The sequence below is a fragment of the Cellulosimicrobium marinum genome, from assembly GCF_020551945.1.
Taxonomy (GTDB): Bacteria; Actinomycetota; Actinomycetes; order Actinomycetales; family Cellulomonadaceae; genus Cellulosimicrobium; species Cellulosimicrobium marinum.
The window spans coordinates 1-57,405 of the sequence record NZ_JAJBZH010000001.1 but is presented as its reverse complement, the minus strand read 5'-3'; the positions used below and the strand labels follow the sequence as shown (position 1 = coordinate 57,405).

The window sequence follows — 57,405 nt, the reverse complement described above, 5'->3', positions numbered from 1 at the left end:
CCCGCACCCCCCTGGATCTGCGCGCCGAGCTGCGCCACCCCGACGGACAGGCCCACGACGAACATCGTCGCGACGAACATCGCCCGGGCGGCGAGGCCCACCGCGGCGACGTCGACCTCGCCCTGCGACCCGAGCATCGCCGCGTCGACGAGGCCCTTGCTGGAGAAGAACACCGTCTGCGCCGCCACGGGGAGCGCGACGGCGAGCAGCGGCCGGGCGACGCCGTTCACAACCGCTTGACGACGCGCGCGGGGTTGCCCACGACGACGCAGCCGTCGGGCACGGACTCGTAGACCACGCTCTGGGCGCCGACGACGCTGCCCGCGCCGACCTCGACGCCCTTGAGGATCGTCGCGCCGGTCCCGACCCACGCCCCCTCGCCGACCCGGACGGGCGCGGACGTGATGCGCTCCGCCTCCCGGGCCCCGCCCCGGTCCCGCAGGGGGTGGCCGCTGCTGTCCATGATCGTCACGAGCGGGCCGAACATGGCCCCGTCGCCGATCTCGACGAGCTCGTACGCGACGACCGCGACGCCCTGCAGCACCACGTCGTCGCCGATCACGACGCGCCCGGCCGGGCGGTCGTTGACCTTGACCGACGTGAGCTTCACGGGCTGGCTGTGGAACGCCGGCGTGACGCCCGAGTCCACGTAGCAGCCGCTCCCGACCCGCACGACGCCCCGGAAGTCCTCCCGCGCGACCGTGCGGACACCCAGCTCGTCGTCGGTCACCTGCGTGAACGCGACGCGCGGGACGCCGACGAACGTCGTGCCCTCCCCCACGACGACGCCGCTCTTCGTCAGCGCGTCGGTGACGGTGCCGCCGACGAGCGGCCAGTCGGGGCGGCAGGGGTACTCGTTGTCGTAGCGGGCGGTCATCGGCGGTCTCCTCGCGCGGGCGTGAGGACCGTGCCCGTCGCGCCGTGCCCGGTGAAGATGCGGATGACCTTGTTGAGCGAGTACTTCTCGTCCTGCAGGTCCTTGCCGTAGAAGCTCGTCACCCACAGCCCGTACTTCTCGTGGATCCGGTCGGCGGCGTTGGCGGACGACTCGCGCAGGTCCGCGACCTCCTTCTCGTGCGGCCAGTGGAACGAGCGGGCGGACCGGTCCATGACGAAGAGGTTGTTGCGCTGGAACAGGCGCACCCCGAGGTCGACGTCCTCCCCGCCCCACCCGGTGAACGACTCGTCGAACATCCCCGCGGCGAGCACCTGCTCGCGCTCGGCCGAGACGTGGCACGTCCAGAAGATGTCGAACGGCGCGGGCCAGCCCGCGATGATCTCGCCGAGCTCCTGGTACTGCTTCTCCCGCACGTCGAACGCACCACGCTCGTGCAGGAGCCCGATCGCGGCGTCGGCGTCGCCGGGGTCGATGCCGCGGGCGAGCTCGTCGAGCACCTGCTCGTCGGCCTCGAACCCGTACACGTAGCCGACGACGACCGTGGGGTACGCGGCCCTCCGGTGGATGTCGAGGTGCGTCTGGAGGGTCCGGGACCCGAGGAGCACGCCCGTGTCGACGTAGACGACGTACCGGCCGGACGCGATCGCCGTGCCGATGTTGCGGGCCTTGCCGGCGCGGAACCCGGCGTCCTCCTGCCAGTAGTACTTCACGTCGAGGTGGTCGGCGAAGGACCGCACCACCTCTTCGCTGTGGTCGCTCCCGCCGTCGTCGACGACGACGACCTCGAACCGGTCGCGGTCGAGGTTCTGGCGGCGCAGGGCCTCCAGGGTGTGGTGCAAGAGCTGTGCGCGGTTGTACGTGGGAATGACGACACTGATCTCGGTGCTCATGGCGAGGTCTCCGGCCCGTACGACGGTGGAAAACACGTGCATGGCCGGGGTGGGCGCACGACTGCTCGTGGCATGGTGCGACCGAGAATTCAGGGATGGGCTTTCTTCCCGGCCGCTGCGCGCTCAACGGCCCGACCAGCCCATCCTTGGGTGGGGCGACATCCACACTATCCACGGAGCGACGCCGTGACCAGCGCCTTCACCACTCTTTGCGCGCTGACGAATGTCCACGGAATGTCGCTCTGGCGGGGATACCAATGCCATTGTTGGGTAGGCGAAAATGTCGCCACGGGTTCCCCTGGTCACGGCGGCATGTCGAGATGGACGACCGTCGGCGCCGTTCGCGAGCAATGCTAACAAACCCCTCCCGGGTCGTGGAAGAGGGCCCGGGACGCGTCGGCCAGATCGGTGTCAGGTGCTGTCACCGACCGACCCCGCGCCCGCGGCGACGGGAGCGGCGCCCGGCGGCGGCTCGCCGACCTCCGTGACCGGCCGAGGCTCGTAGGACTCGGTCGTGAGGTCGGCGCGGTCGACCCGCGCCAGCCGGAACCAGCGGATCCCCTCGCGCAGGTGGCACCAGGCTACGAGGTACCAGCGGTCCTCGGTGTGCGCGAGGAGCACCGGGTCGACGCGCCGCGACGTCCGCTCCCCCCGCCCGTCCGTGTACCGGATCGCGAGGACGCGCGACGTCGCGATCGACTGCTCCACCGCACGCAGCACCCCCAGGTGCGTGCGGGCCTGCCCGACGACGCCCCCTCCCCCGGGCGGGACGACGTCGCGGGCCGCGGGCGCGCCGTCGGGCACCTCGGCGTCGGGTGCGCCCGCACCGGCCGCCGGCGCGCGGCGCACCCAGACCCGCGCCGCGAGCGCCTCGGCGCGCGCACGGTCGCCCGCGCCGAGCGCGTCCCACACCTTGCCGCGCGCGGCGGAAGCGTCGACCGCGAACGGGCTCCCGGGCGGCAGCGTGGCGAGCGCGACGGCGACGGCGACCGCCTGGCCGGGCGTGAAGTTCACGGGCGGCAGCGTCGCGCTCGGGTCGAGGACGTAGCCGCCGCCCGGTCCGGCCTGCGCCCAGATCGTCAGACCCGCCTGCTGGAGGGCCGCGACGTCGCGCTTGATCGTGCGCTCGCTCACCTCGAGCGCGGCCGCGAGGCGCGGTCCGGTCGTCCCGGTGGGGCCGGAGCGCCGGAGCTCCTCCGCGATCGCGTAGAGCCGCTCGGTCCTGTTCATCCGATCCTCCCCCGCACGTGTCGAACCATGGTGACAGACCGGTGTCACCAGGGCGGTGCGAGGGTGGAGCCATGACCGAGAACAGCACGCACGAGATCGCACCGGAGGGCGCCGTCCACGTCGTCCTCGTCCCGGGGTTCTGGCTGGGCGCCTGGGCGTGGGACGACGTCGTCCCCCACCTCCGGGCCGCCGGGCTCGTCCCGCACGCCGTCACGCTCCCCGGCCTGCGGCCCCAGGACACCGCGGCCGACCGGGCCCGCGTCACGCGCGACGACCACGTGGACGCGGTGGCGCGGCTCGTCGACGGGCTGGAGGGCGATGTCGTGCTCGTCGGTCACAGCGGCGGAGGCCCGGTCGTGCAGCAGGTCGCCGACCGCGACCCGCGGCGCATCGCGCGCGTCGTCTACGTCGACACCGGTCCCCTCGTGGACGGCGCCGCCCTGAACCCCACGCTGCCCGCCGACGCCGCGGAGGTCCCGCTGCCGTCGTGGGACGAGCTCGCGGAGCAGGGATCGAGCACCGACGGCCTCGACGACGACGCGCTGGCCCGCTTCCGCGAGTGCGCGGTCCCGCAGCCGGGTCCCGTCGCCCGCGGGCCGGTGCGCGTGTCCGACCCGGCACGCCTCGACGTGCCGACGACCGCCGTCTGCTCGTCCATCCCGTCCGCGGTGCTCGCCGAGCTCGCGAACCCCGGCCCGCCGCTGCACACCGAGCTCGGCGAGCTCACGGACCTCACGTACGTCGACCTCCCGACGGGCCACTGGCCGATGCTCTCGCGCCCCGCGGACCTCGCCGCCGTGCTCGTCGCCGCGGTGACCGCGCGGTCGGGCCGCGCCGGGCGGTGACACGGCCGGGCACCTCGTGCAGAAAAGTCACGGAAGTCACGTCACGGACGGCAGCTTTCTCCGTCTTGTCGGGTGGAAGCGGCCTCCGGCCGCACGAGCGACCATCGATGACGAGAAGGACCATGTCCGACACCCTGCCTGCCTCGCCCGCCCGTACCGACGTCCGCGCCGCCCTGCTGTGGGCGCTGGAGCACGACCGCACCGCGCTCCTCGAGCACCGCGAGTCCACGCAGCGGTGCCTGCGGGACGCGGCGCGCGGCGCGGCCGACCGCCGTCTCGTGCGGCGCTGGCGGGTCGCGACGACACCGACGCTCCAACCGGTCCCCGTCGCCTGACGGTCGCGGCGGACGCGTCCTCCCGCCGGTCGCCGAGCACGAGGTTGATGTCGTCAACGCGTCGACAACGACATCGACCTCGTGCTCGGCGGCGAGGAACCTCGTGCTCGGCAGCAGGATTCAGTGCGGCTCAGCCGAGCGTCGTCGGCAGGACGGCGTCGCCGTCGCCCGGCGCGGTACCGAGCACGTGCTCCGCGAGGAACGCGAGCACCACCTGGTACCAGACCTTGGCGTGCTGAGGGCTGAGCACCCAGTGGTTCTCGTCGGGGAAGTAGAGGAACCGGTGCACGGTCGACCCGTCGGGCGCGGCGGGCAGGCCGGAGTCCGCGAGCAGCTCGTACCAGAGGCGCAGCCCCTCGCCGATCGGCACGCGGTAGTCCTTGTCGCCGTGGATGACGAGCATCGGGGTGACGATGTCGCCGACGAACCGGTGCGGGCTGTTCTCCAGCGCCATCTCGGACGTCATCTCGCGCTGCCAGTAGTACGCGTGGTCGGTGGTGGGGCCGAACTGGTCGAGCGCCCACAGGCTCGCGTGCGTGACGACGGCCCGGAAGCGGTCGGTGTGCCCGGCGACCCAGTTCGCCATGTACCCGCCGAACGACCCGCCCATCGCGGCGGTCCGCGTCGCGTCGACCTCGGGCAACGTCTCGACGTGGTCGGTGACGGCCATCAGGTCGGTGTACGGCTCCTGCCCCCAGCGCCCCCAGCCGCGCTGCACGAAGTCCTGCCCGTACCCGGTGGACAGCGCCGGGTCCGGGAGCAGCACCGCGTAGCCCTTCGCGACCATGAGCCACGGGTTCCAGCGCCAGCTCCACGTGTTCCAGGACCCGAGGGGGCCGCCGTGGATCCACAGCAGGAGCGGCGCGGGGTTCTCCGCGGACGCCCCGTGGGGCAGCGCGAGCCAGGCGCGCACGCGCACGTCGTCCGACGCCGCGGTCTCCACCTCGACGAGCGTGCCCGGCAGGTCCGGGGTCGCCACCGGGCCGCGCAGCGCCGTGGCGGGCACCGGTGCACGCTCGCCCGGCGCGCCCGCGTCGAGGAACGCGCCGAGGTCGACGCGGACGGGGTGCGCGGGCTCGCGGTAGCTCGACCGCAGGGCGTAGAACGTGCGCCCGTCGGGGGCGACCTGGACGTCCGTGAACACGGCGTCGTCGGCGGTGACGCGCTCCGCGGTGGGCTGCTCGCCCCGCGCGTCCGGGGAGAACGCGACGAGGAAGACCGGGCCGCGGCCGTCGTCGTCGGCCGTGACGAGCAGGCCCGAGCCGTCCGGGAGCCAGCGGACCGACGTCGGCCAGCGGTCCCAGTGCGGCACGAGGGTCCGCGGGGTCGCGTGGTTCTCCGCACGCGTCGTGGGGGCGTCGTCGTGCCCGCCGTCGTGGCCGGCGCGGCCGTCGGGCGCGTGCAGCGGCACGACGGCGAGCGTCTCCTCCGGCGCCTGCTGCGGCGTCGTCAGCGTCTCGCGGACGAACGCGACGAACGCGCCGTCGGGCGAGATGCGGGGACCGTGCACCTGCGCGCCCGGCTCGTCGACGAGCGTGCGACGCGCGCCCGTCGCCGTGTCGACCGCGACGAGCGTGCTGCGCGTCGAGGCCCCCGGACCCGGCACCTGCCACGTCGTGACGAGCGTCGTGCCGTCCGCGGACAGGTCCGCCGAGTGCTCCCACAGCGCCCGGCCCGGGCCGTCCTGCCCGACGCCGCGGCTCACGTCCCGCAGGTCGAGGAGCCGGGGGTCGTGGGCGTCGTGCGTCGCGTCCGGGGCGGCGGCACCGGTCTCGGGGGCGGCGTCCGGGGCCGTCTCGGTCGGGAGCGGACGCGCCGGCTCGTCGGCGAGCGCCGTGAGGTCGGCGACGAAGCGGTGCGGTCGGCCGGGCCCGAGGTCGTGGTCCCAGTGCCGGACCGGGTAGGCGTCGTGCAGGATCGCCGCGACCTTCGCGTCCTTGCGGGCGGTGCGCAGCGTCGCGTCGTGCGCGAGGTTGGTCGCGCCGGGCAGCACGTCGGCGGCGACGGAGACGACGGGCGCGTCCGTGGCGGCGAGCGGGGAGCCCACGCCCGCGGGCGCCGTCGCGACCACGCGGGCCTCGCCGCCCCGCGCGGGCAGGAGCCACAGCGCGGCCTTCGGGTCGTCGTCGGCGGAGGCGTCCGGGTCCGGCCGCGCGGAGGTGAACAGCACGTCGCCCTGCGCGGTGAACGTCGCGCCGGCCTCGCCCTTGCGGCTGCGCGTCAGGCGACCCGCCGGGGCGGCACCCGACGGGTCGACCTCCCACAGCGCGGTGCGGTAGCCGGTGCGCTTCTCGTCGAGCGTCTGCACGGTGGTGACGAGGCGAGAGCCGTCCGGCGAGAGCGCCAGGCCCGCCACGCGCGGGACCGCGAGGTAGTGGTCGAGGTCGTGGAACGGTGTCGGTGGCGTCGTGCCACGGTCGGGAGAGGGCGTGCTCGCGGCGTCGTTACTCACGGGTACGTCCTATCACGGCCACCCCGGACGCCGCCGAACACGAGGTTGCCGTCGTTCTGAGGCACTTGGCGGCAGCAAGCCCGTGCTCGACGGCGAGCAGTCCCGTTCTCGCGGGCACGCGCCACCCGCAGCCCCGCCCTTGCGCAGCCCCGCCGCTCGCCGTCCACAGGCCCGGTTCCGCGACCGTCGTCCACAGGACGCCCGCGCCGCACGAAGCGGTGCGCGCAGGACGTGCTGGCATCGGGACGTGCGCACCCTCACCGCCGTCCCCGCCGAGCTGCTCGCCGTCGCGTCCGCGCAGGAGGGGCTGCTCTCGGCGGCCCAGTGCGACGAGCACGGCGTCGGTGCCCACCGGCGCGGACGGCTCGTCGCCCAGGGCCGGTGGACCCGCCCGACACGCGGCGTCTACGACACGCGGACGACCCCCGTCCGGCGCCGGACGGGTCCCGGCGTGCACGACCACGTGCGGCGACGGTCCGCCCTGCTCGGGCTGCTCGCGTTCGGGGAGGACGCGATCGCCGTCGGGCCCTGCGCGCTCGTGCTGCACGGGGTGGAGGGGGTCGCGGCGGACGTGCGCCCGCAGGTCGCGCTCCCTGGAGGCCGCGCCGCTCTCTCCCGGGACGGCGTCGCGCTGCGCCAGTTCGACGACGGCATGACGGTCACGCGCGTCGACGGGCACCTCGTCGCGACGCCGGACTGGGCCCTGGCGCAGTCCGTCCCGGAGATGGGCCGCCGGCGGGCGGTGGCCGCGATGGACAGCGCCCTGCACCGCCGCCTGCTGGACGCGGACGGCCTGTCGCGCGCGCACGACCTCGCCCGGGGGCGCCGCGGCGTCGCGCGCACCCACGCCTGGTGGGACGAGGCCGACGCGCGGTCGGAGTCCCCGCTGGAGACCTTCGCCCGGCTCGACTGCTCCGACGCGCGGCTGGCTCCCGACGCGCTGCAGGTGGAGGTGCGCGACGACGGGCGCCTCCTCGGGCGCGGGGACCTCGGCTGGCGTCTGCCCGGTGGGCGGTGGCTGCTCGCGGAGCTCGACGGCGTCGACGTGCACAGCGTCCCGGAGGCGCTGCTGCGCGACCGCAGCAGGCAGAACGACCTCGTGGGGCACGGCGGCGTCGACCTGCTGCGGTTCACCGGCCGCGACCTCACCGCTCCGGGCGCGTCGTCTCCGGGCCGGATGGTCGCCGTCGTCCGCCGTCACCTCTCGCGAGCACGAGGTTCCTCGCCGTCGAGAACGACGTCGGTGCCGTGATGGGCGCGAGAACGACACCAACCTCGTGGTCGGCGTCAGGGGCGGTCGTCGCGCTCCGCCATCTTCGCGAGCATCGCGTTGTACTCGCCGAGCTCGGCGTCGCCGTCGCGGTCCGCCTGACGGTCGTGACGCCGGGCCTCGCGCTCGTCCGAGCGTGTCCACATGACGGCGACGACGATCGCGAGGGCGAGGGTCGGCAGCTCGCCGATGCCCCACGCGACACCGCCGCCGCGCTGCTGGTCCTCGATGGCGCTCGGGCCCCACTCGCGGCCGAGCAGCCCGAACCACTCGGGGACGAGCAGCACCTCGCCCGACGTCAGCGCGACGCCGAAGAACGCGTGGAAGGCCATCGTGGCGAACAGCAGCAGGAGGCGCTGCGGGTAGGGCGGGCGGTGCGGGCCGGGGTCGATCCCGACGAGCGCGTTCGCGAACAGGTACCCCGCGAGCGTGAAGTGCAGGAGCATGAGCAGGTGCCCGGCATACGTCGTCAGGGCGAGCTCGAAGGCCGGCGTGTAGTAGAAGACGATCATCGAGCCGGCGAAGTTCACGGCCGCGACGACCGGGTGGGCGAAGAACTGCCCCACGCGGGACGTGACGAGCGCGAGCACCCACTCGCGCGGTCCCCGCGACCCGTCCTTGCGCGGCGGGACGGCCCGCAGCAGCAGGGTGACGGGCGCGCCGAGCACGAGCAGGATCGGCACGACCATCGCGAGGACCATGTGCTGCACCATGTGCCCGCTGAACAGCACGTGCCCGTACGTCGCCGGACCGCCCGACGTCACCCAGAACAGCACGACGACGCCCGCGCACCACGACACGGTGCGGCCCACGGGCCAGCGGTCGCCGCGGCGGGCGAGGCGCCGCACCCAGGCCAGGTAGACGACGAACGCCGCGACGCACGCGAACGCGGGCAGCACGTCCCAGCGCCACTCGGTGAACCAGCGGGCGAGGGTCGGCTCGGGGGGCAGCGGGTGGCCCGTGACGATCTCCGCGGGCGTGGGGTCGCTGATCTCCGTCTGCGGGACGGGCGGTGCCGTCGACCCGAGGGCGACCGCGACGCCGGACACGGCGCCCATGATCGCGAGCTCGACCGCGACGAGGCGCCAGAACAGCCACCGCGTCGCGTCGCCCGCCCCGTCCTTCGTCGTCCCGGCCCTCGGTCCGCGCAGCCGGCGCACGACGAGCTCGCGGTGCGCGAAGCCGACGGCGCCGAGCACCATGATGAGCGCGACCTTGGTGAGCAGGAGGATGCCGTAGTCGGTGCCGAGGCCGGCGAGGGTGTCGATGCGGATGCTCGCGTTGACGACGCCCGAGACGGCGACGGCGACGTAGCACCACAGCGCGATGGCGGAGTAGCGCGAGACGGCGTCGGCGAACCCGTCGCGGACGAGGCCGCCGCGCGCCCGCACGACGGCGAGCGTCCCCAGCCCGCCGACCCACAGGGCGGCGCCCGCGAGGTGGAGGAACATCGTCGACACCGCGAGCTCGTGCGAGGCCGCGCCTGCCGCGTGACCGGTGTTGGCCTGCAGGCCCAGCGCGACGAGGGCCACGGCGGCCGTCCACAGCGCGCCCGTGGCCGAGCGGACGGCGAGCGCCAGCGCGGACGTCACGGCCGCGACCACGACGACGGCGAGGTAGCTGCGCCCCAGGCTCACCTGGGAGACGAACAGGCCGAGCTGGTCCCCGAAGGTCGGGTTCGTGATCGCGGTGCCGGAGATCGACGAGTACCGCAGCACCACCTGGAGGACGGCGAGGACCGCCCACGACGCCGACGCCACGCCCGCCACGCCGAGCGCGCGGCGCAGCGCGTCCCCCGGCGGCAGCACGCACGCCGCGAGGACGAGGGAGCCCAGCGCGAGCGCGACCGACAGCTCCGTGAGGACCGTGACCACCGGCGTGCCCCAGCGCACCAGCGCGCCCGGGTCGCTGAACCCCTCGATCGCCGAGAAGGCCCCCGAGAACGACCCCGCCCCGACCACCGCCAGCACGGCGACGACGACGGCGAACGGGCCCGCGAGGACGAGCCACCACGGGTTGGCGGGGCGTGCGGCGGACGAAGCGCGGCGCACGGCGGTGGAGGTCACGCGACCAGGGTAGGCGCACGGGCACGCCGCCCGGACCCGCGCTGGCATACTGGGCCGGGTTCGCCGGGGGGCGCGAGGCCCCCGGCCGTCCGCACGGTGCGTGAGCACCCGCACCGACACGACCCGGAGGGCGACCCCATGGCCGCAGGGCACGGCAGCATCTCGACCGCGGACCTCGACCGCGCCGGGCACCTCCTCAAGCGGGTGGGGCAGGTGTTCGACCAGCGCGTCGTCGGGCAGGAGGCGCTGCGCACCGCCCTCGTCTCGACGCTGCTCGCCGGGGGCCACGTCCTCCTGGAGTCCGTGCCGGGCCTCGCGAAGACCACCGCCGCGCAGACCCTCGCCGCAGCGATCGACGGCCGGTTCCACCGCATCCAGTGCACGCCCGACCTCATGCCGAACGACATCGTCGGCACGCAGATCTACAACTACGCGACCGGGAAGTTCACCACCCAGCTCGGGCCGGTGCACGCGAACGTCGTGCTGCTCGACGAAATCAACCGGTCCTCCGCGAAGACGCAGTCCGCGATGCTCGAGGCGATGCAGGAGAAGCAGACGTCGATCGGCGGCGAGAACTACCCGCTGCCCGACCCGTTCATGGTGCTGGCGACGCAGAACCCCATCGAGGAGGAGGGCACGTACGTGCTGCCCGAGGCCCAGATGGACCGCTTCCTCATGAAGGAGGTGCTCACGTACCCGACGCCGCACCAAGAGCTCGAGATCCTGCAGCGCGTCGCGACCGGGCGGATGAGCGAGCCGATCAGCGCCCAGCCCGTCACGCTCGACGACGTCCGGTTCCTGCGCCGCCTCGTCGACGACGTGTACGTGGACGACTCGATCAAGCGGTACGTCGTCGACGTCGTCAACACGACCCGCCTGTCCGGGCCGCGCCCCGTCCCCGGGCTGGACCGGCACGTGCGCGTCGGCGCGTCCCCGCGCGGCGGCATCGCCCTCATGCGCGTCGGCCAGGCGCTCGCGGTCCTCGCGGGCCGCGCGTTCGTCGTCCCCGACGACATCAAGGCCGTGCGGTACTCGGTGCTGCGCCACCGCATCGTGCGCACGTTCGACGCGCTCGCGGACAACGTCCCCACCGAGCAGCTCGTCGACGCCGTGTTCGACGCCGTCCCCACGCCCTGAGCGGCCCCCGCACCCCCGAGGACGCCCCCGTGCCCGACGTCTCCCGACTCGCCCAGGTCCGGGCCCGGCTCGACCTCCCGGTCGCGCGCCGGGCCTCCGGCCTGCTCGAGGGGCGTCACCGCTCGATCTCCAAGGGCCACGGGCAGGACTTCGACGACCTCCACCTGTACGCCCCCGGCGAGGACGTCGGCGACATCGACTGGAAGTCGTCGGCCCGCGCCGGCATCCCCGTGGTCCGCCGGTTCGTGCGCGAGTCCAACCTCAACCTCGTGCTCGTCGTCGACACGGGCCGCCCCATGGGTGCGGCCGCCCCGAGCGGGGAGACGAAGGCGGAGGTCGCGAGCCTGTGCTGCGCGCTCGTCGCGCACCTCGCCCGCGACCGCGGGGACCGGATCGCGCTCGTCGCCGGGGACGCGGGCGGCGTCGTGCAGCTCCCGCCGCGCGCCTCGACCCAGGACCTGGAGGTGCTGCTCCGCACGGTCGAGGGCCGGTGGCGCCCCGACGCCCCGGCGAGCGACCTCGCGCGTCCCCTCGACCGGGCGCGGTCGGCGTTCCGCCGCCGCTCCCTCGTCGTGGTCGTGACCGACGAGGCGCGCCCCGCCGCGGAGCACGAGACGCTCCTGCGGTCCCTGCGCGCCCGCCACGAGGTCATGGCGGTGCGCGTCGCCGACGCCTCGCCCGTCGCCGTGCGGGGCCCCGCGGCCGCCCACCGCGACGTGCGGGACGTCGACGGCAGCCTGCGCCTGCCGCCGTTCCTGCGCGGCCGGGCGGCGCTCGCGGACGCAGCCGCGGGGGCCGTGGCGCGCCGCCGTGCGGAGGTCGAGGACCGGTTGCGGCGCGTGGCGGTCGAGTCGGTCCTCGTCGAGGGGACGACCGACGTCCTGCCGCGCTTCGTCGAGCTCCTGGGGAGGCAGAAGCGTGCCCGTCGATGAGCTCGTGGACCCGGCCGCCTACTCGGGGTGGTGGACGGCCGCCGGGGTGGGGCTGCTGCTCGCCGCCGCCGCGGTCGTGTTCCTCGTCGTGTGGCTGACGCGCGCCGGCGCGGCCGAGAAGGCGGCCTCCGCTCCCCCGCCGCCCTCGCCCGCCGGGCCGCTGGACCCGTACGGCGCGCTGCGGCGCGAGTACGAGGAGCGGCTCGACGCGGTCGCGGCCCGGTTCCGCGCGGGCGAGCTCGACGACCGCGCGCTCCACCTCGCCCTGTCGGCGGAGGTGCGCGGGTTCGCGACGGGCCGGACGGGTCAGGACGCCTCGACGATGACGCTGTCGGAGATCCAGCAGCTCGCGCACGCCGACCGGCTCACGCGCCTCGTGGCGCGGTACTACCGCCCGTCGTTCGCGGACCACGCGGCCGACCGGACCGCGGCCGCGACGGACGCCGAGGACTCGATCGCGCGCGCCCGGGAGGTGGTGCGGACGTGGTGAGCCTGCCCGCCGGAGGTCTCGCGCGCGCCGTCGTGCTCGCCGCGGACGACGCGCCCGTGCCCGGCCCCCAGGACCCGGCGGTCCTGTGGCCGTGGGTGTGGGCGGGCGTCGTCGTCGCGGTCCTCGCCGTCGCGGGCGCCGGGTGGTGGTTCGCCCGCCGCCGGGCGCGCGAGCGCGCGGCCGACGTGCTGTGGGTGGCGAACTCCGACTACCTCGCGGACGTCCCCGAGGTCGGCGCGTGGGTGCGGCGCTACCGGCTCCTCCAGGGCGCGACGGCGCTCGGGCTGCTCGTCGCGGTCGTGGGGGCGGGCGCGGTGGCGGCCCGGCCCGCGCAGACCGACGTCGTGGTGGACCGCCTCGGCACGCGCGACATCGTGCTGTGCCTCGACGTGTCCGGCTCGATGATCGCGTACGACGGCGCGGTGCTGCGCGTGTTCCAGGAGATGGTGGACAGCTTCGAGGGGGAGCGGATCGCGCTGTCGATCTTCAACTCGTCCTCGCGGACCGTGTTCCCCCTGACGAACGACTACGCGCTCGTCCACGAGGAGCTGCAGGCCGGCATCGACGCGCTCGACGAGGACCCCGCCGAGTTCGACTACACGGGCGGCAGCGACGACGCGCAGATCCTCGAGTTCGCGCAGTTCACGGCGGGCACGACCGCGAACCTCGCGGGCGCGAGCCTCATCGGGGACGGCCTGGCGAGCTGTGCGCTGCAGTTCGACGCGCAGGACACGGAGCGGTCCCGGTCGATCATCCTCGCGACCGACAACTACGTGTCCGGGCAGCCCATCTACACGCTGCCCCAGGCCGCCGAGCTCGTGTCGTCGCGCGACATCACCCTGCACGGCATCTTCGGCGGGTCGCAGCGCTACGAGGGCACCCCGGAGGAGTCGGAGTACCGCCAGACCGTCGAGGCGGGCGGCGGCCTGTACTTCCTCGCCGACGACCCCGCCGCGGTGCAGGGCATGGTGGACGACGTCGTCGCGCAGCAGGCCGTCGAGCTCGACGCGTCGCCCGAGGTGATCGTCACCGACACCCCCGCGGCGTGGTTCGGCGTCACGGTCGCCGGGGTCGGGCTGCTGCTCGTCGTGGCGTGGCGGGTGCGGCAGTGAGCGCGCCGGGAGGTGGGGCCCGATGACCCTCCAGCCGCTCGTGCCCGTGTGGGCGCTGCTGCTCCTCGTCGTCCCCCTGCTGGTGCTCACGGGGTGGCAGGCCGTCGTCGCGGGACGCCCCGGGCCCGACGGCGCCCCGCGCCCGGGTGCCCCGCGCGCGGCCTGGGTGCGGCGCACGGGAGCCGTGGTCGTGCTCGCGCTGATCGGCCTCGGCCCGTCCGTGGTCTCGACGGACCGCGACACGTCCGTCGCGAACGTCGACATGGTGTTCGTCGTCGACCGCACCGGCTCGATGGCCGCGGAGGACTACGGCCCGGAGGGCGGGCAGGAGCGCCTCGACGGCGTCCGGCACGACGTCGTCGCGCTCGCCGAGTCCATCCCCGGCGCCCGGTACTCGGTGATCTCGTTCGACTCGCAGGCGTCGCGCCAGCTCCCGCTCACCACCGACGCGCGCGCGGTCGCGTCGTGGGCACGGACGTTCGATCGGGAGATCACGCGCTACTCGCAGGGGTCGCTCACGGACCGGCCGCTCGCGGAGCTCACCGCCGCGCTCGAGGGCTCCGCGGAGCAGCACCCCGCGAACCTGCGCCTCGTCTTCTTCCTCACCGACGGCGAGCAGACCGCCGACGGCGAGCCGCGCTCGTTCGCCGAGCTCGCCCCGCTCGTCGACGGCGGCGCCGTGCTCGGCTACGGCACCGCCGAGGGAGGCCCCATGAAGGAGTACGACCCCGACGTCGACCCGGCCGACGCCGAGTACATCGTCGACTGGTCGTTGCCGAGCGAGGACGGCGAGCCCGCGCGCGCCGTGTCGCACCTCGACGAGGAGACGCTCACCGGTCTCGCCGACCAGCTCGGCGTGCCGTACGTGCACCGCGACGCGCCGACGGAGGTCGCGTCGCTCGTCGCGGACGTCGACCCGGAGCAGGTCGCCGCGGACGGGCGACGGGACGTGACCTCGTACCGGCCCGTCGTGTGGCCGCTCGCGCTCGTCCTCGCCGGGCTGCTCGCCGTCGAGGCGTGGTACCTCGGGCGCGAGGCGCGCCGCGGCCTCGTGCTGCCGGGCCGCCCCGACCGCCGGGAGGTGCGCCGATGAGCTGGTCGCCGCCCCCCGTCCCCCCGCCCAACGGCCGGCGTCCGGCCACGCACCCGGCCGCCGCGATGCGCCGGGCGCGCCTGCGCCGTCGGGGCTGGTGGGTCCTCGGGACGCTGCCGCTCGTGCTGGCGCTGGTCCTCTTCGGGTTCAAGCTGGCCCTCCTCGCGCCCCTCGCGTCGTTCGCGCGCCACGACTACGACGACGGCGCGTACGCCGACGCGGCCGGGACGTACGGCGCGCAGCGCACGCTCAACCTCGTCGACCCGTGGAAGGCGCACTTCAACACCGGTACCGCCCTCGCGGCCGAGCAGAACACGTGGTCGCTGTACGACGCGACGACGTCCCTCCACCGGGCCTACGAGCTCGCGGAGGGCGAGACGCCCGAGGTCCGCTGCGCCGTCCAGACGAACCTCGCGCTCGCGTACGAGCTCACGGGCGACGACGAGCTCGCGCAGGCCGACGAGGAGGCGGCCGAGCTCCGCGCCGTCGAGGACGCCCTCGCTGCCCGCGACGCCGGGCAGCCCTACGACGAGGACGTGCTCGACCCGTACGGCGACGGGACGGAGCCCGACGTCGACCTGCTCCGCCAGAAGACGCAGGACTGGTACGCCTACGCCGAGCGGTCGTTCGCGACGGCCGAGCAGGTGCGCGGCTGGCCCGACTGCGGCGAGTCGGACCGCACCCAGGAGGAGCAGGACCAGGCGGAGGCGGCGCAGCAGCGCGTCGAGGACAAGCAGCAGCAGGCACGGGACGGGCAGGACGACGCCGCGGGCGAGCCGCCGCCGGGCGGGGGCTCCGCCGGGTCCGAGGGCGGCGACGGGTCCGAGGACGGCGAGGGGTCCGACGCCGGGGAGCAGGGCGAGGCGTCCGACGCCGAGGGCGACGGGCAGGACGGCGCGGAGGGCGACGGCTCCGGCGGCGAGGGGCAGCGCCAGGCCGAGCGCGAGGAGCAGGAGCGGCAGGAGCGTCTGGAGGAGCAGAACTCGCGGGCGCGCGACGAGGCGGACCGTCAGCAGCAGGAGTACCGCGACCTCTACGGCGACGAGCCCGGCGGGGGCTCCGGGTCGGGTGGGGACAGCCCGCGGAACTGGTGAGGTCCAGTAGTTGATAAAGACTACTGACGATATGCCGGATGTCGGTACCCTCCCGCGCAGGGGAGACGGGGCTCCCCTGCCGCGAGGCGTCGTCGTGGACGACGCCCGGCCTGCAGGAGGGGGACCTGGATGTCGACGACGTCCACGCACGACCGACCGACGAGCGCGGCGGGTGCCCGCGTGAGCCGCTGGACGACGATGTGGCGCCTGCTCCCCCGCGCCGGGTACCCCACGGTCCTCGCCGGGTTCGCCCTCAGCGTCCTCCTGGGGGTCCTGCCGCTCGCGTTCATCGTCCTCATGGGCCGCGTCCTGCACCTCGTGCCCGCGGCCGCCGACGGCTCCCCCGAGGGCGACGCCCTGCTGCCCACGTTCGCGGTCGCGGTCGCCGTGCTCGTCGTCCAGCAGCTCCTCGCCCCGTTCCAGGCGGGCGTCGTCGAGACGATCGCGCGCCGGGTGGACCAGCACTGCATCGACCGGCTCCTCGACGCCGCGCTCTCCCAGGCACCCCTGGCGCTGCTCGACGACCCGGAGGCGCTCGACGTCGTCGCCGACGCCCGCGCCGCGTTCGCCCGCCAGGCCCGCTCCCCCGGCGACGCCGCGGGAGCCCTCCTCCCGCTCGTCGGCCGGTACGTGCAGCTCCTCGGCGCCGCGGCGCTCGTGGGCGTCGTCGTCTCGCCCCTCGCCGGGCTCGTCATCCTCGCCACCGCCCTCGTCATGCGCTTCGGCGTGCGCGGCACGCTGGGCCGGCTCGCCGCGACGTGGTCCGGGCTCGGCCCCGCACGCCGCCGCATGTCCTACCTGCGCGACGTGCTCACGACCCCCGCGCTCACCAAGGACGTGCGCCTGCTCGGCGTGCTCGGCTGGCTGCGCGGCCGCCTGCGGGCCGACACCCTCGCATTCCTCGAACCGCAGTGGGCGGTCAACCGGCGCCTCCAGCTGTGGCCCTTCGTCGGCTTCGCGAGCGTCGGCCTCGCCGGCGGCGCCGCGGTGCTCGTCCTCGTCGCGCTCGACGCGTCGTCGGGCGCCCTCGACCTCTTCGCGCTGGGCGTCGCGCTCCAGGCCGTCCTCGTCCCGATGCGGTTCGGCGCGTACTTCCCCGAGTGCGACGTCGAGACCCAGTTCGGTCTCCAGTCGTTCGACGCCCTCCAGCGGTTCGAGGACCGCCTCGCCCGGGGGGCCCGGCAGCAGCCCGTCCGCCCCACGGTGCGCGACTCCACGCCGACGGGCACGGTCCGGTTCGAGGACGTGTGGTTCCGGTACACCGACGAGGGCCCCTGGGTCCTCCAGGGGCTCGACCTCGAGCTCGTCCGCGGCGGGTCGACGGCGATCGTCGGCCTCAACGGCGCCGGCAAGACGACCCTCGTCAAGCTCCTGGCACGCGCCTACGAGCCGACGCGGGGCCGCATCACCGTGGACGGCGAGGACCTAAGCGGCACGGGCGTGCGGGCCTGGCAGGACCGCCTCGCCCTGATCTTCCAGGACTACGTGCGCCTCGAGCTGCCCGCCGCGGACAACGTCGCCGTCGGCGCCCCGCACCTGCGCGGGGACGCCGCCGCGCTCACCGCCGCCGTGCGCGCCGCGGGCGCCGAGGACGTGGTCGACGGGCTCGACGACGGCCTCGACACCGTCCTGTCCGGCGGGTACGCGGGCGGGCGCGACCTGTCGGGCGGGCAGTGGCAGCGCGTCGCGCTCGCCCGCGCCCTCCTCGCCGTGGCGGGCGGCGCGCACGTGCTCGTCCTCGACGAGCCGACGGCGCAGCTCGACGTGCGCGCCGAGGCCGAGTTCTTCGAGCGCTTCCTCGCGCACGACGCCGTCGCGCAGGTCGCGCGCGGCCGCGAGGTGACGAGCGTGGTCATCTCCCACCGCTTCTCCACCGTGCGGCACGCCGACCGGATCGTCGTCGTGGAGCACGGCCGCGTCGTCGAGCAGGGCGACCACGCCACGCTGCTCGCCCTCGGCGGCCGGTACGCGGAGCTCTTCACGCTCCAGGCGCGTCGGTTCCGCGACGACCCCGAAGCCGATCCCGACGCCGGATCCGAGCCCGGCGAGACGACCCCGGCGACCGCGACGACCTCAGGAGCAGCCCGATGAACCGTGTCCTGACCGCCGCGTCCTTCATGCTCGCGCACGGCTGGCGCACCGACCGCCGCCGCCTGCTCGTCGCCGTCGTGCTCCTCACCCTCGGGTACCTCGCCGCACCGTTCGTCGGCGTCGCGCTCGGCGGGTTCACCGACGCCGCGCTCGACGCGGACACGGCACGCGCCGTCTGGCTCGCGGCCGCGCTCGCGGCGCTGCTCGTCGCCGAGCTGATGATGGCCCACTTCGCGCACCTGTCGTACTTCGAGCTCGCCGACCTCCAGCAGGCGGAGCTGCTCGACGAGGTCGCCGGGCTCACCCACGGGTCGTCCGACCTCGCGCAGCTCGACGACCCCGACCGGGTGCGGCGGCTCACCGTCGTCACCGAGGGTCTGCAGAGCGTGCGCGGCGCGCTGGAGTCGACCCTGCAGCTCGGGGGCATGACGCTGCAGGTCGTCGTGACGACGGTGATCCTCGGGCTCGTCGAGCCGTGGCTCCTGCTCCTGCCGCTCGCCGCGCTGCCGCCCGTGTGGCTCGCCGGCCGCGCGCAGCACGTCATGGACGCGGCCCGGGACGACGTCGCGGACGACGTCCGCCTGTCCCGCCACCTCGTGTCGGTGGGGACCACGAGCGCGTCGGCGAAGGAGCTGCGCCTCTTCGGGGCGAAGCACCTCGTCTCGGCGCGCCAGCGCACCGCCTGGGGTCGCACCACGGACCGCCTCGCGTCGGCGCACCGCCGGGCGGCGGTCCTGCGCGCCGCGGGGCAGGTCTGGTTCGCGCTCGCGTACGGCACGGCTGTCCTCCTCGTGGTGCGCGACGCCGCGTCGGGGACCGCCGCCGTCGGGCAGGTCGTGCTCGTGGTGACGCTCGCGGTGCAGGTGAGCGTGCAGGTCTCGGGTGCGCTCGCGCTGCTCGGCACGCTGCAGGGCGCGGGCCGCGTCGTCGAGCACCTGCGCGCGCTGGCCGCGGACGCCGGACCGGTGCCCGCGCCGTCGGGCACGCCCGCCGCGGCGGAGACCGGCGACGAGCCCGGCGCCCTTCCCGCGCGTCTCGCCGCGGGCATCCGCCTGGAGGACGTCACGTTCTCCTACCCGGGCGCGGCCCGGCCCGTCCTCGACGGCGTCACCCTCGACCTGCCCGCCGGGTCCACCGTCGCGCTCGTCGGGGAGAACGGTGCCGGGAAGTCGACCCTCGTCAAGCTCCTGTGCGGCCTGTACCGGCCGACGTCGGGGCGGGTCCTCGTCGACGGGGTCGACCTCGCCACGCTCGACCCGGCGGCGTGGTACGCGCGCGTCGCGACGCTGTTCCAGGACTTCGCCCGGCTCGAGCTCACGCTGCGCGAGGACGTCGGGATCGGCCGCGTCGACCGCCTGGACGACGACGCCACGCTCTGGGAGGCCCTCGACGCCGCCCGGGCACGACGCATCGTCGAACGGTCCGAGGACGGGCTCGACCAGGTGCTCGGCACCGGGTACGCGGACGGTACCCAGCTCTCGGGCGGGCAGTGGCAGACGCTCGGCCTCGCCCGCACCCTGCTGCGCACCGACCCGCTGCTCCTCGTCCTCGACGAGCCCGCGTCGGCGCTCGACGCGTCCGCCGAGCACGCCCTGTTCGAGCGGTTCACCGACTCCGCGCGGCGCACCGGGGAGGCCGCGGGCGGCGTCACGCTGTTCGTGTCCCACCGGTTCTCCACCGTGCGCGACGCCGACACCATCGTCGTGCTCGACGGCGGGCGCGTGCGCGAGCACGGCACCCACGACACGCTCGTCGCCGCCGGCGGCGTGTACGCCGACCTGTTCGCGCTCCAGGCGACCGCGTACTCCTGACCCGGCGCGGCCTGACCCGGCGCGGCCTGACCCGGCGCGGTCAGCCGTCCAGGCCCTCGACGAGCAGGGTGCGGGGGCCCGGACCCTCGTCGCCGAGGGTGTCGTCGGGGTTGACGAGCACGCACCGCCGCAGGGACAGGCACCCGCAGCCGATGCAGTCGGTGAGGTGGTCGCGCAGGCGCGTGAGCTGCTCGATGCGGGCATCGAGGTCCGCGTGCCACCCGGCGGAGAGGCGGTGCCAGTCCTTCGCCGTGGGCGTGCGGTCCCCGGGGAGCGTGGCGAGCGCGTCCCGGATGCGGGAGAGCGGGATGCCGACCCGCTGCGACGCGCGGATGAACGCGACCCGCCGCAGGGTCTCGCGCGCGAAGCGGCGCTGGTTGCCGGGCGTGCGTCGGCTGCGGATCAGCCCCTCGCGCTCGTAGAAGTGGAGGGCGGAGACCGCGACGCCGCTGCGCGCGGCAAGCTGGCCGACGCTCAGCTCGGCGCTCGGGACCTCGTCGGGCACCGCACCCCTCCCCCTGCCCGGCGGACCGAGCGCTTGACCTCAACGTTTGTTGAGGTTCGAGACTAGCAGGGCGTCGCCCGACCGGGCCGCGCCGGCGACCGCCGCCCCGCCCGGAAATCCCCTCCTGGCGGAGCCGTGCCGCGCCGTACGGTGACGGTCGGACCGGCCGGAGAGGTGGAGCAGATGACGCAACCGCAGAGCGCGCGGACCGTCGGGACGGACGACGGCGTGCCGCTCGCCCCCGGGACGCAGCGCGCCGTCCTGGTCGGCATGGTCGCGTTCGTCTTCCTCGGCGCGTTCGAGGCGCTCGCCGTCGCCACCGCCATGCCGACGGTCGCCGTCGCGCTCGACGGCCTCACCCTCTACACGCTCGCGTTCGCGGGGTCGCTCGCGTCGAGCGTCGTCGGGATGGTCGCGTCCGGACGGTGGTCCGACCGCGCCGGCCCCACCACCCCCCTGTGGACGGGCGTCGGGCTGTTCCTCGCCGGGCTCCTCGTCGCCGGCCTCGCGCAGGACATGCTCGTCCTCGTCGCCGGGCGCGTGCTCCAGGGCGTCGGGACCGGCCTGTACATCGTCGCGCTCTACGTGCTCGTCGCACGCGTGTTCCCCGCCGACGCCCGCCCCCGTGTCTTCGCGGCGTTCGCCGCCGCCTGGGTGGTCCCGTCGATCGTCGGACCCGCGATCGCGGGGCTCGTCGTCGAGCACGTCGGCTGGCGGTGGGTGTTCCTCGCCGTCCCCGTCCTCGCGCTCCCCGCGCTCGTCCTCATGCGGCCCGGGCTGCACGCGGCGCGCGGCACCGGCCAGGGAGTGCCCGACGGCGCCCCGCACCTCGACAGGTCGGCACGCCACGCGTCGCTCGGGTGGGCCGTCGTCGCCGCGGTCGGCATCGGGGCGCTCAACTACGCGGGCCAGCTGCGCGGCGTCGGGCTCGTGGCGCTCCTCGCCGGGGCGCTCGCCGCGGTCGCGCTCGCGGTGCCGCGACTCCTCCCGCCGGGGACGACGCGGGCCGCGCGCGGCCTGCCGAGCGTCGTCGCGATCCGCGGTCTCGTCGCGGCGGCGTTCACCGGCGCCGAGGTGCTGCTCCCGCTCCTGCTGTCGCACGAGCGGGGGCTCGCGCCCTCGCTCGCCGGTGCCGTGCTCACGTTCGGCGCGGTCGGCTGGTCGACCGGGTCGTGGCTGCGCGGCCGCGTCACGTGGGGCCTCGCGCACGCGGGATACGTGCGGCTCGGGGGCACGTTCGTCGCCGTCGGAGTCGGCGGCGCGGCGCTGCTCGCGTGGACCGCCGTCCCGCCCGTCGTCGGGATGATCGCGTGGACGTTCGCCGGCCTCGGGATGGGCATGACGCACCCGACGCTCTCCGTGCTCACGCTCGAGCTGTCGCCCGTCGCGGAGCAGGGCGCCAACAGCTCGGCGCTCCAGGTGTCCGACGCCGTCGCCGCCGCCACCGCCCTCGCCGTCACGGGCTCCCTCCTGTGGGCGCTGCACGCGTCGCTCGGTCTCGCGGCGTACGTCGTCTGCTTCGGCGTCACCGTGCTCCTCGCCGCCGGCGTCGCCCTCCTGGCCCCCCGCACCCGCCCCCTCGTCACGCCCTGACCCGCCCGACCCCGAGCGAGAACCCTCGCCGCGCGAGGGAGAACCAAGGTCCGTCGAGGTAGCACCGAGGTCCGCCGAGGTGCGCCCACGCTCGAGCTCAGGTCGGGCGGCCGTGCCGGGTCGTGGCGGGTCTGGCGGGAGCAACGCGAGGAACGAGCGGCGCGGATGGTAGACCCGGCGCGGCCGCCCGACGTGCGCTCGTCACGACCACGGTTCTCCCTCGCGCGACCTCGGTACTTCCTCGCCGGGCTACCCCACTACGGCGCGGGGGCGAGGGTCGCGGCGGCGTCGGCGTAGCGGTCGAGGACGATCGACGTGAGGCGAGGGTCCGGGGCGAGCGGCGCCGTCACGACGTCCGCCCCCGCCTCCAGCACGCGGTCGTAGAAGTATCCCGGCGCGAGGAGGTACGCGGCCACGACGACGCGCGGCCCGCCCTCGCCCGCCGTGCCCGACGCCGCGCGCTCGCCGGGGGCGCCCGCCTCACCCGAGGCGTCGGTGAGCGACGTGCGGGCGGCGGCAACGGCGTCGGGCACGGACGGCTTCGCCATGGCGCCGTAGCCGACGCTCACGTCGTTCGGGACGCGCTCGCGCAGGGCGGTGGCGAGCTGTTCGACGTCGCGCGCGGCGCCGGGGCGGCTGGAGCCGGCGGCGGCGATCACGACGGCGTCGCCGGGCCGCAGGCCGGCTTCGGCGAGGCGGTCGGCGAGGAGGTCGGCGAGGCGGTCGTCGGGGCCGAGGGGGGCCGCGGCGGCGGCCCGGCCGGCGCCGGGGCCGCGGTCGGCGACGGACTCCGCGATGTCGACGCCGACGTGGAACCCGCCCGAGAGCAGCAGCGGCACCACCACGGCGTCGCCCGGCACCACGTCGCCCGGCACCACGCCGCCCGACGCCGAGCCGGCACCCGGCGCGACGACGGAGGTGACGACGTCGGCGACCTCGGGCTGCTGCACGTCGACGAACGCCTCGCGGACGTCGAGGTCGGGGCGGGCGGCGCGGACGTCGTCGAGCAGCGCGCGGATCACGGCGCGGCCGGTGGGGTCGTTCGTGCCGTGGGAGCATCCGACGAGCACGGGCGGGGCGCCCGCCGACCCTGCGGCCCCACCGCCCGCCCCGGGTGCGGTGCGTGCCGCGGGCGTGCCGGACGGGAAGGCCAGGATCTCCGTGCTCATGCGAGCTCCAATCGGTATCCGCGCTTGACGACGGTCTTCACGAGGTCGCGCCGTCCGGCGGCCTCGCGCAGGCGGGCGACGGCGACCTCGGCGGCGTGGGGGTCGCGCGAGTCGCCGGGGAGGACGTCGAGCACGTCGTCGCGTGTCACGACGTCGCCGCGGCGTGCCGCGAGGAGGCGGAGGACCTCGAGCGCGCTCGGGGACAACGGCAGCACGTCGCCGTCGAGCACGGCGACGCGGGAGCGGATCTGCAGCGCCCCCGCGACGGTGGCGAGCGCGACGGTCTCGGCCTGCTCGTAGTGGGCGACGAGGGTGCGCACGAGCGCGCCGAGGCGGCCACGCTCGGGCTGCAGGGGGGTGACGCCGCGGTGCTCGAGCGGTTTGGCGGTGACGGGCCCGACCGCGGCCGCGACCATCGTGCCGTCGCGGAACCGGGACACGACGAGGCGTCCCACGCCGTGCTCCTCCGCGGCGGAGAGCCACGCCTCCGCGCCGGGTGCGGAGGTGAACACGACGGCGTCGATCTCGCCGCAGGCGGCTGCCTCGACGGAGGCGCGGACCACGTCGGGGTCGGGCGGCGGCCCCCACCGGTAGACGACGAGGCTCGCGACGTCGGCGCCCGCCTCGGCGAAGACGACGTCGAGGCCGTCGGCCCCGGCACCGTGGTGCTGGACGGCGATGCGCAGCCCGGCGACCCCTTCGCCGAGGAGGACGTCGGCGATCTCGGCGGACGTCTCGGACTCGGCGACCCAGTCGGCGGTGAGCCCGGCGGCCTGGATCGCACCGCGTGCCTTGGGGCCGCGGGCGACGAGGCGGGCGTCGGCGAGCACCTCGAGGAGCCGCTCGGCGATGCCGTGCGCGTCGGCGGCCTCGACCCAGGAGCGGAACCCGATCCCGGTGGTGACGACGACGACGTCGGGCGGGTGCTCGACGAGGTCACGCGTCCCGGCGAGAAGCTGGTCGTCGTCGGCGTGCGGGATCATGCTCAGCGCGGGGGCGTGCCGCACCTCGGCGCCGCGGCGCTGCAGGGCGGCGGCGAGCTCGCTCTTGCGTCGGTCGGCGGTGACGAGGACGGTGCACCCGGCCATGACCTGGCCGAGCGGGGTGCGCTCTGCGCGGGGGTCGGTGGTGCTGCTCACGCGACCGTCGCCGGGTCGAGCCGCCCCTCCGCGGCCACGTCGCCGACCACGACGACGGCCGGTGCCCGGACTCCGACCCGGGCGGCGTGCTCGACGATCTCGGCGAGCGGGGCGCGGGTGACGCGCTGGCGCGGCGTGGAGCCGTTCTCGACGACGGCGACGGGCAGCGCGGGGTCGGCCCCGGCGTCGAGGGCCTGGGCCGTGATGCGTGCGAGCTGCGTGACACCCATGAGGACGACCAGCGTAGCGGCGCGGTCGCGCACGGACACCAGGGCGGCGTCGTCGAGGCCGTCGTGGCCGCTGATCACGTGGAACGCCGCGACGGTGCCGCGATGGGTGAGGGGGATGCCGGCGAGCGCGGGGACGCTGAGCGCGCTGGAGATGCCGGGGACGACGTCGACGGGCACGCCGGCCTCGCGGCACGCGACGACCTCCTCGCCGCCGCGCCCGTAGACGAACGGGTCGCCGCCCTTGAGCCGGACGACGGCGCGGCCGCGCTGCGCCTGCTCGACGAGGATCGCGTTGATCTCGTGCTGGGGGACGGGGTGGTGGCCGGGTGTCTTGCCGACGTCGATCACCTCGACGCCGGGTGCGAGCTCGTCGAGCACGTCGACGGGGCCGAGCCGGTCGGTGACGACGACGTCGGCCTCGGCGAGGGCGCGTCGTCCGCGGAGGGTGAGGAGGTCGACGGCGCCGGGGCCTCCGCCGACGAGGGTGACCTTCCCGGTCCCGCCGGGGACGGGGCGTCGGCGGCGCTGGTCGGCCCCGCCGGAGCGCAGGTGCTCGGCGACGGCGTCCCGCACGGCGCGTGCGCGACGCGGGTCGACGGCCCCGCGCGTGTCCGTGACGACGCCGACGAGCACGTCACCGCTGTGCGTCGTCGCGGGCGTGCGGGCGGTGCCCTCGTGCGCGGCGCCGGCGTTGACGCACCACACGCGGCGCGCCTCGGCCCAGCGGGCGACGTCGCGGTTGGTCGTGGTGTCGTCGGTGGCGGCGAGGACGAGCCAGGCGTCGGCGACGTCGGACTCGCGGACCTCGCGGGGCGCCCAGTCGATGCACCCGCCCGACCCCCCGGTGGGTGCGGGGGATCTGTCGTCGCCGGGCCGGGTCGACGACGAACGGCCCGCACTCAAGGACGCGACGAGCTCGTGGAGGTCCTCGCACAGCTGCGGTGCGACGACGCGCACGCGGGCGCCGTCGGCCCACATGGCCCGGGCCCGCCGGGCCGCGACCGGGCCGCCGCCCGCCACGACGACGGTCCGGCCGGCGAGGTCGAGGCCCAGCAGCGTGGTCACGACGCACCGTCCGGACGGGACGCCACGTGCACGACGCCGTCCCGCACCTCGACGGGCCACGTCGCCAGGTCGGGGGCGAGGCCCTGGACGGGGACGTACCCGGCGGCCTCGAGGCAGCGCCCGGTCGCGAGGTCGAAGACCTGCTTGTACATCGGCCCGGCGACCGTCGGTACACCTGCGCGCGTGCCCACGATGCCGCGCGACATGACGTTCGCCCCGGAGTACGGGTCGCGCTGCTGGACGGCGCGCACGGTGTCGTCGGGGAGACGGAAGAGGGCCACCTGCGCCCCGCCGACGAGGGCTGCCGCGCCGCGCTCGACGGCGAGGTCCCGCAGGAGGCACACGCGTTCCCAGACGACGGTCCCCTCGGCGTCGTCAGCGCCCGGGCGACCGGGGGACCCGCTGGCTGCTGACAGGTCGGCGGGCACGGGGTGCGACACGACGCTCATCGACGGACCTCCAGGGTGGAGCCGGCGATGACCACGGGGCCGGCGGGGACGGGCTCGGTGCCCGCGGCGCGGGCTGCCTCGAGGGCGGCGGCGCGCTCGGCGGCCGTCGCGGGGCGGATCTGGCCGCGCTCGGTGACGTACGCGAGGTCGGGGTCGGCCTCGGCGGGCGCGTTGACGAACGACCCGAACCGGCGCAGCTTCTCGGGGTCCTCGAGCACGGCCCGCCACTCGTCCTCGTAGACGTCGACGTGGCGGGCCATCGCCGCGTCGAGGTCGGCCCCGATCCCGAGCGAGTCCTCGACGACGACCTCGCGGATCGCGTCGAGCCCGCCCTCGTAGTCCTCCACCCACGCCGCGGTGCGCTGCAGGCGGTCGGCGGTACGGATGTAGTACATGAGGAACCGGTCGATGGTCCGGATCAGCTCCTCGGAGGTCAGGTCCTCGGCGAGCAGCTGCGCGTGCCGCGGCGTGAACCCGCCGTTGCCGCCGACGTAGACGTTCCAGCCCTTGTCCGTCGCGATGACGCCGACGTCCTTCCCGCGGGCCTCGGCGCACTCGCGCGCGCAGCCCGACACCCCGAGCTTGAGCTTGTGGGGCGAGCGCAGGCCGCGGTACCGCAGCTCGAGCTCGACGGCCATGCCGACGGAGTCCTGCACGCCGAACCGGCACCACGTCGACCCGACGCACGACTTCACGGTGCGCAGCGACTTGCCGTACGCGTGACCGGACTCGAAGCCGTGCTCGACGAGCCGGCGCCAGATGTGCGGGAGCTGCTCGATGCGCGCGCCGAACATGTCGATGCGCTGGCCGCCGGTGATCTTCGTGTACAGGCCGAAGTCCTTGGCGACCTGCCCGATGACGAGCAGCCCGTCGGGCGTGATCTCGCCACCGGGGATGCGCGGGACGACGGAGTACGTGCCGTCCTTCTGCATGTTCGCCATGACGTGGTCGTTGGTGTCCTGCAGGGTGGCCTGCTCGCCGTCGAGGATGTGCCCGTTGCCGAGCGACGCGAGGACCGACGCGACGACGGGCTTGCAGATGTCGCACCCGCGCCCGGTGCCGAACCGCCCGATGATCTCGCTGAACGTGTGGAGCTCGGCGACGCGCACGGCGTCGAACAGCTGGGCGCGCGACAGCTCGAAGTGCTCGCACAGCGCGTTCGACACCTCGACGCCGGCCCGGGCGAGCTCGGTGGTCGTGATCTTCTTGACGAGCGGGAGGCACGACCCGCACGACGTCCCGGCCTTGGTGCACGCCTTGACGCCGGCGAGGTCGGTGCACGCGTGCTCGGTGACAGCGCCGCGGACGGTCCCGGCGCTGACGTTGTTGCACGAGCAGACGGTCGCGTCGTCGGGGAGCTCCAGCGACGGGGCGCCGCCGCCCGACCCCTCGGGCAGGAGGAACGCGCCCGGGTCGCCGGGGAGCTCCGCGCCGAGCATCGGGCGCAGGGACGCGTACGGCGAGGCGTCGCCGACGAACACGCCGCCGAGGAGGGTGCGCGCGTCGTCGGACAGGACGAGCTTCTTGTAGACGCCGGCGACGGGGTCGGCCCAGACGAGCTCCATCGCGCCCTCGGTGCGGCCGAACGCGTCGCCGAAGCTCGCGACGTCGACGCCCTGGAGCTTGAGCTTGGTCGCGGTGTCGGCGCCCGGGAAGGTGGCCTCGCCACCGAGCAGGCGGTCCGCGACGACCTCCGCCATCGCGTAGCCCGGCGCGACGAGACCGATGCACCGGCCCTCGATGCACGCGACCTCGCCGACCGCCCACACGTGCTCGTCGGCGGTGCGGCACGCGAGGTCGACGACGGCGCCGCCGCGCTCCCCGATCTCCAGGCCGGCGGCGCGGGCGAGCTCGTCGCGCGGGCGCACGCCGGTCGCGACGACGACCACGTCGACGTCGAGCCGGCCGCCGTCGGCGAAGTCGAGCCGGCCGACGTGCCCGGAGCGCCTGGAGACCTTCATCTCCTTGGTCCCGGTGTTGCAGCGGACCGCGATGCCCATGCCGTTGATGAGGCGCTTGAGCGCCTCGCCGCCGCCGAGGTCGATCTGGGCGTCCATCATGTGCGTGCCGAACTGGATGACCGTCGCCTGCGCGCCGAGCGCCTTGAGCGCGCCGGCGGCCTCCAGGCCGAGCAGGCCACCGCCGATCACCGCACCGCGGACCGGCCGCTCCCAGCCACCCTCCGTCGTCGCCGCGCGACGCTTCTCCTCGACCCAGCCGCGCAGCGCCGCGACGTCGTCGATCGTGCGGTACACGAACACGCCGGGCAGGTCGTTGCCCGGGATCGGCGGCATGGCGGCGCTCGAGCCGGTGGCGAGGACGAGCTCGTCGTAGGCGTGGACGCGCCCGAGCCGGTCCGTGACGGTCCGCGTCTCGCGGTCGACCGCCGTGACGGCGCAGTCGCGGTGCAGCGTGACGAGCGGGTCGTCCCACAGCGTCGGGTCGCCCAGGGTGAGCTCCTCGGCGTCGCGCGCCGAGAAGTAGCTCGTGAGCGCCACGCGGTCGTACGGCTTCCGCGGCTCCTCGGCGAACACCGAGATGCGCCAGGCACCCACGCCGTCACGGGCGCGCAGCGCCTCGACGAGTCGCTGGGCGACCATGCCGCCGCCGACGACGACGAGGTGCCGGGGCGCGGGCGCGCCCGGGGCGGGTGCAGGATCGTTCTGGGGTCCGGTCACGGCGGGCTCCTGGGGTGAGCGGGGGCGAGTCGTCCACCGACGACGCTACGGAGCCGCGATTTCGCGACCGTGCACCGGTCGTTGCCCGTCCGTAACGGTCTTCTCACCCGCCGTGCCGTCGTCGTGTGAGGACGTCTGCTCGGGGTCGGCCGACGCGAGCCAGTCGACGAGCCCGCACACGACGTCCTTGCACCCGCCGCATCCCGTCGTGGCGCGCGTCGCACGGGCGAGGTCGTCGACCGACCGTGCGCCGTCGCGCCAGCAGCCCACGAGGTCGCCCTTGGTCACGCCGTTGCACTGGCACACGGTGGTGCGGTCCGGCATGAGGGTGGGCGTCGTCGCCGGCGCGGGCGCCTGCGCGACCGGGCGCAGCAGGAGCTGGGCCGGGTCGGAGGGCACCGGCAGGCGACGGGTGTACGTCGCGGTGAGGTCGGCGCCGACGTCGGGTGCGCCGACGCACGTCGCCCCCACGAGCAGCCCGTCCGCGACGACGACCTCGACGTGCCGGCCCGACGCCGGATCGCTCAGAGTCACCGTGCGGTGCGCGGGGTCCGGGTCGCGTCGCGCGCCGCACACCCCCATCGTCACAATCTCCAGCCCGTGCGCCTTGACCCGCACGACGTCCGTCGGGAGCGCCCCGGGCCCCGGCGAGCTGTCAGCGCTCCGACGGTCCCGCGACCCCTGGGGCGCTGACAGGTCCATGACCGGGCGGGCCACGACGCGTGTCGCGAGGCGCAGCGCCATGCTCGGACGCCCCGGGTCGGTGAGTCGCACGCGCGGGGGGCGGGGCGCGCCGTCGGGCCTGACGCCGCCCGGTCGTTCCTCGCCCCGCCAGACGCCGGCCCGCGCCGCGGGAGCGGAGAGCGCGGCGAGGCGCGCCGCGAGGTCGGCGGCGAGCCGCCGGGCCTGCTCCCACCCCTGCGCGATCAGTCCTGTCCCGCCCTCGGGCGGCTGGGCGCAGTCGCCGATCGCGAAGACGCGCGGGTCGTCCGGGCTCGCGAGGTCCGCGCCGACGACGACGCCCCGGTCCACCGTCAGCCCCGCGGCCCGCGCGAGCCGGGTCTCGGGGACCGTGCCGCACGCGAGGACGACGAGGTCGGCGTCGAGCTCGACGTCGCGGAGAGCGCCCGGGTCCGGGTGGCGCGGGTCGGGGACGCGCAGCGCGAGCCCGTGGACGCGCCCGGCGGCGTCGACGTCGACCCGTTCGGTGCGCGCCCCCGTCCACGTCCGCACGCCGAGCCGCGCGAGGGTGCGCTCGACCACCGTCCCCGCGGCCGGGTCGAGCTGACGGTCCATCGCGCTCGGGCCCCCGTGCACGACGTTCACCGGCACACCGCGCCGCGCCAGACCGCACGCCACCTCCAGGCCGAGGACGCCCGCCCCGACGACGACGGCGCTGCGCGCGTTGACCGACGCGGCGACGATCTCGCGCGCGTCGTCGAGCGTGCGCAGGGCGTGCACGCCGCGCGGGAGCCCGCCCGGCCGGTCGGCGAGGCCCGCGACGTCGGGCACGCGCGCCGCCGCACCGGTGGCGAGGACCACCGCGTCGTAGGGGTACGCGCCGTCCGCGGTGACGACGCGCCGCGCCGTCCGGTCGACGGCGATCGCCTCCGTGCCGCGACGCACCGTCACGGCCGGGTCGTCGGCCGCGGGGAGCCCGATCGCCGCGACGTCGACCTTGCCCGCGACGACCTCGCTGAGCAGGACGCGGTTGTACGGCTCGTACTCCTCGGCGCCGAGCACCGTGACCTCGACCGCGGCCGCCGACGACCCGGCGTGCGCGACGAGGTCCTGGGCGAACCGCGCACCGACCATGCCGTGCCCGATCACGACGACGCGTCTCATGCGTCCCCCTCTCCCGACCTGTCAGCACCCGCCGGGACCAGGGACCGGTGGGGCGCTGACAAGTCCTGCGGTGCGCGCCGCACGTCGACCGCGCACACCTTGAACTCGGGCATGCCCGAGATCGGGTCCGTCGCGTCCGTCGTGACGCGGTTGACGCTCCCGGCACCGCTCCAGTGGAACGGCATGAACACGGTGTCGGGGCGGATGCGGTCGGTCCACCGGGCGGCCGCCTCGACGTGCCCGCGGCGCGACGTGAGCCGCACGCGGTCGCCGTCGCCGACGCCGAGCCGCTCGCCGAGCAGCGGGTGCATCTCGACGTACGGGGCGGGCACGACCCGGTCCAGCTCGGGGACGCGCCGCGTCTGCGCACCCGACTGGTAGTGCTGCAGCACACGGCCCGTCACGAGGTACACGGGGCTCCCGGGGCGCACGTCGTCGCTGGGCCCGGCATGGTCGACGGCGACCATGCGCGCCCGCCCGTCCGGCGTCGCGAAGCGGTCGAGGAACGGGCGCGGGGTGCCGGGGTGCGCGTGCCCGGCCCCGTCAGGGTCGTGCGCGGGGACGGGCCAGAACAGGCCCGGCCCGCCCGCGGCCTCGTCGGCGTCGAGGCGCGCGTGGCTGAGCCCGGCGTAGTCCGCGACACCGCCCGCCGACGCGCGCGCGAGCTCGTCGAAGACGACCGCGGGGTCCGTGGGGAACGCGACCGTCGACCCGAGACGTCGCGCGAGCTCGGCGAGGATCCACAGTTCCGAGCGCGCCTCGCCGGGTGTGGCGACCGCCTGCCGGCGCCGGATGACGCGCCCCTCCAGCGACGTCATCGTGCCCTCCTCCTCCGCCCACTGCGTCACGGGCAGCACGACGTCGGCCAGCAGCGCGGTCTCCGACGGCACCGTGTCGCACACGACGAGCAGGTCGAGCGCGCGCAGCCCGTCGACCACGCGGTCCGCGTTCGGCGCGCTGACGACGACGTTCGAGCCGTGCACGAACAGCACGCGCGGCCGCACCCCGCCGGCCCCCCCGTCCGACCGGCCGTCCGACCCACAGTCGGTCCCACCGTCGGACCGGTCGGCGGCACCGAGCGACCGCAGGAGCTCGACGGCGGGCTTGCCCGGCCCGGGGAGCGTGGCGGGGTCGACGCCCCACACCGCGGCGACGTGCGCGCGCGCCGCGGGGTCGTCGATCTTGCGGTACCCGGGAAGCTGGTCGGCCTTCTGCCCGTGCTCGCGCCCGCCCTGGCCGTTGCCCTGGCCGGTGATCGCGCCGTACCCGGACCCGACGCGGCCGGGCAGCCCGAGCGCGAGCGCGAGGTTGATCGTCGCGGTGACGGTCGCGGTGCCCTGCGAGGACTGCTCGACGCCGCGCCCCGTCAGCAGGTAGGCGCCCGCGCCGCCGTGGAGCGGCGACGCGGCGGCGAGCCGACGCGCGACGTGCCGCAGCCGCTCGGCGGGGATCCCGGTCACGGTCTCGGCGCGCTCGGGCCACCACGCGGCGACGGAGCGGCGCACGGCGTCGAACCCGGTCGTGCGCGCGGTGAGGTACGCGACGTCGGCGAGGCCCTCCGCGACGACGACGTGCAGGAGCGCGAGGAGCACGGCGAGGTCGGTGCCCGGCACGGGCTGCAGGTGCACGCCCTGGTCCCCGACCGGCCCGACGCCCGGCGCGACACCGTCCCGCGGCTCCGCGTCCCCGGTGAGCGCGGCCGTCGCGCTGCGCCGCGGGTCGACGACGACGAGCCCGCCCCGCGACCGAACGCCCGCGAGGTGCTGCACCGACGGGGGCATCGTCTCGGCGAGGTTCGAGCCGAGGAGGAGCACGGCGTCGGCCCCGGCGAGGTCGGCGAGCGGGAACGGCAGACCGCGGTCCAGCCCGAACGCCCGGTTCGACGCCGCCGCCGCGGACGCCATGCAGAACCGGCCGTTGTAGTCGATGTTCGCGGTGCGCAGGACGGTGCGCGCGAACTTGCCCAGCGCGTACGCCTTCTCGTTGGTCAGACCGCCGCCGCCGAACACCGCGACCGCGTCGCGACCGTGCGCGGCCTGGGTGCGCACGACCTGCCCCGCGACGACGTCGAGCGCCGCGTCCCACGACGCGGGGCGGAGCTCGCCGTCCGGCCCGCGCAGGAGCGGCGTGGTGATCCGGTCCCCCGCGCGCAGCACGGTCGCGCTCGTCCAGCCCTTCTGGCACAGGCCGCCCTGGTTCGTCGGGAAGTCGCGCGGCGCGACCTCGACGGGCAGCCGCGTGCGCCCGCCCGCCTCGACCGGTGCGCCCCCCGTGCCCGACGCCGCCCGGTCGCCGCCCGGCCCGGGCGCGCCCGCGGCGTCGTGCACGGGGGTGAGGGTCATGCCGCACTGCAGGGCGCAGTAGGGGCAGTGCGTCGCGGCGGGTGCGCTCGTCACGGTGCGGTCCCGCGCTCAGATGCCGGCCGACGCGAGCGCCGACCCCTTGCGCAGGTACACGGCCCAGGCGACGACCGCCATGACGGCGTAGACCCCGATGAACACCCACAGCGCGGGGACGAGCGAGCCGGTGAGGCTCGTCGACGCGGCGAACCCGCGCGGGATGAGGAACCCGCCGAACGCGCCGACCGCGCCCGCGATGCCGATGCATCCCGCGGCGGCCTTGCGGGCCCGGGCGCGGGCCGCGTCGAGGACGGCGGGGTCGACGCCCGCCGCGCCGTCGATCGCGCCGCCGGGCACCGCGCTCGCCTGGAACACCGCGGGGATCATCCGGTACGTCGAGCCGTTGCCGATCCCGGTGGCGACGAACAGCACGAGGAACGAGCCGAAGAACAGGCCGAAGCTGTGCGACTGCAGCGCCTGGATCGCGCCGAACGCACCGAGCGCCATGACCCCGTACGACGCGATGGTGACGCGCGTGCCGCCGACACGGTCCGCGATGATCCCGCCGAGCGGGCGCGTGACCGACCCGACGAGCGCGCCGAGGAACGCGATCGACAGCGTCACCTCGGGGAACTGGCCCTTGAGCAGCATGGGGAACGCGCCCGCGTAGCCGATGAACGACCCGAACGTGCCGATGTAGAGGAAGGAGATGATCCACGTGTGCCGGGTGCGGGTGGCCGCGGCGAACGAGCGCGGGTCGGCCTTCGCGGTGGACAGGTTGTCCATGAAGCGCCACGCGAGGAACGCGGCGAGCACGATGAACGGGATCATCATGAGGCCCGCGCGCTCGAGCGCGATGCCCGCACCGGCGACGATGACGAGCGGCACGGCGAGCTGCACGGCCGCCGTCCCGAGGTTGCCGCCCGCCGCGTTGAGCCCCAGCGCCTTGCCCTTCTCCTTCTCCGGGTAGAAGAACGAGATGTTCGCCATCGACGACGCGAAGTTGCCCCCGCCGAACCCGGCGAGCGCCGCCGCGCCGAGCATGAGGCCGAACGGCGTCTCCGGGTTCTGCACGACGACCGCCAGCGCGGCGGTCGGGAGCAACAGCAGGAGCGCCGACACGACCGTCCAGTTCCGCCCCCCGAACACCGGCACGGCGAACGTGTACGGGATGCGCAGCGTCGCACCCACGAGGCTCGGGACGGCGATGAGCCAGAACTGCTGGTCGACCGTCAGGGCGAACCCGGCCGCGGGGAGCTGCGGCACGACGATCGACCACAGCGCCCACACGGCGAAGCCGAGGAACTCCGCGAACACCGAGATCCACAGGTTGCGCGAAGCGACCCGGCGGCCGCCGTCGCGCCAGAACGTCGGGTCCTCGGGGTCCCAGTGGTCGATCCACCGGCCGGACCGGCGCGCGGGGGCCGCCGTGGTCGTGGGGGCGGCGGTCGTCGTGGCGGGCCCGCCGACGGTGCGGGCCGCGGTGGGCTGTGCGGACTGCTCACCCTCGTGGGTGGTGGGGCTCGTGGGCGCGGACATGGCGTCTCCTCCGGGCGGGTCCTGTCAGTGACATGGACGTTAGGAACGCCGTGTTTCGTCGGCCGCCGCGGGTCGTAAACCCCGTGTGAGGTCTTCCGCACACCGCGCCACGCTCACCTGTGAGAGCCGGGCCGCGAAGGAGAGAACCCCGGTACCGCGAGAGAGAACCCCGGTTGGCCGACGTAGAACCGCAGTCTCGCGAAGTAGAACGGTGGTCGTGCGCGGCCGCCCGACCCCGGTCCACCGCACCAGCGTTCTACCTCGGAACACTGCGGTTCTCCCTCGCGGGACTGCGGTACTTCTCCCCGGTCAGCCCCAGACCAGGCCGCGGGCGGGGTCCTCGAGCACCTTCGCGACGTCGGACAGGAAGCGGGCGCCGAGCTCGCCGTCGACGAGGCGGTGGTCGAAGCTCAGGGCAAGCTGCGTGACCCAGCGCTTGCGGATCTTGCCCTTGTGCACCCACGGCTGCTCGCGGATCGCGCCGAACGCGAGGATCGCCGCCTCGCCCGGGTTGAGGATCGGGGTGCCGGTGTCGATGCCGAACACGCCGACGTTCGTGATGGTGATGGTGCCGTCGGACATGTCGGTCGGCGACGTCCGGCCGGCGCGCGCGGTCGCGGTGAGGTCGGCGATCTCGCTCGCGAGGCCGTGCAGGTCGAGGCGGTGCGCGTCCTTGATGTTCGGCACGACGAGCCCGCGCGGCGTGGCGGCCGCGATCCCGAGGTTCACGTAGTGCTTGTAGACGATCTCCTGCGCGGCGTCGTCCCAGCTCGCGTTGATCTCGGGGTGGCGGCGCACGGCGAGGAGCAGCGCCTTGGCGGTGACGAGCAGGGGTGTGACGCGCACGTCGGTGAACGCGCGGTCCTCGCGCAGCGTGCGCACCAGCCGCATCGTCCTCGTGACGTCGACGGTGTGGAACACGGTGACGTGCGGGGCGGTGAACGCGCTCGTGACCATCGCCTCGGCGGTGCGCTTGCGCACGGACTTCACGGGGACGCGCGTGCGTCGACCGTCGGGCGTGACGGTGCCGGACGCGAGCCACGGCTGGTCGTCGTCGGCGTACGTCGCGAGCGGCTGCGCCTTCGCCTGCTCGTGGTGGGCGAGGACGTCCTCGCGCGTGACGATGCCGCCCGGCCCGGTGCCGGCGACGCTCGTGAGGTCGAGCCCGAGGTCCTTCGCGAGCTTGCGCACCGGCGGCTTCGCGAGCACGGGCAGGTGCACGTGCCCGACGGCGCGCTCCCCTGCCGAGCTGTCAGCCGCCGGTCGGTCTCCGGACCCCTGGGGTGCTGACAGGTCGGTGGGCGCGGCGGTGCGGCGACGACGGCGCGCGGTCCCCGGCTCGACGGTGCCGTAGCCGACGAGCACGGACCCGGACCCGCCGCCCTCGCTCGCGGCGGGTGCGGTGCGAGCGGGGGCCGCGTCCGCGCCGTCGGGCACGGTCGCGGCGGGCGCGACGGGAGCCGGGGCGGTGCCGTCGGGGTCGGTGTCGACGACGACGATGGGCACGCCCACCTCGACCGTCACGCCCTCGGGGACGAGGATCTCGCTGACCACGCCGGTGAAGGGCGAGGGCAGGTCGACGAGCGACTTCGCCGTCTCGATCTCGACGATCGTGTCGTTGACCGTGACGCGGTCGCCGACGCCGACGTGCCAGTGCACGATCTCGGCCTCGGTGAGACCTTCACCCGCGTCGGGGAGCTTGAACTGCTCGTACGTCGGCACTGCGTGTCCTCCTGGTGCTTCCGGGTCCCTGGCGCTCGCGCGGCCGCGTCAGTACGCGAACGCGCGGTCGACGGCGTCGAGCACGCGGTCGAGGCTCGGGAGGTAGTCGTGCTCGATCTTCGCGACGGGGTACGGCGTGTGGAACCCGCCGACGCGCAGCACGGGCGCCTCCAACGAGTAGAAGCACTCCTCCGTGACGCGCGCAGCCACCTCGGCGCCCGACCCGAGGTACGACGGCGCCTCGTGCACGACGACGCAGCGTCCCGTCCGGCGCACGGACTCCACCACGGTCGCGGTGTCGAGCGGGGAGATGGCGCGCAGGTCGACGACCTCGACGCTGCGGCCCTCCTGCTCCGCGGCGGCGGCGGCACGCAGCGCGGTCGCGACCGTCGGGCCGTACGCGACGAGCGTGAGGTCCGTGCCGGACCGCAGCACGCGGGCGCGGTCGAGGACGCGCGCGCCCTCGCCCCGGCCGCCGAGGTCGACCTCGCCCTTCTCCCAGTAGCGGCCCTTCGGCTCGAAGAACAGCACCGGGTCGGGCGACGCGATCGCCTCCTGGATCATCGTGAACGCGTCCTGCGGCGTCGACGGCGACACGACGCGCAGCCCGGCGGTGTGCGCGAACAGCGCCTCCGGGCTCTCGCTGTGGTGCTCGACCGCGCCGATCCCGCCGCCGTACGGCACGCGGATCACGACGGGCACCTCGAGCCTCCCGCCGGAGCGGTAGCGCATCTTCGCGAGCTGGGTCGTGATCTGGTCGTACGCGGGGAAGATGAACCCGTCGAACTGGATCTCGCACACGGGCCGGTAACCGCGCAGCGCGAGGCCGATCGCGGTGCCGAGGATGCCGGACTCCGCGAGCGGGGTGTCGACGACGCGGTCCTCCCCGAAGTCCTTCTGCAGCCCGTCGGTCACGCGGAACACGCCGCCGAGCGCGCCGATGTCCTCGCCCATGAGCAGGACCTTCGGGTCGGTCTCCAGCGAGCGCCGCAGGCCCTCGTTGATGCCCTTGGCGAGGGTGAGCGTCTTCGTGGTGCTCATCGTGTGGCCTCCTGCCCGGCGACGGCGTCGTCCGCCGCGAACGACTCCTCGTACTCGGCGAACCACGCCCGTTCGGCCTCGACGACCGCGTGGGGGGTCCCGTAGACGTGGTCGAACATGGACTGCGCGGGCGGGGCGGCCAGCGCGCGCGTCCCCGTCCGGAGCCGCTCTCCCAGCGCCTCGGCCTCGGCGGCGACCTCGGCGGCGAACGCCTCGTCCCACGCGTCCTCGGCGCGCAGCAGCGCCTCCAGGCGGTCGATGGGGTCGCGCCGACGCCAGTAGTCCTCCTGCGCGCGCGAGCGGTACTTCGTCGGGTCGTCCGACGTCGTGTGCGCGCCCATGCGGTAGGTGAACGCCTCGACGAACGTCGGGCCGCCGCCGGACCGGGCGCGCTCCAGCGCCTCGGCCGTCACCGCGTAGCACGCGAGGACGTCGTTGCCGTCGACGCGCACGCTCGGCACGCCGAACCCGCCGCCGCGGCGGTAGAGCGGGACGCGCGTCTGCTTCGTCGTGGGCTCGGAGCTGGCCCCCGGGTTGTTCTGGCAGAAGAGCACGACGGGCGCGTTGTTCACGGCCGCGAACACGAGCGCCTCGTTGACGTCGCCCTGGGACGTCGCGCCGTCGCCGAAGTACGCCACGACGGCCGTGTCGCGGTCCGGGTCACCGGTGCCGACGAGGCCGTCGCGCTGGACCCCCATCGCGTACCCGGTCGCGTGCAGCGCGTGGGAGCCGATGACGAGCGTGTACAGGTGCACGTTGTGCACCGTGGGGTCCCAGCCGCCGTGGTCGACCCCGCGGTACAGCCGCAGGCGGTCGACCGGGTCGATGCCGCGCACGTGCGACACCCCGTGCTCGCGGTAGGACGGGAAGACGTAGTCCTGCGCGGCGAGCGCGCGGCCGGAGCCGATCTGGGCGGCCTCCTGCCCGCGCGACTGCGCGAACAGGCCGAGCTCGCCCTGGCGCTGGAGCGACGTCGCCTCGTCGTCGAAGCGCCGCGTGAGCACCATGTCGCGGTACAGGCCCCGCAGGGCCGCGGCGTCGAGGTGCGCGACGCGCTCACGGTAGGCGTCCGTCTCGGGCGTGGTGACCCGGGCCCCGGCGGGCGTGACGAGCTGGACGAGGGGTGCGTCGTCGGGCCCGCCGGCGAGGTCCGGGAGGTCGGGCGTGCTCGTGGTGTTCCTCGCGTCGTCCGTCACGCGATTCTCCTTCGGTGCGCACCGGCCGGTGGCCGCCGCGCTCGGGGGCAAGGAGGCGTCCGGGTGACCGGGCGCCGTCGGAACCTACGTCTCCGTAGCCTACGCAAGCGTAGGCTACGACACCGTAGGGAGCGCCCCCGACGTGTCGGCCAACGTCCCCCGCACCGCTTTGGAGAGAACCTCCAACAGCTGCCCCTCAGCGGGGGTACGGCCCGCCGGACCTCAGCGCGTCGCGCTCGCGCAGCACCGGCCAGCGCGAGAACGCGAACACCAGGAACATCACCACGTTCACCACCGGCACGAGCGCGATGAGGATCCACCAGCCCGAGTACCCGGCCTTCTGGATGATCCGCACGTACGCCACGAGGAACAGCAACGCGACCACGAGGTAGATCACCAGCGCCGCCCCGCCGAACAGCCACCCGTACTCGTCCACGAACTGGTCGTACTCCACACCGTCCATACCGTCGAGTGTTCTCCCGGCCCAGAGGTCGGGCAACCTGGAGACACCGGGCCCGACGGCGCGGGTCGGCCGTCGCGGCGGCGGTAGCCTCGCGAGATGCAGACGGTCGGGATCGACGAGCTGAGCCGGAACCCGCAGGCGGTCGTCCACGACGTCCTGGAGGCCGGGCAGGCGGTCGCCATCACAGCCGAGGGCCGACCGACCGGGGTCCTGCTCGTCCCCGAGGGCCGGGCGCGACGCCGACGGTGGGTCCGCGGGGAGTCCCTCCGCGACGTCGTCCCGCTGAGCCGCGCGGACGTCGACGCGCTCGGGGCAGACCTCGACGACAGCCCGACGACGCGGTAGCCGGCCGCCCGGCCGGCCCGGCGACGGCGCCCTACGCTGGTGCGGACGGACCGAACGAGGGAGACAGCGATGCTCCGACGGATCCTCGGCCTGGCAGGCGCGGCCGCGGCACTGGCGCTCGCGGCGATGGCGGCGCTCGTCCTGATCCTGCGCACCCGGTGGGAGCCGGGCATCCGCTTCCTCCACGAGCGCCAACGGGCGTTCCGGGACCGGGCGGTCGCCCGGTCGGGCCGGCCGGGCGACGCGCACGCCGTCGTCCACCACGTGGGCCGGACGTCCGGCCGCGCCTACGCGACACCGATCGGCGTCGAACGGACGCCCGCCGGGTTCGTCGTGACCCTGCCCTACGGCTCGGGCACGGACTGGGCCCGCAACGTCCTCGCCGCGGGCGGCGGCGAGCTGACGACGGACGGCGAGACGGTCCGCGTCACCTCGCCGCGCGTGCTCGGCCGCGCCGAGGCCGCACCGCTGCTGTCCACCCGGGAACGCGTCGTCGGGCAGGTGTTCGGCGTGACGGAGTACCTGCTGCTCCAGCTCGACCCCGGGCAGCACGGTGTCGACAGGCTTTAGCGCCAGGTCGCGCTGACGCGCAGGAAGAGGTCGGTGGCCTCGGGCTCGCCGACGCTGACGCGCAGGCCCTCGCCCGCGAAGGGGCGGACGATCGCACCTGCGGCGCGGGCCTCCTCGGCGCGCTGGACGGTGCGCTCGCCGAGGTCGAACCAGACGAAGTTGGCGTGGGTCTCGGGCAGCTCCCAGCCCTGGTCGCGCAGGCCGTCGACGAGGCGGGTGCGGTCGTCGACGAGGTGCTCGACGCGGGCGAGCAGCTCGTCGCGCGCGTCGAGGGACGCGAGGGCGGCGCGCTGCGCGACGTGGGACACGCCGAACGGCGTGGAGACCGCGCGGATGCCGGTGGCGAGGCGGGGGCGAGCGACGGCGTACCCGACGCGCAGGCCCGCGAGCCCGTACGCCTTGGAGAACGTGCGCAGCAGCACGACGTTCGGGTGCTGGGCGTAGACGGCGAGGCCGTCGGGGGCCTGCGGGTCGCGCACGAACTCGAGGTAGGCCTCGTCGAGCACGACGAGGACGTCGGACGGGACGGCGGCGAGGAACGCGTCGAGCTCGTCGCGGTGCACCGCGGGACCGGTGGGGTTGTTGGGCGTGCACACGAGGACCACGCGTGTGCGCTCGCCGACCGCCGCGGCCATCGCGGGCAGGTCGAGGCGGCCCCGCTCGTGCGCGCCGTCGAGCAGCGGCACCTGCACCGACGTGCCGCCCGCGACGGCGACCGCGATGGGGTACGCCTCGAAGGAGCGCCACGGGTAGACGACCTCGTCGCCCGGCTCCAGCACGGTCTGCAGCACGTGCGCGAGGACCGCGACGGAGCCGTTGCCCACGACGACCTCGCCCGGCGTGACGTCCAGGTGGCCCGCGAGCGCCTCGACGAGCTCGGTGGCGTACATGTCGGGGTAGCGGTTGACGTCGGCGGCGGCATCGGCGATCGCGGCGACGACGGACGGGAGCGGCGGGTACGGGTTCTCGTTGGACGAGAGCTTGAACGCGGCGGCGCCCGGGGCGACGCGGCCCCCGGGGACGTAGGCCGGCAGTGCGGCGACGGCGGGACGCAGGGGGACGCGGGGTTCGTGGGCCACGGTCGACAAGCATGCCACCACCCGACGTCCGCCGGTCGTGCCGATCGGGTGCCCCCGGCACGTACCAGGACCGGTTGAGGGCCGCTCCCTATCATGAGACGGGCCGGTCTCGAGGACGAAGGGGCGCCGACGCGATGACTGCAGGTCCTGACAGCCACGCACCCCGGCCCCTGCACGCCGCCCCGGTCGTCCCCGGGTTGTTGCGCCCGCGCCTCCTGCGCCGGTTCGACGGCGCCGGCGTGGGCCTCGTCGTCGGGGCGCAGGGCTCCGGCAAGTCGGCTCTCCTCGCTCAGGTCGCGCAGCGCGACCCGCGCGACGTCGTCCAGGTCCGCTTCGCCACGGACGGCACCGGACGGGTGCGTGGCGCGACGCACCCGCCGCAGGGCCCGGCGTCGGCGGGCACCGGGCAGGTCGCCCACCTCGCCCAGGTCGTGCTCGACCGCGACGACCCCCTGCTGGTCGTGGTCGACGACGCGCACCACGCGATCGGCACGCCGGGCGAGACCGCGCTCTCCGCCCTGCTCGCCGACGTCCCGCCCCAGGTCTCGGTGGTCGTCGCGTCCCGGCGGCCCCTCCCCCGCAGCCTCGCGCGGTTCGAGCTGGCCGCTCCCGTCACGGTGACCGACGCGGACCTGCGGTTCCGGGCGTGGGAGGTCGAGCGCCTGTTCCGCGAGCGCTACGGCGTGGCGCTCGAGCACGAGGACGTCGCGGCGCTCACGTGGCACACCGAGGGGTGGGCCGCGGCGCTGGAGCTGTTCGCCCTGGCCGTGGCCGACGACCTGCCCGGCGAGACCCGCCGGGCGATCCGCCGGCTGTCGCGGCGTCAGCGCTTCGCCTGGGAGTACCTGTCGACGCAGGTCCTCGCGACGCTCCCGGTGGACCTGCAGCGGTTCCTCCACGACACCGCCGCGCTGGAGCTGCTCACGCCCTCCCGGTGCGACGCGCTCTGCGGGCGGTCCGACTCGGCGGACGTCCTCAACCGCCTGGCGCGTGCGACGACGCTCGTGCGTCCGGTCGAGGACCGGGCGTTCCGGGTGCACCGGGTGCTGCGCCGGCACCTCGTCACCGCCGTCGCGGACGAGCTGACGGTCGAGCAGGCGCGGCGCTCGTTCGCCGACGCGGCCACCGTCCTGGAGGCCGACGGCGCCGCACCGGAGGCGTTGCGCGCGCGGGCCCGTGCGCACGACCTCGACGGGGTGCGGCGGCTGCTGCGCTCGTCGGCGGAGGTGTGGGACCGCGGCGAGCGCGAGTGGGGGTCGACGTTCCCGCCCGAGCTCGTCGCCGCGGACGGCGCGGTGCTCGTCGCGCACCTGCGCGAGCTCGGCACGGACGGGCGGGTCGCGGAGGCGGCGCGGGTCGTCGCCGAGGCCTCGGGTCGGGCGGACGTCGACCGCGACGCGTTCGACGCGCTCCGCAGGATCGTCGAGGCGATGCACGGCACGGGCCCTCGCCGGCCACGGCCCGGCCCGGACGCACCCGCCATGACGCACTGGTCGCACGTGGTGATCGCGGCGGCGGCGGGTTCTCCCGTCACGGTCGCGCGCTCGGTGGGGACGGTCGCCCGGGGGCGCAACCTCTCCGCGGGCGCGGCGCTGCTCGTGGCGGGCGACCAGGTCCGGGCGGGCGAGCTGCTGCGGGAGGCGGCGGGAGACCTCGACGCGGACGCGACGATGATGCTCCTCGCCCAGCTCCTCTCCACGGTGTTCACGGGCGGCGTCCCGGACGCCGAGGTCGGCCCGACGCTCGACCGCATCCATGCGGAGGCGGAGCGACGCGGGCGGTTCTGGCTGGCCCGGATCACGTACGGCGTCGTCACCGCGTTCGACGACGACGCGGACCCTCGCGAGGTGGACCGCGTCGTCGCGGCGTGCGAGCGCGACCAGGACCTGTGGAGCGCGCTGCTCGTGACGGGCGCGCGCGTCGTGGCCCGGGCACGGTCCGGGCGTGCGACGGCGCTCGACTGGGACGAGCTCGCCCGGCGGTGCCGCGACCGTGAGGCGGGCGCGCTGGAGGCGTGGGCTCGTGCCTGGCTCGCCGTCGCCGCCGTGCACGCGGGCCTGCCCGACGCCCTGCCGCAGGCCGAGCAGGCGGAGTCCCTCGCGCGCCGCGCCGACGTCCCCGGCGCGCTCGCGGTCGCGTACGTCGCGCTGGCCGGGTGCAGGCCGCGCGAGCACGACGAGCTGATGCGGCTCGCCGCCTCGACGGCGCGCGCGGCGGGCATGTCGACCGACCCGCGCTCCTGGACGACCCAGGACGCCGACGGCGCCGCGCGGGCGGCCGGGCCGTCCCCCCTGCCCGCCGACGCCGGCGACACGGACGACACGGACGCCGAGCTGCCCCCGGAGCAGACGCGGCCGACGCTCGTCCGGTTGCGGGCGGGCTCGCCCGTGCTCACCGTGCGCTGCTTCGGCCGCGCCGAGATCACGGTGGACGGGCGCGTCGTCGACCAGTCCCGGCTGCGCCCGCGGGCGCGTCGGACGCTGCGGTTCCTCGCCGTGCACGCGGGCCGCGCCGTGCACCGCGACCAGCTCGCGCGGGCGCTGTGGGGCGAGGCGGACCTCGAGTCCGGCCTGCACGGCCTGCACGTCAACGTGTCCGCCGCCCGCCGGGCTCTCTCGCCCGACGGTCCGCCCCGCTCCGAGGGCCTGCTGCAGCGGGACGGGGAGAGCTACGTCCTGCGTCTCGCCCCCGGCTCCGACTGCGACGTCACGCGGTTCGAGCAGCGCGTCGCCCGCGCACGACGTCTCGAGCGTGACGACCCGGCCGACGCCGTGGCCGCCTGGCAGGTCGCGCTCGACGCGTACGGCGGCGACCTCCTGCCGGAGGAGGGGACGACGGAGTGGGTGCTGCCCCTGCGCGAGCGGTACGTCGTCCAGGCGGCGGGCGCCGCGGAGCGGCTCGCGGTCGCGTGCGAGCGCGCGGGCGACGTGAGCCGCGCGTCCACCGCCGCGCGGCACAGCGTCGAGCTGTACCCCTGGGCGGACACGCCGTGGCGCGTGCTCGTGCGGACGCTGACCGCGCTGGGGGACCAGGCGGCCGCGTCGCGCGCCGCCCGCGAGTACGCGGCCGTGCTGCGCGAGCTCGGCGTGCCGGCTCCGGTCACCGCCCCCGGAACTCCACCTCCGCGATCGCCACGGACGTCTCGGGAGTCGCCCGGAAGGTCGACACGATCGTGAGGCGCACGGACGTGACGTCGTCCTGACCGACCTCGACCTCCTGCGGCCCGGGGACGTCGTCGAGGGTGACGCGCTGCTGCGCGGTCGTGCCGTCGGACCGGGTGACGGTGACGTCGAGGGCGCGCGGGCTCGAGCCCTGCAGGTACTCCTCCTGGACGGTCGACGCGCCGCCGATGACGACGAGGTGCACGAGCCGGAACGGCTGGTCGAACGTCAGCACGACGCTCTGCCCGACGCCGTCCCCAGGCTCCGCGGGCGACCAGGCGAGGTCGTTGGTGCCGTCGACGATCTGGGAGGCGGGACGCTCGGGCGCCTCGCTGGACGCCCGCACGGCGACGGGGTTGTAGACCTCGTTCCCCTGCAGCCGGTCGCGCACCGTGACGACGCCGTCGCCGATGGGGCCGCGCAGCGCGTACGCGGCGACCCCGAGGCCCGCGAGCACGACGAGCGTGACCACCGTCTTCGTGGGGAAGCGGCGGCGACGCCTCGGCCGGGTGCCCGCCGTGGGCGCGGTCCGGGGTTCCGGGTGCCACAGGCGCTGCCACCAGGACCGGCGCCCCTGCACGCGCGCGTCCGCGAGCGACGCGCCGCAGCGACGGCAGAAGTGCCGCGTCGGGACGTTGCCGGCGCCGCACGCCCCGCAGACCAGGTCGCCGGCCTCCGGCTCCGGCTCCTGCGTCTCGGCCCGGCGCGGCGCGGGTCGTGGGCGCGGCACGCCGGGCAGCACGGCCTCCGGCTCCCCGCCCGACGGCGCGGGCTCCCCCGACGGCGCGGGCGCGGCCTGCGCGGGCACGTCCGCGGGGGCCACGTCCGCGGGGGTCACGTCCGCGGTCACGGGAGGACCGGCGTCGGGCACGCGGTCGGCGGGCACGCTGGTCGCGGGCACGGTCTGCGCCGGCACGCTGTTCGCGGGCGCGGTCTCCGGCGTCACGGACTCCGCGGGCACGGTCGCCGAGGGCACGGCCGGGGTGGCCGGTGCCGGGGCGGGAGCCGCGACGTCGTCCCACTCCAGGTACGCGCCGCAGGCGCCGCAGAACGCCTCGCCCGGCTCGTTCGCCTGCCCGCAGGTCGGGCATGTCGTCGTGGTCGTCATCGGTCCTCCACCACCTCGAGCGTGAACGGGACGTGCACCGGGCGGGCGGCGGCGACGACCTCGCGCACGCGCCGCTCGTCGACGGTCGTCGCGTCGGCGGCGACGACCCGGACGTGGAACGCGGGGCCGGGTGACCCGGGCAGGTCGGCGCCCGGCTCGGTCGAGCCCGTGACGCCGCCCGTGTCGGTGACGTCGACCTGGGCGTCGACGACGGCGCGCACCGCCTCGGCGACGCCGCGCGCCGTCCCGCGCAGCCGGTGCGTGCGGGCGGCGCCGGCGACGACCTCGCGGCACCGCGACGTCGGCCACGCGGGGTCGAGGTCGACCCCGACCCACGCCGCGACCCGCTCCAGGTGGTCGCGGGGCGCGAGCCACGGGTCGACGTAGCCGTGCAGCCCGTCGAGCGTGAGGAACACGGGCGCGAGCGCGTCGTCGAACGCGGCGACGAACCGGCCGAGCAGGTCGTCGTCGAGGTACACGCCCGGGAGGAGCGACGCGAACGGCACGGGGCTCGCGAGGCCCGGCACGGCGCCCCGGCCGCTCACGACCCCTCCACGACGCGGACCTGGTGCCGGTAGGAGAACGCGAGCGCGTCGGGGTCGACGGGCACGCGCTGCACGGGTTCGCCGCGGTCGCCGGTGAGCGGGTCGGCGGCGAACAGCTTGACGTCCTCGATCGTGTCGACGCCGTCGACCCGCTGGAGCACGGCGAACACCTCCCCGGCCTGCACGGCTCGCCCGAAGGGCCAGCCGCGGCCGTCGAGACCGCCGCCCAGCGGGTCGACGTACGCGTACAGCGCGCGCAGGGCCGCCGCCTCGACGGCCGGCCGACGCGACCGCGTGCGCGCGGTCACCCGCGCCACGACGGTCACGCCCTGGTAGCGGGGCGGCCCGACGACGACCCGGGCACCGAGCGTGCGGCGCGGCTCCAGGTGGTCCACGACCCGGGCGACGACGTCGGCGTCGGGCACGAGGTCCTCGAAGCGGCGGCGCCCGTCGTCGTCCGCGGCGGCGGCAGGCACGACGAGCACGCGCACGCCCTCGGCGGCGTCGGGGTCGGCGACGCAGCGGACCCGCGCCAGACCGGGGGCGACGGACCGCGTGAGCTGCTCGTAGTCCTCGGCGGTGACGGCCCGGTCACGGGTGCGCAGCGCGAGGGGGCCGCGCACGCGCGCCTCGTCGACGCTCTCGGCCGCGACGCCGCCGTGGCCGGCCCGGCGGTTCTCGACCCGGTCGACGAACCCGATGGTGCCCCGCAGCACCCGGATCGCGCCCGCGGCGACGTTCCCCGTGGGACCACCGCCCACGCGGTACCCGGGCACGCGCAGCAGCGCACCCGCGGGCGGGACGGCGCCGTGCAGCACGAGGGAGCCGTCGGCGTCGCGCACCGCGGGCGGCAGGTGCAGCTCACCCGTGGCCCGGTCCACGGTGAAGACGGTGTCCTGCGGTGCGGCTCCCGCGAACGACGTCGTCTCCGTCCAGCGCTCCCAGCCGTCGCCCGTCGCGACCTCCAGGACCATCGGCTCGTCACCCGCGACGACGGGGTGGTGCGCGAGGACGAACGTCTGCCCGGGTACCCCCTCGGAGGTGCCGAGGACCTCGTCGGTCACGGCCTCGGCATGCACGGCCTCGACGGTCCCGCCGACGGTGAACGCCTCGACGTCCTGCACCACGGGCGGGGCGCTGTACGGGCGTGCGCCCTCCTCCGGCTCGACGACCCGGCAGCGCAGCCAGCCCGCGCGCAGCCCGTCCTCCACGGACGCGACGTGCGACGCCGGGACGTGCAGCACCACGTCGCCCGCCCGGTTGAGCCCGCCCGTGCCGTCGGAGTCGACGTCGCACCGCTCCCAGCGGCTGCCGTCCCACGCCTCCCACACGAGCGGGGGGCGGCGCGGGTCGACGCCCACGCCCTGGACGTCGCACGTGAACCGCAGCGCGACGACGCACGACGGCGCGGCGTCGTCCAGGCCGACGAGCAGCACGTCCCCGACGGCCGGGGCCTCGGCGAACGCGGGGAACCGCTCGCCCGTCGTCACGGCGTCGGTCCGACGCCGGGTGTCGCCGCCGGCGGGGCGAGTGAGCAGGTCCGTGCGGTGGCGCGGCGGGACGGTGAGGGTCCGCGTCGTGCGGAACACGACCGCGTCGTCCCGCTCGGTGCGCAGCGTCGAGACCTCCGTGCCCGCCGGGACGACGACAGGCTCGGGCTGCGGCGCGGTGAGGCGCACCACGACGTCGACCGTCGCGGCGGTCGCGGGGTGCAGCGTGATGCCGAGCAGCTCGAGGAACGCGACGTAGAGGCGGTCGGGCACCCGGTTGAGCCGGTACAGCAGCTGGTCCGTCATGAACGCGAACGTCTCGATGAGCGTGACGCCCGGGTCGGAGACGTTGTGGTCGGTCCACTCCGGGCAGCGCGCCTGCACCATGCGCTTCGCGTCGTCGACGAGGTCCTGGAACCGGCGGTCGTCGAGGTTCGGGGAGGGCAGCATCACGCACCCCCCGCCGAGGCGTCGAGGGGGGCGTCGACGGTCGTGTCGAGCGGGTGGTCGCGCGGGATGACGTAGAACGGGAACACGAGGTTGCGCGGGTCGTTCGTGCCACGCAGCACGTACCGCACGTCGATGTACAGCACCCCGGAGTCGACGTGGTCGAACCGGACGAGCACGTCGTGCAGGTCGACCCGCGGCTCCCACCGGTCGAGCGCCACCCGCACCGCGTACGCGATGTCGCCCGCCGTGCCGGCGTCGGCCGGCGCGAACACGTAGTCGTGGACGGTGCACCCGAACTCGGGGCGCATGGGCCGTTCCCCGGGCGCGGTCGCGAGGATGAGGCGGATGCTCTCCTCGATCTCCTGCGTCCGGCGCACGAGCGCGAGCCGGCCCGTCCGGTCGGTGCGCAGCGGGAACCCGATCCCCGCGCCGATGAACTCCTCGCCCACGTCCCCTCCTCCGTCGTGCCGTACCCGTCCACGGCCCGTCGGCCGCCCGTCGCGCGCCGCCCCGGCCGCCTGCGTCAGTTGAGCTTCACGAGGCTCCCCTTCACCGTGGTCACGCCGCTGGACGTGACCTCCGCCGTGCCGGTCCCGTCGAGCGTCGCCGTGGCGCCCTTGAGGACGAGCTGCGCGTCGGCGGTGACGGACACCTTCGGGGCCTTGAGCTCGATCGCGCTCGTGCCCTCAAGCGCGACCTGCGTGCCCTTCACCGTGACCTTCCCCGACGTCGACGTGCACGTGACGTCCTGCGCGGCCGTGATCTCGACCGCCTTGTCGGCCTTCACCGTGACGGGGCCCGACGACGTGATCTCGACCCCGGCCTGCGGCTTCTGCACGAGGACGAGGGTCTGCTTGCCGTCCTTGTCGGACACGACGAGGCGCTCGGCGTCGGGCGACTCGACGAACTGCACGTACATGCCCGTGCGCGACGTCAGCGCGCGGCTCGTCACCGACCCGTCGGAGCCGTTCACGTACGCCGACGCCCCGCCGGGCGCGGGCGGCTTGTCCTTCGTGCTGAACAGCCCGCCGAGCACGTACGGCTGGTCCAGGTCGCCCTCCGCGAACGCGACGAGCACCTCGTCCCCCACCTCGGGGAGCACGAACATGCCGCGGCCCGCCCCGGCCCCCGGCTGGACGACGCGCGCCCACCGGGTGACGAGGCCGTCGTCGAGCACGGGCAGCTTGACGGTGACCCGGCCGAGGTTCTGCGGGTCCTTCGTGCCGCTGACGATGCCCGGCACCGGCCCGGACACGGCCCCGGGCGTCGCCGACGTGCCGGACAGCACCCCGTACGACGAGCGGTCCGACGCGTCCGACACCGTGAGGTGCGTCCGGTACCCGTCGCCGGACAGCTCGTGACGCACCGCGCTGACGACGTACCGCCCGTCGAACGGCTCGCCGCAGCCCGCGAGCGCCACCGGGCTCCCGACGGCGACGCGCGGGTTGCCGAGGACGGTCGCGTCGAGCTCGGCGTGCGCGCTGCCCAGGCGGTCGGCGACGGCGCGCGCCTCGCTCGTGGCCTGCGCCCCGGTGGTGAACCGGGTGCTGGCGACGACGAGCGGCGGCACGCGGTACGCGTCGGCGAGCTTCTTCGGGGTGGTGCCGGGGAGCTGGGCGCCGCGCGCCGCGGCGGGCGCCGTGCCGACCACGGCCTGCTTCGCGGCGGGGTCCCACCCGCGCACCTGCACCTCGGGCACCTGCTCGCCCGCGGCGACGGTCGCGCGCAGCGCGAGGAGGTTGACGCCCTGCTCGACGACCGTGGGGTCCTGCCGGGCGCTCGCCGTCGGGCCGGGCGCCCCGCGGGCCTCGGCGGGCAGCCGGAAGTCGAGCGCGCCGGCCGTGACGGTCACGGTGGCGCCGTACCGGTCGGCGAGGCGCAGGAGCAGGTCCCAGTCGGTGACGTTCGGCTGCCACAGGTGCTCCAGCACGTCCGACGTCGCGTCGACCTGGCCGACGTGCAGGCCCGCCGCACCCGCGACCGTGCGGACGACGTCGGACGCGGTGACGTTCACGTACGTCGCGGTGCGGCGGCGCGCGACGAGGCGGTGCGCGACGTCGAGACCGCGCACGGTGGTGCGCCGCCCGCCGGGGCCGATGTCGGCCTCCAGGGACGTGACCTCGGCGGTGAGGAGGTCCTGCGGGCCGCCCGACCCGGCGAGCTGGACCGCGAGCCCGACCGTCGCGCCGATGCGCAGGCCCGCCTTGTCGAGCACGGTGCCGTGCTCGTCCGACAGGTCGAGCGCGAACATCGCGGGCGCGTCCCGGCGCGCGTCCACGACGACGGACGTGACCAGGGGCGCGACGTCGGCGGCGAGCTCGGCGCCGTCGACCGTGACGACCAGCTGGGCGCTGTGCTCCTCACCGTGCACGGGGCACCACCTCCGCACGCCGTCCCACCGCGGGGTCGCGCAGGTCCTCCACCGCGGGCAGCAGCACCCGGTCGCCCGCCCGCAGGCGGAACGGGTCGTCGATGCGGTTGGCCTGCGCGACGGCCCGCCACAGCGCCGGGTCCCCGTACTCGCCGTACGCGATGCCCGCCAGGGTGTCGCCGTGCACGACGACGTGCTCGCGGTGCGGCACGAGCCCGCCCGACGTGGGGTTCTGCCGGGGCGACTCGCCCGCGATCTCCTCGAGCGTCACCGAGCACACGGCCCGGATGGGCAGCCCGCCCGACGTGAAGAGGGTGTACCGGACGTCCACGCTGCTCACGTACGCGAGGAACCCGGTGAGGCTGCCCCAGCGGAACAGCACCCACGGCGGGGAGTCCTTGCGCTGGTCGTGCGACGCGGACGTGGGCACGCAGCTCGCGAAGAGCTTGTCCGCGGCCTTGACCACGGCGTCGTCGTGCTCCTGGGACGCGTCGAGGAACATCTCCAGCGTGAGCCGTGACGGTTCCGGACCCTGGAACTGGGGCGGGCTCGACCGCCGGTTGCCGGGGTTCGTCGGCCGGGTCCACGTGGCCGACTTCTGCATCGCGAGCTCGGTGGGGTTGAACTGGAACGCGATCCGCCCGATCTCCGGCCCCGGCTTCGCGAGGGAGCCGTCCTTCGACGGCTCGAACAGCAGCAGGTAGGCGTGCTCCAGCTTCGCGGCCGAGCCTCCGGAGGCCGCGGCGTCGAGACCGACGGGGTTCGCCACGCCGCTCACCCCCCGGCCTTCGGCGGCACGAAGCCGTGGTGCGCGATCTCGACGGACTCCACGACGACGTTCGAGTCCGTCGTGGACAGGGTGGGCCCCGACCACCGGACCGGGACCACGCCCATGAGCCCGAACCGGGCCACCTCCGTCCCGGACGCCGTCATCGCGTCGATCGTGGCCGTCCCGAACCGGTACCCGCTCGTCACCATCGTGGTGAACCACTCGCCGATCTTCGCGCTGTCCTTGTTGAGCGGCCGGGTCAGGGTGACGTTGGGGAACCGCAGGCGCGTGGGGAGCTGCCACACCGCACCGTTGTTCCCGCCCTCCTCGCGCGTCTCGACCGTGACCTCCGCACCGAGCCCCGAGCACGCGCTGAACAGGCCGAGGTTCCAGTCGTCGAGGAGGATCCGGTACCGGATGCCGACGGCGAGCGTCGTCTCCTCGTGGATCGTCGTCATCGCGCCCACCTCCGGTCCACGCGCTGCCCCAGCCGCTCCCGGTCCACGAGCACCTCGCGCCGCAGGCGCCGCAGCAGCGGGTCGGCGAGGCGGCGCACCAGCTCGTCGAGCTCGCGGTCGGTCAGCGCAGCCGCCCGGACCGACGTCGCGGGTGCCGCACCCCCCGTCGTGGTCGTGCCGGGTGTGGTCGTCGCGGGTGCGGTCGTGCCGGGTGTCGTCGTCGCGGGTGGTGGGGCCGTGGTGCCCGACGCCGCGACGCCCGGCGCGGACGTGGCCCTCGCACCGGCCGTGCCCGGCCCGGGCACGCCGGCGCCCGGTCCGCCGCTCGGCACAGCGAGCGGTGCCACGGGTCGAGCGGCCGGGGGTGCGGGCGACACCACCGTGAGCGGCGGCGCAGGGCTCGTCGCGCCGTTCGGTGCGGCGGCGACGCCCGTGGTCGACCACGACGCCGCGCGGTGCCCCCCGAGCGTCGGGCGCGCGGCGCGCGCGCCCAGCCAGGCCCGCGGCCCCGGGTCACGTGCGACGACCGGCCCGACCGTCCGCGCGACGACCGGCCCGACCGTCCGCGCGTCGACCGGCGCCCCTGCGCTCGCCGACGCGGTGCTCGCCGACACCATGCTCGCCGGTGCCACCTTCCACGGCGCCGGGGTCGACGACGCCTGGACGGGTGTCGTGAGACCGGGGACGACGGGACCGTGCACCACCGGATCGACCGCCACCGCGCGCGAGATCACCCGCCCGGCGACGCTCGGACCCGGGACGACCGCATCCGGGCTCCTGCCCGACGGGAGGCTGCCGGGCAGCGTGCGGGACCGGGGGTCGGCGACGCCGAGGGTGGGGGCCGCGACCACGGCGCTCGGGGTCGCGCGAGCGGGACGGACGGCGACGCGGGAGACCGCCGCCACCGGGCCCGCGAGACCGGGCGTCGAGCTCGACCGACGTGGTCCGGCGACCGGCACGCCGGCGCGGGCACTCCCGGCACTCCCGGCACTCCCGGCACTCCCGGCCGTCCCGGTCGGCCCGGTCGGCCCGGTCGGCCCGGTCGGCTCCGGAGTCGGCGCACCGGACGGCGAACCGACCACCGCACCGGCCGCTGCGGCGCTCCCTCGACGGGTCAGCGGCCCGGGCACCGATCCGGCCACGTCGACGGAGCCGCCGGGCCGGGGCACGTCGCTGCCCGGCACCGGCAGCGGCTGCCGCCCGGGCGGGGTCGCCGCCGGAGGTCGAGAGACCGCCGCGGGGGCGACCGCCCGCGACACCGGGACGACGCTCGGTGCCGGGGAGGCCGTCGCGCGGGGTGCGCGCGCCACGGTCGAGGAGGCCGAGGGGACGGGCGGGGGCGCCGTCGGGCCCGACGCGAGCGGTGCGAGCGCCGGGGAGGCCACCGTCGGTCCGGGTGGGAGGGGCACGACCACGGACGAGGCGTCCGAGGCCCCCGGGAGCGCCGGCGCCGCCCGGTCGAGGGTCGGCGCGGAGGGCGCGATCCCCGGGAGCGGGCTGCTCACGGCGCGGCTGACCACGGGCCCGCTCGGTCCCTGCCCCGCCGGCGGCGAGGCAGGTGCCGCCCGAGGAACCGGGTCTGTCGGAGGAACCGGCGCTCCCGGAGGACCCTCGGAGGCCGCCGACACCGGGATCGACGGGGGGTCCGCTGCCGCCCGGGCGACCGGGAGTGCTGCCGCGACCGGTGGTGCCGCGGCGACCGGCACCGACGGTCCGGCGTCCAGGGCCGAGGTCGTCGACGGCTGCGGCGGCGTGGCGGCCGGGGCGGACCGACGGGCGAGTGTCGGTGCGGAGGTCGGGACGGTCGCGCGTGCGGGCGACGGCGAGAGCGGGGGCGTCGGCCCGGTCGGCTCCGTCGGCGGGGCGAGCGGAGGCACGACCGACGGGGCGGGAGGGGATGCCGCCCCGTCGGCGTGCCGCTGCACCGGCGACGGGCCGGACGGCACGAGGGGGGCGCCGAGACCGAGGCGGCGGGCCGACGTCGGGCCGCCCGGACCGTCCGTGCGCGGACGTGGTGCGCCGGACCCCGGCGCGGCGCCCGCACTCCGGTCCGACGCGGCCGGGTCGACGGCGCGCTGGACCGGGGGCGACGCGGCGAGCACGGGCAGCTCGGTCCCCGTCGTAGGGGGCGTCGGGCCCGGCGCGTGCTCCGGCACGCCCGGCGCGGGTCGAGGCGCGGGTGTCGCCGCGAGAGGCGGGGCCGCGGGAGCCGGTGGGAGCGCAGGTGCCGCGTCCGGGGAGGGGCGAGTGACGGCGTCGGGCACGACGGCGCGCGCGACCACCGCGGTGCCGCGCACCGGGACCGCGCCGGGCGGCGGCGCGGCGACCGTGAACCTGCCGGGCCGGGCCTCCACGCCCCCGTGGTCGGGTGCGGTCGGGCCGTCGACGACGGGGAGCGCCGGGGTGAGGAGCGCGAGCTCGTCGTGCGACTCGATCACGACGCGCTGCACGGGTCCCGCGCCGTCGCCGTCGACGACGCCGGCCGGCGCGCGGGGGTCCACCGCGTGGCTCATCCGGCCGAGGAACCGCGGGCTCGTCCACGAGGCGAGGCGGGCCGGGAAGGTCGCGGGCGACGTCGTGAGCGCGAGGTCGCCCAGCGTGCGCTGCAGCGGCGGGACGTACGCCCACCCCGCGACCGGTGCGTCCGCCGTCGGACCACCCGACGACGAGCCGCCCGACGACCCGCCCGACGACCCACCACCGGACGGCTGCCCGCCCGGTGACGCGGCGGCCGGTGCCGGGCGACGCTGCCACGGCCAGCGCACGTCAGCCCCCCTCGGCCAGGCGGGTGTTGATCTTCGCGATCTCCCGCACGTACCGCTGCCGGACGCCGTGCTCCAGGTCGAGGATGTCGTCCGGCGACCAGTGGAAGTGGTAGGCGACGTACGCGATCTCCTCGTACAGGCGGTCGGTCGCGTACGTCACGATTCCCCCAGGCGGCCGCCCGCGAGGTCGATCGTGAAGCGGTGCTCGCACTCCGGGCACGTCACGGCCGCCCGCGTGTGCCCCTCCGCGTTGACGCGACGGTAGAAGTCCTGGAGGAACGCGACGTCGGACGCGAACATGTTCTCCACGACGCTCGTCGACACGCTCGACAACGACCCCAACGACGTGATGACCCGGCTGAGCAGCACGACCGTCGTGAAGGCGGCGTTCTCCTGCACGCGCGCGTCGTACAGGGGCAGGAGCTCGTCGCGCGCCGTCGCGAGACGCATCGTGCCGCGCGTGTGCCGCACGCCGTCGGCGTCGACGAACCCGCGGGGCAGCTCGAAGTCGAACTCCGTCCGCAACGGCTCGGGCCCGACCCGGCCCGGCGCGCCGTGCCCCTCCTGCTCCGCGCGGTCGCGGTCCAGGGTGTCGAGGGCCGGGCCCCGCTGCATCAGCCGACCGTCATCTCGTCGTACGAGACGGTGAACTTCTCCGTCGCGGGCTCCGTGGCGCCCGCCTTCATCGACGAGACCTCGATGCTCGACACCCAGCAGTTGACGAAGTTGTACGTCTGCAGCTTCGTGCCCGCGTAGTCGAGGAACTGGACCGACGCCGTCTTGCGGGACCCCTTGACGTCGCCCTGCATGACGGACTTCAGCCAGTCGGAGATGGTCTTGCTGTCCGTGAGGCCGCGCGTCACGGTGAACTCGCCGGCCTTCGGCCGACCCATGAGCTGGCGGATGACGTACTTGCCGTCGGCCGTCTGCTGCTTGTGCTCGATCTTCTCGACCTCGGCCTTGATGCCGCTGACCTCGATGACCTTCGGGACCTGGATCCCGTCGATGGTCACGATGAACGCGTTCGCGGTCGAGGAGTCGAGGGCGTCGGGGAGAGGCATGGTGCGCTCCTTCTGTCAGGTGGGATGCCGGTGCGGGTGGCCGCCGCCGGTGGTGGGTGCGCCTACTCGGCGACGAGGCTCGTGCCGCCCGAGAACTGGGACAGCTGGAAGATCACGAACTCCGCCGGCTTGACCGGCGCGATCCCGACCTGGCACACGACCTGCCCGGCGTCGATCCCCTCGGCAGGGTTCGTCTCCTCGTCGCACTTGACGAAGAACGCCTCCTCCGGGGTGAGACCGAACAGGGCGCCCTTGCGCCACTCGTTGACGAGGAAGCTCGCGATCGTGCGGCGGATGCGCGCCCACAGCGCGGGGTCGTTCGGCTCGAACACGACCCACTGCGTCCCCACGAGGATCGACTCCTCGAGGTAGTTGAACAGGCGCCGCACGTTGATGTAGCGCCACGCCGGGTCGGACGAGAGGGTGCGCGCCCCCCAGGCCCGCACGCCCCGCCCCGGGAACGCCCGGATGCAGTTCACCCCCACCGGGTTGAGCAGGTCGTTCTCCGCGCGCGTGATGGTCGTCGCGAGCGTGATCGCCCCGCGCACCACCTCGTTCGCGGGCGCCTTGTGCACGCCGCGCTCGCCGTCGTTGCGCGCCCACAGGCCCGCCATGTGACCCGACGGCGGCACGAACAGGTTCGTGCCCGACAGCGGGTCGAAGATCTTCACGTACGGCCAGTACAGGGCCGCGTACTTCGAGTCGTACCCCGCGCCGTCGGTGCGCCACTCCTTCACCTGCTGCGCGTTGAGCCCCGGCGGCGGGTCGAGGATCGCCATGCGGTCCCCCATGAGCTCGCAGTGCGCGATCATCGCGAGCTGTACCGCCTGGAACGTCTCCAGGTCGATCGCGCCCTGCTCCAGCGCCGCCACGAGGTCCGGGACCGCGACGATCGTCACGTCGTCGACCGCCTCCAGGCCGCTGAAGCCCGTGCGGTCCGCAGAGTCGCCGATGTAGTCGTCGGCGCTCAGGTCCTGCGTCGAGGGGGGCTCCGGCTCCGGCTCCGGGGCGACCAGCTCGACCGCACCCTTGTCGGGCCGGACGAGCGCGCTGCCCTGCGCGACCTCCTCGATCGTGATGATCTTCGAGTCGGCCTTCACCTTCGTCGCCACGTTGTCCGCGCCGCGCTTCGTCGTGACGTTGTCGAACGACTCGGCCTCCTTGCCGTCGACCTTCACCACGAGCTTGAACTGGTCGTCGGGCGCCGAGTCGCCGCCCGCGTCCGCGACCTCCACCGAGATCTTCTTCGGCTTGCCCGTGGACGCGCCGTCGAGCGCCGTCACCCTGTACCCGCCGAGGGCTGCCTCGGGCGGGCCCGCCGCGATCGCCTTGGTCGCCCCCCTGCCCCGGCCCGACGCCGCGGGTGCCGCGCCACCGACGCGCACCACGTAGCAGTTGCCGCCGCCGTTGAGGAAGTACCCGTACACCGCGTGCGCGAGGTACGAGCCGGGCAGGAAGTCGCCGAACGTCTGGGAGAACTGGGACCAGTTCGACACGAGCGTCGGCTCGTTCACCGGCCCCTTCGCCGTGAGACCGACGAACGCCGCGACCGACGTGCCGACCCCCTCGATGGGCCGTGAGCCGGCCTCGACCTCTTCCACGTACACGCCGGGCGAGAGATACGTCGTCATGTCGTCGTCGCCTCCTAGAGAACACGCTGGTGAGGACCAGCGTGGCCCGACGGCGACACCCTGTTCAGGGCCGGTCGGCTACCTGGCGGGGCAGACGTCGGTGCCCGATCGGGCGGCGGGGCGTCCCCGCCCTCGCAGGCCCGACCACGGACGCTCGTCGAGGATCACGGACCGGGCGTCGACGAGCGTCGTCACCGCGTACCCTCGGGCAGATGGGCCCCCACGCCGTGGAGCAGTTCGCGCGCCAGTCCGGTGGAGACGGCAACGACGTACGGGTCGCCGTCGGCCGGGCACGGCTCCACCGGTGGGACGGCGTGCCGTACGACCCGCCTCGTCCTCGACGCCGAAGACGAGGACCTGAACCGCTACTTCCGCGTGGTCGCCGACGACCTCGACGTGATCTGGCCCGGCAGCGACCCCCGGTGGGCGGGTCTCGCCCTGTTGATCACGCACGTCGACGAGGTGCTGCGGACCTCCAAGACCGCCCCCGCCCGGCTCAGGATCGACGAACGAGGACGAGTCACGGCGGACTAGATCTTGTTGCTAAACGTGATCTGCTGCTTGATGGACGAGTCTTGCCGTCGTGTCGCGTGATGTGGTCTCGGACTAGGGCGTGTCTCCTTAGTCGCAAGGCTGAGGTGTTGCAGAGTGCGCTCGTGGATCGTGGTCGCGAGTTGTCGGACGAGCAGTGGGCAGTGATCGGCGGGTTGATGCCGCAGGTCTCGGGCAGGTCGCGTCCGTGGCGTGATCATCGTCAGGTCGTGGAGGGGATCGTTCACCGGTATCGGACCGGGGTCGCGTGGCGTGATCTTCCCGAGCGGTTCGGCCCGTGGTGGACGGTGTGGAAGCGCCATGCGCGATTCTCGCGCGACCGGACGTGGGA

General features: G+C 75.4%; 49 protein-coding genes (1 of these 49 only partly in view). 17 read left to right on the top strand and 32 right to left on the bottom strand.

The window, feature by feature from the left end; genetic code table 11:
- The 4 genes from LGQ04_RS00245 to LGQ04_RS00230 form a co-directional block, all read right to left on the bottom strand.
- Positions 1 to 230: the start of an MATE family efflux transporter gene (locus LGQ04_RS00245; protein WP_229241481.1), read on the bottom strand. Its footprint begins 1,126 nt before the window's first position; only the first 230 of its 1,356 coding nucleotides appear in the window; its start codon is at positions 228 to 230; the stop codon falls past the left edge of the window.
- On the bottom strand, positions 227 to 877 hold the full coding sequence (locus LGQ04_RS00240) for an acyltransferase (RefSeq protein ID WP_229241480.1): 651 nt from the start codon (positions 875 to 877) through the stop codon (positions 227 to 229). Before LGQ04_RS00240 ends, LGQ04_RS00245 begins: the two co-directional genes overlap by 4 nt.
- Positions 874 to 1,788: a glycosyltransferase gene (locus LGQ04_RS00235; protein WP_229241479.1), complete on the bottom strand. Its 915-nt coding sequence runs from the start codon at positions 1,786 to 1,788 to the stop codon at positions 874 to 876. The genes LGQ04_RS00240 and LGQ04_RS00235 overlap by 4 nt, the downstream gene beginning before the upstream one ends.
- Positions 1,789 to 2,199: 411 nt before the next feature.
- Positions 2,200 to 3,018 (bottom strand): helix-turn-helix transcriptional regulator, encoded by an 819-nt coding sequence (locus LGQ04_RS00230; protein WP_229241478.1) that lies wholly within the window; start codon positions 3,016 to 3,018, stop codon positions 2,200 to 2,202.
- A 71-nt stretch (positions 3,019 to 3,089) separates the two neighbouring features.
- On the opposite strand from LGQ04_RS00230, the gene LGQ04_RS00225 reads away from it, so the two are divergent.
- Both LGQ04_RS00225 and LGQ04_RS00220 read left to right on the top strand, forming a co-directional pair.
- Positions 3,090 to 3,863, top strand: coding sequence for an alpha/beta fold hydrolase (locus tag LGQ04_RS00225; RefSeq protein ID WP_229241477.1), 774 nt, complete (start codon positions 3,090 to 3,092; stop codon positions 3,861 to 3,863).
- 122 nt (positions 3,864 to 3,985) lie between these two features.
- Positions 3,986 to 4,198 carry a hypothetical protein gene (locus tag LGQ04_RS00220; protein WP_229241476.1) on the top strand — a complete coding sequence of 71 codons (213 nt, stop codon included), beginning with the start codon at positions 3,986 to 3,988 and terminating at the stop codon, positions 4,196 to 4,198.
- A gap of 130 nt (positions 4,199 to 4,328) precedes the next feature.
- Here LGQ04_RS00220 and LGQ04_RS00215 read toward each other — a convergent pair whose 3' ends face one another.
- Positions 4,329 to 6,650 (bottom strand): S9 family peptidase, encoded by a 2,322-nt coding sequence (locus tag LGQ04_RS00215; RefSeq protein WP_229241475.1) that lies wholly within the window; start codon positions 6,648 to 6,650, stop codon positions 4,329 to 4,331.
- Between the two features lie 247 nt (positions 6,651 to 6,897).
- Between LGQ04_RS00215 and LGQ04_RS00210 the strand changes: the two genes are divergently transcribed.
- A complete protein-coding gene (locus tag LGQ04_RS00210) occupies positions 6,898 to 7,902 on the top strand; it encodes a type IV toxin-antitoxin system AbiEi family antitoxin domain-containing protein (RefSeq protein WP_229241474.1) in 1,005 nt (334 codons plus the stop codon).
- A 35-nt stretch (positions 7,903 to 7,937) separates the two neighbouring features.
- Here the strand turns inward: LGQ04_RS00210 and LGQ04_RS00205 are convergent, their stop codons facing one another.
- Positions 7,938 to 10,034: a bifunctional copper resistance protein CopD/cytochrome c oxidase assembly protein gene (locus tag LGQ04_RS00205; RefSeq protein ID WP_443654094.1), complete on the bottom strand. Its 2,097-nt coding sequence runs from the start codon at positions 10,032 to 10,034 to the stop codon at positions 7,938 to 7,940.
- 90 nt (positions 10,035 to 10,124) lie between these two features.
- Here LGQ04_RS00205 and LGQ04_RS00200 point away from each other — a divergent pair, with 90 nt between their 5' ends.
- The 8 genes from LGQ04_RS00200 (at position 10,125) to LGQ04_RS00165 (ending at position 19,746) form a co-directional block, all read left to right on the top strand.
- Positions 10,125 to 11,123 carry an AAA family ATPase gene (locus tag LGQ04_RS00200; RefSeq protein WP_229241472.1) on the top strand — a complete coding sequence of 333 codons (999 nt, stop codon included), beginning with the start codon at positions 10,125 to 10,127 and terminating at the stop codon, positions 11,121 to 11,123.
- A 29-nt stretch (positions 11,124 to 11,152) separates the two neighbouring features.
- Positions 11,153 to 12,055, top strand: a complete 903-nt coding sequence (locus LGQ04_RS00195; RefSeq protein WP_229241471.1) for a DUF58 domain-containing protein — start codon at positions 11,153 to 11,155, stop codon at positions 12,053 to 12,055.
- Positions 12,042 to 12,545, top strand: coding sequence for a hypothetical protein (locus tag LGQ04_RS00190; protein WP_229241470.1), 504 nt, complete (start codon positions 12,042 to 12,044; stop codon positions 12,543 to 12,545). Before LGQ04_RS00195 ends, LGQ04_RS00190 begins: the two co-directional genes overlap by 14 nt.
- On the top strand, positions 12,539 to 13,657 hold the full coding sequence (locus tag LGQ04_RS00185) for a vWA domain-containing protein (protein ID WP_229241469.1): 1,119 nt from the start codon (positions 12,539 to 12,541) through the stop codon (positions 13,655 to 13,657). The genes LGQ04_RS00190 and LGQ04_RS00185 overlap by 7 nt, the downstream gene beginning before the upstream one ends.
- A gap of 22 nt (positions 13,658 to 13,679) precedes the next feature.
- Positions 13,680 to 14,750: a vWA domain-containing protein gene (locus LGQ04_RS00180; protein WP_229241468.1), complete on the top strand. Its 1,071-nt coding sequence runs from the start codon at positions 13,680 to 13,682 to the stop codon at positions 14,748 to 14,750.
- Complete coding sequence (locus LGQ04_RS00175; RefSeq protein WP_229241467.1) at positions 14,747 to 15,844, top strand: hypothetical protein; 1,098 nt, start codon at positions 14,747 to 14,749, stop codon at positions 15,842 to 15,844. The genes LGQ04_RS00180 and LGQ04_RS00175 overlap by 4 nt, the downstream gene beginning before the upstream one ends.
- Positions 15,845 to 15,973: 129 nt before the next feature.
- A complete protein-coding gene (locus tag LGQ04_RS00170; RefSeq protein WP_229241466.1) occupies positions 15,974 to 17,935 on the top strand; it encodes an ATP-binding cassette domain-containing protein in 1,962 nt (653 codons plus the stop codon).
- Entirely contained in the window at positions 17,932 to 19,746 is a 1,815-nt protein-coding gene (locus LGQ04_RS00165) for an ABC transporter ATP-binding protein (protein WP_229241465.1), read from the top strand. The genes LGQ04_RS00170 and LGQ04_RS00165 overlap by 4 nt, the downstream gene beginning before the upstream one ends.
- Positions 19,747 to 19,786: 40 nt before the next feature.
- Here the strand turns inward: LGQ04_RS00165 and soxR are convergent, their stop codons facing one another.
- On the bottom strand, positions 19,787 to 20,251 hold the full coding sequence (gene soxR, locus LGQ04_RS00160) for a redox-sensitive transcriptional activator SoxR (protein ID WP_229241464.1): 465 nt from the start codon (positions 20,249 to 20,251) through the stop codon (positions 19,787 to 19,789).
- 183 nt (positions 20,252 to 20,434) lie between these two features.
- Here soxR and LGQ04_RS00155 point away from each other — a divergent pair, with 183 nt between their 5' ends.
- Positions 20,435 to 21,844, top strand: a complete 1,410-nt coding sequence (locus tag LGQ04_RS00155; protein ID WP_229241463.1) for an MFS transporter — start codon at positions 20,435 to 20,437, stop codon at positions 21,842 to 21,844.
- A 257-nt stretch (positions 21,845 to 22,101) separates the two neighbouring features.
- On the opposite strand, the gene LGQ04_RS00150 is transcribed toward LGQ04_RS00155, so the two are convergent.
- From LGQ04_RS00150 to LGQ04_RS00095, 12 genes are all read right to left on the bottom strand, one after another.
- A complete protein-coding gene (locus tag LGQ04_RS00150) occupies positions 22,102 to 23,013 on the bottom strand; it encodes a sirohydrochlorin chelatase (RefSeq protein ID WP_229241462.1) in 912 nt (303 codons plus the stop codon).
- The gene (locus LGQ04_RS00145) at positions 23,010 to 24,101 is read right to left on the bottom strand and encodes a uroporphyrinogen-III synthase (RefSeq protein ID WP_229242345.1); all 1,092 of its coding nucleotides are present in this window, start codon (positions 24,099 to 24,101) and stop codon (positions 23,010 to 23,012) included. Before LGQ04_RS00145 ends, LGQ04_RS00150 begins: the two co-directional genes overlap by 4 nt.
- A 47-nt stretch (positions 24,102 to 24,148) precedes the next feature.
- Entirely contained in the window at positions 24,149 to 25,447 is a 1,299-nt protein-coding gene (gene cobA, locus LGQ04_RS00140) for a uroporphyrinogen-III C-methyltransferase (protein ID WP_229241461.1), read from the bottom strand.
- A complete protein-coding gene (gene nirD / locus LGQ04_RS00135; protein ID WP_229241460.1) occupies positions 25,444 to 25,896 on the bottom strand; it encodes a nitrite reductase small subunit NirD in 453 nt (150 codons plus the stop codon). Before nirD ends, cobA begins: the two co-directional genes overlap by 4 nt.
- Positions 25,893 to 28,574, bottom strand: coding sequence for a nitrite reductase large subunit NirB (nirB, locus tag LGQ04_RS00130; RefSeq protein ID WP_308016310.1), 2,682 nt, complete (start codon positions 28,572 to 28,574; stop codon positions 25,893 to 25,895). Before nirB ends, nirD begins: the two co-directional genes overlap by 4 nt.
- A gap of 45 nt (positions 28,575 to 28,619) precedes the next feature.
- Positions 28,620 to 30,419: an FAD-dependent oxidoreductase gene (locus LGQ04_RS00125; protein ID WP_229241459.1), complete on the bottom strand. Its 1,800-nt coding sequence runs from the start codon at positions 30,417 to 30,419 to the stop codon at positions 28,620 to 28,622.
- Complete coding sequence (locus tag LGQ04_RS00120; protein WP_229242343.1) at positions 30,416 to 32,761, bottom strand: molybdopterin oxidoreductase family protein; 2,346 nt, start codon at positions 32,759 to 32,761, stop codon at positions 30,416 to 30,418. Before LGQ04_RS00120 ends, LGQ04_RS00125 begins: the two co-directional genes overlap by 4 nt.
- A 69-nt stretch (positions 32,762 to 32,830) precedes the next feature.
- Positions 32,831 to 34,297, bottom strand: a complete 1,467-nt coding sequence (locus tag LGQ04_RS00115) for an MFS transporter (protein WP_229241458.1) — start codon at positions 34,295 to 34,297, stop codon at positions 32,831 to 32,833.
- 309 nt (positions 34,298 to 34,606) lie between these two features.
- Positions 34,607 to 36,019 (bottom strand): dihydrolipoamide acetyltransferase family protein, encoded by a 1,413-nt coding sequence (locus LGQ04_RS00110; protein ID WP_229241457.1) that lies wholly within the window; start codon positions 36,017 to 36,019, stop codon positions 34,607 to 34,609.
- 48 nt (positions 36,020 to 36,067) lie between these two features.
- Entirely contained in the window at positions 36,068 to 37,060 is a 993-nt protein-coding gene (locus tag LGQ04_RS00105) for an alpha-ketoacid dehydrogenase subunit beta (RefSeq protein WP_229241456.1), read from the bottom strand.
- Complete coding sequence (locus LGQ04_RS00100) at positions 37,057 to 38,256, bottom strand: thiamine pyrophosphate-dependent dehydrogenase E1 component subunit alpha (RefSeq protein WP_229241455.1); 1,200 nt, start codon at positions 38,254 to 38,256, stop codon at positions 37,057 to 37,059. The genes LGQ04_RS00105 and LGQ04_RS00100 overlap by 4 nt, the downstream gene beginning before the upstream one ends.
- Positions 38,257 to 38,452: 196 nt before the next feature.
- The gene (locus tag LGQ04_RS00095) at positions 38,453 to 38,719 is read right to left on the bottom strand and encodes a DUF805 domain-containing protein (RefSeq protein ID WP_229241454.1); all 267 of its coding nucleotides are present in this window, start codon (positions 38,717 to 38,719) and stop codon (positions 38,453 to 38,455) included.
- Positions 38,720 to 38,815: 96 nt separating this feature from the next.
- On the opposite strand from LGQ04_RS00095, the gene LGQ04_RS00090 reads away from it, so the two are divergent.
- Positions 38,816 to 39,064, top strand: a complete 249-nt coding sequence (locus LGQ04_RS00090; RefSeq protein ID WP_229241453.1) for a type II toxin-antitoxin system Phd/YefM family antitoxin — start codon at positions 38,816 to 38,818, stop codon at positions 39,062 to 39,064.
- 69 nt (positions 39,065 to 39,133) lie between these two features.
- The gene (locus LGQ04_RS00085) at positions 39,134 to 39,634 is read left to right on the top strand and encodes a PNPOx family protein (RefSeq protein ID WP_229241452.1); all 501 of its coding nucleotides are present in this window, start codon (positions 39,134 to 39,136) and stop codon (positions 39,632 to 39,634) included.
- On the opposite strand, the gene hisC is transcribed toward LGQ04_RS00085, so the two are convergent.
- Positions 39,631 to 40,713, bottom strand: a complete 1,083-nt coding sequence (gene hisC / locus LGQ04_RS00080) for a histidinol-phosphate transaminase (RefSeq protein ID WP_229241451.1) — start codon at positions 40,711 to 40,713, stop codon at positions 39,631 to 39,633. The two genes, LGQ04_RS00085 and hisC, sit on opposite strands and share 4 nt — an antisense overlap.
- A gap of 134 nt (positions 40,714 to 40,847) precedes the next feature.
- Here hisC and LGQ04_RS00075 point away from each other — a divergent pair, with 134 nt between their 5' ends.
- Positions 40,848 to 43,889: an AfsR/SARP family transcriptional regulator gene (locus LGQ04_RS00075; RefSeq protein ID WP_229241450.1), complete on the top strand. Its 3,042-nt coding sequence runs from the start codon at positions 40,848 to 40,850 to the stop codon at positions 43,887 to 43,889.
- Here LGQ04_RS00075 and LGQ04_RS00070 read toward each other — a convergent pair.
- The 12 genes from LGQ04_RS00070 to LGQ04_RS00015 form a co-directional block, all read right to left on the bottom strand.
- Positions 43,813 to 44,982, bottom strand: coding sequence for an NADase-type glycan-binding domain-containing protein (locus tag LGQ04_RS00070; RefSeq protein WP_229241449.1), 1,170 nt, complete (start codon positions 44,980 to 44,982; stop codon positions 43,813 to 43,815). The two genes, LGQ04_RS00075 and LGQ04_RS00070, sit on opposite strands and share 77 nt — an antisense overlap.
- Positions 44,979 to 45,527: a phage tail protein gene (locus tag LGQ04_RS00065; protein ID WP_229241448.1), complete on the bottom strand. Its 549-nt coding sequence runs from the start codon at positions 45,525 to 45,527 to the stop codon at positions 44,979 to 44,981. The genes LGQ04_RS00070 and LGQ04_RS00065 overlap by 4 nt, the downstream gene beginning before the upstream one ends.
- On the bottom strand, positions 45,524 to 47,467 hold the full coding sequence (locus tag LGQ04_RS00060; RefSeq protein WP_229241447.1) for a putative baseplate assembly protein: 1,944 nt from the start codon (positions 47,465 to 47,467) through the stop codon (positions 45,524 to 45,526). The genes LGQ04_RS00065 and LGQ04_RS00060 overlap by 4 nt, the downstream gene beginning before the upstream one ends.
- Positions 47,467 to 47,916, bottom strand: coding sequence for a GPW/gp25 family protein (locus tag LGQ04_RS00055; protein ID WP_229241446.1), 450 nt, complete (start codon positions 47,914 to 47,916; stop codon positions 47,467 to 47,469). The genes LGQ04_RS00060 and LGQ04_RS00055 overlap by 1 nt, the downstream gene beginning before the upstream one ends.
- Before the next feature lie 74 nt (positions 47,917 to 47,990).
- Complete coding sequence (locus tag LGQ04_RS00050; RefSeq protein ID WP_229241445.1) at positions 47,991 to 49,838, bottom strand: VgrG-related protein; 1,848 nt, start codon at positions 49,836 to 49,838, stop codon at positions 47,991 to 47,993.
- A complete protein-coding gene (locus LGQ04_RS00045; RefSeq protein ID WP_229241444.1) occupies positions 49,828 to 50,607 on the bottom strand; it encodes a CIS tube protein in 780 nt (259 codons plus the stop codon). Before LGQ04_RS00045 ends, LGQ04_RS00050 begins: the two co-directional genes overlap by 11 nt.
- 5 nt (positions 50,608 to 50,612) lie before the next feature.
- Positions 50,613 to 51,065: a phage tail protein gene (locus LGQ04_RS00040; protein ID WP_229241443.1), complete on the bottom strand. Its 453-nt coding sequence runs from the start codon at positions 51,063 to 51,065 to the stop codon at positions 50,613 to 50,615.
- Entirely contained in the window at positions 51,062 to 51,916 is an 855-nt protein-coding gene (locus LGQ04_RS00035) for a hypothetical protein (RefSeq protein ID WP_229242398.1), read from the bottom strand. The genes LGQ04_RS00040 and LGQ04_RS00035 overlap by 4 nt, the downstream gene beginning before the upstream one ends.
- Positions 51,917 to 53,831: 1,915 nt before the next feature.
- Positions 53,832 to 53,990: a DUF6760 family protein gene (locus LGQ04_RS00030; protein ID WP_229241442.1), complete on the bottom strand. Its 159-nt coding sequence runs from the start codon at positions 53,988 to 53,990 to the stop codon at positions 53,832 to 53,834.
- A complete protein-coding gene (locus tag LGQ04_RS00025) occupies positions 53,987 to 54,445 on the bottom strand; it encodes a hypothetical protein (RefSeq protein WP_229241441.1) in 459 nt (152 codons plus the stop codon). The genes LGQ04_RS00030 and LGQ04_RS00025 overlap by 4 nt, the downstream gene beginning before the upstream one ends.
- A complete protein-coding gene (locus LGQ04_RS00020) occupies positions 54,445 to 54,891 on the bottom strand; it encodes a phage tail protein (RefSeq protein ID WP_229241440.1) in 447 nt (148 codons plus the stop codon). The genes LGQ04_RS00025 and LGQ04_RS00020 overlap by 1 nt, the downstream gene beginning before the upstream one ends.
- A gap of 62 nt (positions 54,892 to 54,953) precedes the next feature.
- Positions 54,954 to 56,522, bottom strand: coding sequence for a phage tail sheath family protein (locus tag LGQ04_RS00015; RefSeq protein ID WP_229241439.1), 1,569 nt, complete (start codon positions 56,520 to 56,522; stop codon positions 54,954 to 54,956).
- A gap of 252 nt (positions 56,523 to 56,774) precedes the next feature.
- Between LGQ04_RS00015 and LGQ04_RS00010 the strand changes: the two genes are divergently transcribed.
- Together LGQ04_RS00010 and LGQ04_RS00005 are read left to right on the top strand one after the other, a co-directional pair.
- A complete protein-coding gene (locus LGQ04_RS00010) occupies positions 56,775 to 57,056 on the top strand; it encodes a hypothetical protein (protein ID WP_229241438.1) in 282 nt (93 codons plus the stop codon).
- Positions 57,057 to 57,178: 122 nt separating this feature from the next.
- A partial coding sequence (locus LGQ04_RS00005) for a transposase (protein ID WP_229241437.1) occupies positions 57,179 to 57,405 on the top strand: 227 nt, incomplete at its 3' end.

Bases quoted from the DNA above. Each gene is read 5' to 3' on its own strand.
- LGQ04_RS00150 (WP_229241462.1), bottom strand. From the start codon at position 23,013: ATGAGCACGGAGATCCTGGCCTTCCCGTCCGGCACGCCCGCGGCACGC.
- LGQ04_RS00175 (WP_229241467.1), top strand. From the start codon at position 14,747: ATGAGCTGGTCGCCGCCCCCCGTCCCCCCGCCCAACGGCCGGCGTCCG.
- LGQ04_RS00220 (WP_229241476.1), top strand. From the start codon at position 3,986: ATGTCCGACACCCTGCCTGCCTCGCCCGCCCGTACCGACGTCCGCGCC.
- LGQ04_RS00090 (WP_229241453.1), top strand. From the start codon at position 38,816: ATGCAGACGGTCGGGATCGACGAGCTGAGCCGGAACCCGCAGGCGGTC.
- LGQ04_RS00040 (WP_229241443.1), bottom strand. From the start codon at position 51,065: ATGACGACGATCCACGAGGAGACGACGCTCGCCGTCGGCATCCGGTAC.
- LGQ04_RS00205 (WP_443654094.1), bottom strand. From the start codon at position 10,034: ATGCCAGCGCGGGTCCGGGCGGCGTGCCCGTGCGCCTACCCTGGTCGC.
- LGQ04_RS00145 (WP_229242345.1), bottom strand. From the start codon at position 24,101: ATGGCCGGGTGCACCGTCCTCGTCACCGCCGACCGACGCAAGAGCGAG.
- LGQ04_RS00085 (WP_229241452.1), top strand. From the start codon at position 39,134: ATGCTCCGACGGATCCTCGGCCTGGCAGGCGCGGCCGCGGCACTGGCG.
- LGQ04_RS00180 (WP_229241468.1), top strand. From the start codon at position 13,680: ATGACCCTCCAGCCGCTCGTGCCCGTGTGGGCGCTGCTGCTCCTCGTC.
- LGQ04_RS00165 (WP_229241465.1), top strand. From the start codon at position 17,932: ATGAACCGTGTCCTGACCGCCGCGTCCTTCATGCTCGCGCACGGCTGG.
- LGQ04_RS00095 (WP_229241454.1), bottom strand. From the start codon at position 38,719: ATGGACGGTGTGGAGTACGACCAGTTCGTGGACGAGTACGGGTGGCTG.
- LGQ04_RS00115 (WP_229241458.1), bottom strand. From the start codon at position 34,297: ATGTCCGCGCCCACGAGCCCCACCACCCACGAGGGTGAGCAGTCCGCA.
- LGQ04_RS00120 (WP_229242343.1), bottom strand. From the start codon at position 32,761: ATGACCCTCACCCCCGTGCACGACGCCGCGGGCGCGCCCGGGCCGGGC.
- LGQ04_RS00170 (WP_229241466.1), top strand. From the start codon at position 15,974: ATGTCGACGACGTCCACGCACGACCGACCGACGAGCGCGGCGGGTGCC.
- LGQ04_RS00105 (WP_229241456.1), bottom strand. From the start codon at position 37,060: ATGAGCACCACGAAGACGCTCACCCTCGCCAAGGGCATCAACGAGGGC.
- LGQ04_RS00075 (WP_229241450.1), top strand. From the start codon at position 40,848: ATGACTGCAGGTCCTGACAGCCACGCACCCCGGCCCCTGCACGCCGCC.
- LGQ04_RS00230 (WP_229241478.1), bottom strand. From the start codon at position 3,018: ATGAACAGGACCGAGCGGCTCTACGCGATCGCGGAGGAGCTCCGGCGC.
- LGQ04_RS00060 (WP_229241447.1), bottom strand. From the start codon at position 47,467: ATGCTGCCCTCCCCGAACCTCGACGACCGCCGGTTCCAGGACCTCGTC.
- LGQ04_RS00015 (WP_229241439.1), bottom strand. From the start codon at position 56,522: ATGACGACGTATCTCTCGCCCGGCGTGTACGTGGAAGAGGTCGAGGCC.
- LGQ04_RS00020 (WP_229241440.1), bottom strand. From the start codon at position 54,891: ATGCCTCTCCCCGACGCCCTCGACTCCTCGACCGCGAACGCGTTCATC.
- LGQ04_RS00235 (WP_229241479.1), bottom strand. From the start codon at position 1,788: ATGAGCACCGAGATCAGTGTCGTCATTCCCACGTACAACCGCGCACAG.
- LGQ04_RS00155 (WP_229241463.1), top strand. From the start codon at position 20,435: ATGACGCAACCGCAGAGCGCGCGGACCGTCGGGACGGACGACGGCGTG.
- nirD (WP_229241460.1), bottom strand. From the start codon at position 25,896: ATGAGCGTCGTGTCGCACCCCGTGCCCGCCGACCTGTCAGCAGCCAGC.
- LGQ04_RS00025 (WP_229241441.1), bottom strand. From the start codon at position 54,445: ATGCAGCGGGGCCCGGCCCTCGACACCCTGGACCGCGACCGCGCGGAG.
- LGQ04_RS00240 (WP_229241480.1), bottom strand. From the start codon at position 877: ATGACCGCCCGCTACGACAACGAGTACCCCTGCCGCCCCGACTGGCCG.
- LGQ04_RS00225 (WP_229241477.1), top strand. From the start codon at position 3,090: ATGACCGAGAACAGCACGCACGAGATCGCACCGGAGGGCGCCGTCCAC.
- LGQ04_RS00070 (WP_229241449.1), bottom strand. From the start codon at position 44,982: ATGACGACCACGACGACATGCCCGACCTGCGGGCAGGCGAACGAGCCG.
- LGQ04_RS00125 (WP_229241459.1), bottom strand. From the start codon at position 30,419: ATGAGACGCGTCGTCGTGATCGGGCACGGCATGGTCGGTGCGCGGTTC.
- LGQ04_RS00200 (WP_229241472.1), top strand. From the start codon at position 10,125: ATGGCCGCAGGGCACGGCAGCATCTCGACCGCGGACCTCGACCGCGCC.